Genomic DNA, 55,275 nt, shown 5'->3' with positions numbered 1-55,275 from the left:
CGGAAGATGGACCGACTGTTGGTCAACCCTCCGTTGGTAGCAGCAGTGACCTGTCTGCATTTGAGGGCGCGCGTGCCGGTCAGGCAGAAATGGGGATTCAGAACCTTGGATATGAACTCATTCGTACGGAAGGCCTGACGGCTTTCTGGTTTAACCGAAGCACTGGCGCCTGTGCACGCATCACCACGTCCGATGGCCGCTATTCCGATGTAACCATGCTTCCGCCCGGCGACTGCTGAGTCACTCGGATGGAACAAAGACATTTACCAAAATCAAAGGAAAGACCATGAAGAATGCCCTTGCTGTTTCCGTCATCCTCGCTGCCCTGGCGGGATGTGTCGAAGAGCAATCCTTTACGACAGAGGCGGATATCTCGGAAGCAAATCGCGCGACCGAATGCCCTGTGGATGTGACGGAAGCAGATCGCGCCAACTACCCGGCGTGCAACTGACGCAACAGTGGCATCCGGTTCCCACGTTGACTTGGATCGCCGAGACTATGTGCTGTCGAGGCCGGAAAGAACTTGGCTTCATGTCGTTCAGATCATCTGATGTTTCTCAATTCATTGCTCTGACCGGTTCGCTTTTTTTGGCCTCGACACATGCACGTGAAAGGGACGTAGGATGAACAATCTGACACACCCAATCGTTGCAGCGTGGCTTTTGGCAGCCTCATTTGTTCCTTCAATCGCAAGCGCGAGTGATTCACTGGAGGCGCTGTTCGGTGGTTCCGTTGTTCAATGCACCGGTGCGATGGCTTGGAGTGACACTGGAGCGGCCGACGATCTGAATGTAGACCCCCTGCGAATTGCTGCGCGAGACGCTGCAGATGCTGATGGCCTCGCGATCTTTATTGGTGAAGAAGACATCATCGAGGACAACGTCTGGTCATGTGTTGATGGACTTTGCACAGCCAACGTAGCTGCTTCGGGCAACTCGATCACGACGAACACGCTGCAGTTGCGGAAAGAATTGGACCTACCAGGTGGGGAAGTCGTTTATAAAGCGATTGCCCTCTTCATGATCTTTGTACCTGGCGAGGACGCTTTCGAGATTGAGGGAACTTCAGCAAAAGGCGCCTTCATCTGTGACGGCGAGTTGCCCGTTGGCGTTGTTGCATCGCCGTAGAGCGCTCAGCGATCAGGTGGCGATATAATGGCAGTTCAATTTAGCGGGTTCGTCACTCGCTACGAAAGCGTTCGCCCCGTGCCGAGCCTGATCTGACTGATCCAAGTTGAGAGCTGGCTCATGATGTCGAAGTGCCGGTGCAATCACGAAAAGTGTCTTTTCATCGCATCTGACCGGCCGAATTTGAAGATCATATTCGGCCCAAGGCCTGAACGTAATGAAGTTTGAGGAAAAGATGAGACGAAAAAAGCTCCTTTCATACGCAGCGCTTCTTGCCGCGAGCACTGCGGTGGCCCATGCCGAGCCAATTTCGGTCGAAGGCGTTGTCTCCTCTGAGAGCTTCATCTTCCAGCCGCAGTACTGGCCAAATCCTTCTGTTGCTCTCTTGGATGCTACCGACATCGTTTCTGGTCGCTTCGACAGCTTTGTGGCTGCTGACGACCAAGTTCTCGGGCGGTTTGTCGACCCGCTGTTTGCGGGCGAGGGTCGATTCCGGATCGACCTTCCTATCGTTCCTCCAGGCGGTCGTTTGGACATGAACGGGGATGGCAGTGCGGGGCTGGCCATCTTCACCCTTGTTTCAGCACCGAACCTCTCCTCCGACAGCTATCTAGAGCAGCTCGAACAGTATGGCGGGTTGTTCTCGATTCTGCTCGACCAAACCACCGGTGCTATAGAGACCGGGGCACTGCTGCTGTTCTCCGAGGATGGCGCCGAGCCCTTTCCGGCCGGATGGGGCGAAGACGGGACATGGTTCACCGAGGACGATCCGCAGCAGGTTGTGCCACAGGGCTGGTCAGTTGCCAGATTGAATGATGATGGCGAAGTCATCATCGAACTCGATCCGCGCCCGGAAATCCATACGATCGAAGCTGAGGATGCGGCGTCTCCCGACTTCTCAGACCGCGGCTATGTCGAAGCGTTCGACGCGCTGATCGACCACCTGCGTACCCGGTACGCCTATTCCGAGTTTCGGGGCATCGATTGGGATGCTGTCTCTTCGACCTATCGTCCTGATGTGGAGGCTGCGGCGGCTGCCGATGACGCCGGGGAGTTCTATCTTGCTCTGAACGACATGTCACTGTCCTTCGAGGACACCCATACTGCTGTCAGTGCCGGTTTTCTGAACGAGGCGATCAATTCGGCAAAGCAGGAGTTCGAACTGACCCGGTTCGGTGCTGGGATCGGTGCGGAGGCCTTGGTCGTATCCGACCCTGACGCGGGTATCCCGCCCGGCGACATGATCGTTGTGAGCCGGGTCGCCGAAAGCTCTCCAGCCGCGGATGCAGGCTGGACCGAAGGCACCGAAATCATCGAGGTCAATGGCACGCCTGTGAGTGAATATCTCTCATCACTGCCGTTGATCGAAGCGACCGGGGTCGCCGAATTGCAGCCTTATCTGAGGGCACCGCGTCTATTCAGCTTTCCCGATGGAGCGGACGTCTCTTTCACCTTCCGCAACCCGGGCGATCAGGACGCTCAAACCGTCCAAATGACGGCTGGCGACTACATGGTTCCTTTCGAACTGTCGGAACCGGAGAGGTCCTCGATGCCAATCGATTTCTCCTCCGTCGGTGGTGTCGCCATCGTGTCCTGGCGCAACTTCTCGGACCACATGTTGTCGAAGATTGCCGTGCTCGAAGAGGCGCTTCAGATCGAGTCCGAGACGGGCAGTACCGGCATGATCCTCGACCTGCGCGGTAACGGTGGCGGATTGGTCGAACTCTACCAGGTGATGGCGTCTTACTTCTTCAAAGAAGATGACCCGATGCCGGAACAGCCCTTTGATACTTATGCGTACGATACGGATGCTGGCGGGTTTGTCAGACAATTTGCGGCGGATCGAACGCTTTTTGCACCGCGCGCTGATTTGGCTTTCACCGGTCCGTTGGTCATTCTGATCGACCAGGGCTGTGCCAGTGCCTGCGAATACTTCACCCAGCACCTCCAGCTCCTCGACCGCGCTGTAGTCGTTGGACAGCATGCGTCTCTCGGAGCTGGTGGGTTCATCGATAGGATCGCAATGCCAGAGGAGATCACGTTCCAATATACTGCGGGGCGAACGACATTCCATGACTCGAGCCAGCCAAATCTCGAGGCGGCAGGCGTCATTCCCGATGTCCGCGTTCCGGTAACGCTTGAGACCCTTGCTGCTGTCCGCAACGGCGAAGACCCTGTGATGGATGCCGCGTTCGACGTGATCGCCGAGTTGTCCGATCCACGCCTCAGACTTAAATCTACTCCGTGGGTCTGGACGATGGCCGCCACGGCGGATCTCGAGGAAATCGAGATCAATGCTCCGGAGAAATACGAAGTCACGTTTTCTGAAGATGGTAGCTACACAATGCAGGCTGATTGCAACCGCGTCACCGGGGACTGGACGCTGGCGGACTCGATGCTGACAATGACCCCGGGCCCGACGACGCTGGCGCTCTGTCCAGACCCATCGCGAGGTGACGCGTTCGCGCGCCTGATGACGTCTTCGAACGCAATCGATTTCAACGGAGAACAACTCTTCATCGTCGTGGAGGATGACGAATACCGTGTCCTACAGTTGGAAGGTGCTGAGTCCGTCCGCTAGGTGTTCAAACCAGGGGGAACCTGAGTGCTGCAATGTTTCCGTGGTGGGTCAGTGCTCCGGCCCCAATGCCGGTTCGTGACGTTCAAGTGACGTCGGTTGATCGGAGACCCGGATACCCCCCGCAACTGGGCACAAGCTGAGGTACGAAGGCGCCAAGCATGACAGACACAATCTGAGCTAGCCGCCGACATGCCCCGACAGGACGGTGTGAGATGCCCAGTGCGGACTGATTGACCAGAGCGCAGATAGGCTACGGATCTCGCAATGAGACGCCTTCCCGTTGAGGATTTTCACAGCAGTCACCAAGGTTGCTAGCAATCGGAGAGGCGACTATCGTCTGAAGAAACGGCTACGTCCGTCGTCCCCCGATCCGTTGACACAAGGAGATTTTGATAGATGACGTTTGAGAAGAGATCCCGGATGGGCTGTCTGCTGGCGACATGTGCAGTCGTTTTTCTTGCGCCTTCAGCGCAGGCTTTTGACGAAACCCTGCTGACCCCTGAAGTTGCCAGCCGCAACGTGCCGAAGGAGGTCGAGCCATATGCCGACCCGGCGATCCTTCAGAATCTGGCACCGGTCCGCGCGACCTTCGACAACCTTGCGATCACCGAACCCGCCGATTCCATCAATCCTCGCATGACGAGCTTCGCGCAACAGATGGCGAAGACGATCTATGAACCGGTCGAGGGCCGTGCCTTTCTGATGGCCGGGTGGCAGCTCACATCGACCCTGATTGTTGTCGGTGAAGACGGTCTCATCGTGGTCGATCCGGGAGAGAGCGACGCTGCGTCCCAGCGGATCATTGAGGACTTCCGAGCCACGACCGACATCGACCTGCCTGTCACCGCGATCATCTACTCCCATCGCCATCCGGATCATTCCTTCGGGTCGGCTGGCCTTGGGGTCACACAGGAAGACGTCGACAGCGGGCGTGTTCGCGTGTTCGCCCATCACCAGTTCATGGAGTATCTCGCCAACGATGCCAGTGTCGTAGGCGAAATCCTGACCGAGCGAACGGCCTATGGAGGCGCGACATACCTTGGACAGAACGCCGAGGGCTTGGTCCATGCAGGGCTGGGGCCGACATTCGCGGGCGGAGAAATTTCATTCTATGCCCCGACCGACACTGTCGAGGACGAACTCGAAGTCGAGGTGTCGGGGGTCAAGGTAGTTCTCTTTGAGGCCTATGGCGACGCCGAAGACGAGATCGACATCTACTTCCCCGACCTTCGCCTCGTACACGGGTCAGAAACCATTCAGGGCGAAACGTTTCCAAATCTCTATACGTTACGCGGCACGAAGTATCGCGACCTTGTCAAATGGTACAAGGGCGTGGACCGGTTGCTCTCCTATGCAGAGCAAAGCGACGCCTACACCCACTCGCATATGCGCTCCTGGGTCGGGAATGACTTCATAACGGAGCGCATCCGGAATTACCGTGACGCGATTCAATATGTTCACGACCAGTCGATCCGGCAGATGAACAAGGGGGCGACGCGCGAAGAACTCGTCGACCTGATCCAGCTTCCTGAAAGTCTCGCGAACGACCCGTGGCTGCAGGAGTTCTACGGCAGCGTCGCCCATGTCGTGCGCAACGTCTATAACGGGTATCTCGGCTGGTATTCCGGTGATGCCACGGAACTGGCCGTGCCCGCATTTGACCGGCGAGCGAAACTGTACGTTTCTGCAATGGGCGGGCGCGATGCGGTGCTGGATATCGCCCGTCAGGCGATCGAGGCGGAAGACTATGGCTGGGCTATGGAGATCACGACCCACGTGGTTCGCGCAGACCCGTCCGACGAAGAAGCGCGTCAGGTCAAGGCTGACGCCATGCGCGCCTGGGGCTACGATCAGGCGAACATCTATTATCGCAATTTTGCCCTCTCCGGGGCAGCGGAACTTGACGGCAGCCTCGACAGGTCCGGCGCATTCAATTTTGCAAACCCGGTGATCATCCAGCAATTCAGCATTGGGACGATCCTGGAAAACCTGCGCGTCAAGATCGACGGTGAAAAGGCGGCGGAGGGCGATGTTTCCATCGGCTTTATGATCAACGACCGAGATGAAGAACATGGGTTTACCATTCGCAACGGGGTCGCTGTGTTCGAAGATGAAGTGCCCGAAGATGCTGATGTGACTTTGACCCTACCAAGCTCGGTGATCTACGACTTTGTCCTTGGACGTGCTACGCTGCGCGACGCAATCGAAGATGGCACGGCGACGGTGGACGGCGATCCCGAGGCGATCTTTACCTTCGCATCCTATTTCGATTTCGCGCCAGTGACGATCAATCTTGCAGGACGGTGATCCGGACATGACTGGATCCTGTCAATCATTGGTTCCCGTCCGAGCGGCCTTGTGTATCATGGTTGCAGCCAGTCTCGTAGCTGCACCAGCCGCGTCCTGTTCCCTAGAAGCCCTGGATCTCAGTGGTTTCTCCGTTGATCACCGGGGGTCAATTCCAATTGCGCTTGCGACCAGAGCGGCAATAGATGCCGGACATATTGCAGAGTTGCCGAAGGATAACTCAGCACGCCACGCGGCCCTCTACGTCATCCGTTTGCGGGCGGTCGCCCACATGCGGCGCCTTGCTGCGCGCGCACTTTCTGGTGGTCCGGAGCTTGCTGTCCTGCTGACCCAAAGCGGGGCATGGATGCGCATCAATGACCCACGAACCGGCGCTCGATACCATGCAAGTCCTGCGGCCGAGACGGAACTGACCGTTCTGGTGCCAGATACGGTGTATGCCGCTTTGCTTGACGGGGAACTGACGGTTCAACGCGCCACAGAGCTGGGTCTACTTCGCGTCTACGGTACCGAAAATCTGGACGCGGCAATCCATGCCTTTGCCGACGCCTTGAGTATCTCGGGATAGGAAAGGGAACGCTGACGGCAGAGGTGTCAATGACGATCGGGAATTCCGCCACAAAGGCGGCTCAAATTCCCTCCAGCCTTGTTTACCAGCGGACGTCTGCCACTGGCGTGAGGAACGGCACGCAACGCCTTCAGGGCCGGCTTGCGACTGCGAGGATCAGGTGGTGGATATTTCTCTTCGCCGCATTGCGGGCGTGTTATTCCCCGTTTCCTACGATTACAGTCTGAGGCACTGCGTAAGTCTGCTGGCCCAATGTCACCACAAGCAAGTCCCCCGATAGTTCACTGCCCTGCGCATCGGAGGCGGTGCCTTCGGCGGTCTCGGCATAGGCCAGCTCACCTTCTGCAAAATGCACGACGCGCTCGCCGCCGTCCGGATCATAGATCACCAAAACCGCGGAGTGGTCGCCGTCTCGTGCAACGCCATAGTCGCAAAGCGCGACTTCCCCCTCGACCGAGCCGCGGCATTCGAGGGTACCAATATTGTCGAAAAGCCCCTGCTGCGCCCGAACCGCGGCAGGCGCGGGTCGCAGATACTCTGTCGCGGCCCAGCCCGTGGTTCCCGAAGCGTCCAGAAAAGTGATGTTGCACCAGTCATAGGTGTCACCGACCTCGCATCCCTGATTTCGCAGGAGCGTTCCGGGCAAGACACGCGTGACCAAGGGCGCATCCGTGCCGGGCGCCTGTCGAATGTTGAGTGGGCCGCTGAGTCCGTCCACAGTGACGAAGTCTATATCGAAGACCGAAGCCGCCAATTCGGCCAGCGCCATCTGGTCTTCACCGCGGGAGAGAGTGAATGCGCCGGTGAAGGGGTCATGCGTGAACACTGTTTCCCCCTCCAGCAGCTGCAGGATCGCTGCTTCCTGCCGTACCAGGTCATCGTCGGAGCACGCCATTCGCGTCACGGCCAGTGGAGCCTCCACCACCAGCATGGCGTTCTCGAAACGCGCCGACCCGGTGAAGCTGTTGCAGCCAGTATTTCCGGCGATAGTGCGATCCGCGCCAAGCGTGATCTGGGGCTGCCCGGTCGCGGCCGTCCCGTTCACCGAGACGATGGTCCAGTCACTTGCGCGGCCAGCGGTCGGCGACAAGCAGGCGGCGGCGGCAAGTCCGATCGCCCCGGCAATTCGGCATAGATCACTCATTGGCTTCCTGCTCTACAAAGTCGGATACAACGACGCTCTCGGACTCGCCCGACGACTTCGAACAGGCCGCAAGAGCGATGCTTGCGAGCAAAACAGCCGCGAAAGCATTGAAACGGTTCTGCATCTTTCCAGTCCGCAGCGCCATCACGACATGATCACGAAGTCGCGTTGCGAGCGGCTATCGGGATGCAGCGGCAGATCGGTCATGATGTAGATCATGCCCGGGTGAATATACTGACGGATCTGCTGAGCAAATGCTTTGTCCGTGCGCACCCGCTTGAGATCCTGCATCTCGGCACTCTGCGAAGTGCCATAGGTGAGCGCTTGCCAGTGCATGCCCTTGGCACCTTCATGGGCGCCCTGAAGGACGTAGACATGAGCGCCCAATGGGTCACCGTCCCATTCGAGCGCCCCGGAGGCGACTTCCACGTCGTTCTCGATGATCACGATTTTGCGGTCATGCGAGGACGCAAGCATCGTGGTGACCGGATAGGCATCGTCCAAGGCCCAGTCCGCGGGATGCTTGCGCCCTTCGAGGGTTGAGACGACATCCTCGAATTCGTGCTCGGCATAGCTCGCGAGGACCATTCCCGGATGCACTACGTCCACGGGAAAGTGATGCTCGTCGGCAATAATGACGGGCGTCCCGAGGTGCGTAACTTCGAACAGCAGGGCCGAGAACTTCAGCGGCAGACGCACGCACCCATGCGAGGCCGGATAGCCCGGAAGGTTCCCGGCGTGGAGAGCAATGCCATCCCACGTCAGCCGGTTCATGTTGGGCATGGGCGCGTTGTTGTAGGTCGACGAGCGGTGATTCCGGTCCTTCTGCAGGACCACGAACACTCCCGTCGGGGTTTCGTGCCCGGACTTGCCGGTGGAACAGGTCGAGACCGCAATCCGAACGCCGTTGCGATAGACATGGACCCGTTGATCCGTCAGCGACACGATGACTGCTACCGGCCCCGTTGGCTGACGCTCGGGATGCCAGGTGAACTCGTTGGGTTTGAGCTCGTGGACCTCTTTATACACATGTTGTCCGGCAAGCGGGCCGGCCAGTAGCGCCAGCGCAGCTCCACCGGAAGTGGCCAGAAGCGTTCGCCGGGTCAGGGCGGTCGGGTTGGACATGATTGGAGGTCTCGTGTTCTGCCAAAATCGTATTCAGGCCAACGATGCCCACAAGATGTAGTCTTGTAAACCCGATTTGGGGTCAGGGCGAGGTTACTGCCATTTGGAACCTTGCTTTCGATATGGAGCTGGGGTGGATGCCGCTCATCCAGGACCGGATCGCAATGTGCCAATCTCGCGCTGTCCACGCACAAGCTGAAGGAGAGCGCATCCATCGGGCAGGCTACGACCACCGACGTCGATCTCGCAAAGAACGTGGTACAGTGCAAGGCGGTGCCGCCGATGGGCCCGTTCTGTTCCGCTAGTTGCTATCAAGACCGCAATTCCCCGGTTTCGCTGCGAGCCCCGAGTGACCGTTTCAACCTTGGCCTAGTTCAATCAAAGCAACTGCTTAAGAAGTGGTGAGCGGTGTCGCGCAGTACTGTGCCCTCCGGCGTTCACCCGCAGACATTACTTTGCCGACGCCGTCGATGACCGGTGAAACAGACATTCCGAATCTTGATCGTGGAAATCGGCTCCGGGACGTTCAGTACACTAAGCGACGGAACTGAAGGAATGATTTGCGCACCCACCTTCATGTCCGGATCGGGTCGAGAACCAAATACTCCAATGGATCCATCTGGAGGACTCGTCAAATGTTGATGTGGCGTTGATGTAAAACGCGACATCACAAACTTGATCGGCCAGATCAGACTTTAAGTCTTTGATATTGTTATGAAATTTTGGTTTCGGGGGGGGTAGGATTTGAACCTACGACCTTCAGGTTATGAGCCAAGAAAGCTCTATCTTTACCTAAAGAAGTGGCAATTGGCGACCTGCGGATCGCCATTCTCCACGCCCACGTGGTCGAACTGTAAGGCGTGCCCAAGATGCTCGACCGGGAACCCGACATCACCGTTACGGAGCGCGTCTAGCAGGATCGGCGCCTCAAGAAGTTCTTACCCAATGTGGATGGCATCGTGCAGGAGGGCATCGAGGCCAGCCTTCGGACCGTGCTCGACCGGATGAAGGCGAGGCAGGATACCGAGGAAGGCGCCGGCGCGTTCGATCATAGCGTGAAGAAGGGCCTGTTGATCCTGTCCAAGCGGAAGGAAGACATGTCGCCGGACGATTTGGCGTTGCAGCAAAGCCCGCCTCCGGCCCGGCGCCAGTGAAGATCCCTGCAGGTGGGGTTCACCGGTGACGGGGGCCCGGTCGCCATACCGCGACACGCAATTGCTCGTACCCTTCCATCCCCCAGCCCCCGGGCGTGCGCCACAGGGCCCTGGGAAAACATTGGAGAACGACGATGCCCTACGTTGAGGTCTGGGTCGATGAATGCGACGGGACGTGTGGTCGCGCGACCCTGCAAGAGAAGACCATGCGCGAAACAATCCAGATGCTCCGCGACGGGCAGGTTGACGACGCGATCCGCAAGCTCGAGCTCGCCATTGATGACAAGGCCGCGAGGCGCGAGGCCGAGAAGGAGAACGAGCTTCGCGGCCTCTACCATCTGTGGCTTGCGGAGCCGAAGCCGCGGCCCGAGTTCCTCTCCTTCGCTCACAGCAAACGGAAGGCGAGCGCAGTATGAGCGCGAACCTCGATCCCGTAGCCTTGCTGGCAAATCAATCCGCGCAGATCGACCGGGCGGTCGCGGATGCGCAGAGAGTCGGCGCAGGATGGCTGATGGTCGATCAGAACGGCATCATGTGGCATGTGGCGCCGCTCGACGTGGCGGCATGGGGCGTCCGGCAGAGCGACAAGGACAGGTGAGAGCATGGAGACTGGCCGGCCATTCACGCCCGAAAGCCTCGCGGAACGATGGGGCGTGAGCGCAACCTCCATTCGGAACCGCTGCCAATCGGGCGACATACCGCATTTCCGCTTGGGGCGTCTCTACCGTATCCCTGAGAAGGTGGTAATGGAGTTTGAGACATGCGCATCAACATCGGACGGCTGCGGGGAGGATACTGCGTCTATTGGGATGAAGACGGAAAGCGTCGACGGTATCAGCTTGCGGCACGCACCAGAGCGGAAGCGGAGAGCGAGGGGCGCGACCGCTACCTGAAAGAGAACAGGCCGAAAGGTGGCGCAACCGTTGCCGTGCTTTGGGCCTCCTACATCGAGAGCCTGGGCAACAAGCCCACGGCCAAGACGATGGGCTACACCGGGCAAGCCGTTCTGCCCCACTTCGGGGCGCTGAGGCCGGACCAGATCACGGACACCGATTGCCGTGACTACCTCGCGAAGAGGATCGCCAGCGGGCGAAAGGTCGGCGCTGTGCATACCGAGCTCGGGCATCTGCGGTCCTGCATGAATTGGGCCGTGAAGCGCCGCCTGATCGACCGCGCGCCCTACATCGAGCGCCCGAACAAGCCGACCCCGCGCGAGGTCTTCCTGACCCGCCCGGAAATGGCGCGGCTCATATCATCGACAACCGCGCCGCATGCGACCGTGGCCCTCACGCTCCTGGCCGGAACCGCCGCCCGGGTCGGCGCGATTCTCGATCTGACGTGGGACCGGGTAGACTTCGACCGGAGCCAGATCAATTTGCGCCTGGACGACGCCATGACCCGAAAGGGCCGAGCCGTCGTCCCAATGAACGGCATGGTGCGCGGCGTGCTCCAGACGGCACACGAGGCCGCAATCAGTGAGTTCGTCGTGGAGCACGGAGGCGGGCCGGTGAAGTCGATCCGCACCGCGTTCAACGCCGCGAAGAAGCGCGCGGATCTCGACCATGTGACCATTCACGATGTCCGGCGATCCGCCGCGCGCTTCATGGTCGAGGCGGGCGTTCCAATGGATCGCGTGGCGCAAATGCTCGGACACTCGAACACGGCAATGACCGAGAAAGTCTATGGCCGATTCTCCCCCGACCATCTGCAAGACGCCGCCGAAGTCCTCGATTTTACCCGGCTCCGGTCCGTGAAATGAGGCATCCAGGTTCGGTGAACCTGGGAGCACTTCGCAAATGGCGCCTAGAGCCTTGGAATTATGGTGGGTGATGAGGGATTTGAACCCCCGACATCTTCGATGTGAACGAAGCGCTCTACCACTGAGCTAATCACCCGGTGACGCGCCTCATACCGCCCGACCGACCTGTCTGCAAGAGGGGGCGTCGGTTATTCCGGCTTTTCCTTGTTCCGCTTCGGCTTCGCCGCACCTTCTGCCACCTGGCGAAGGCGCACTTGCAGGACCTCACCTCCATCGACGGGCTTGCGCTTCTGCACTTTCACGCGCCCCAGTGGCGGAAGCTGCAGGGTCTCGCCCTTGGCCAGGGCCTTGCCCAGTTCGGCCAGTGTTGCATCGACCACCGAGCGCACGTCGGCCTTCTTGGCGCCGGTCGCGGCAACGACGCGGTCAACCAGATCAGGCTTGCGCACATCGGCGTTGCCCTTTTGCGCCTTGTCGGCGGCCGGATTGGATTTGGTAGAATCGGGAGCTTGAGCTGCCATCGGAGACCTCCATTGTCTGCCACTGACTAGCAGCGGATCGAGGCCGCACCAAGCGAACTCTCTTGGTCGCGAATATATTTCAGAAAGCAAGGAGGCGCCCTGTGGGGGCGCCTCCCAGGTCCGAAAAGTGGGCGGTTCAGTGGGCCGTGCGAGCCGCTTCGGCCTTGGCTGCCTCGGCGGCGGCGGCACGGGCGGCGGCGGCCTCTTCCTCGGCGGCCTCGTCCCATTCGATGGGCTCCGGCATCCGCACCAGTGCGTTCTTCAGGACATCGCGGACATGGGCCACGGGTATGATCACCAGCCCCTCCTTCACGTTGTCAGGGATCTCCGGCAGGTCCTTCTCGTTTTCCTCCGGGATCATCACTGTCTTGATGCCGCCGCGCAGGGCCGCGAGAAGCTTCTCCTTGAGCCCGCCAATGGCCAGCACGTTGCCACGAAGGGTGACCTCGCCGGTCATCGCGATGTCCTTGCGGACCGGGATCTTGGTCAGCACCGAGACGATCGAGGTGACCATCGCCACACCCGCCGAGGGGCCGTCCTTGGGCGTCGCACCTTCCGGAACGTGGACGTGGATGTCGATCGTGTCGAACTTCGGCGGCTTCACCCCGATCTCCGGGGCGATGGAACGCACGAAGCTGTTCGCTGCGTCGATGGACTCCTTCATCACATCGCCCAGCTTGCCAGTTGTCTTCATCCGCCCCTTGCCGGGCAGTTTCAGCGCCTCGATCGATAGCAGGTCGCCGCCCACTGAGGTCCAGGCAAGGCCAGTGACGACGCCGACCTGGTCTTCCTTCTCGGCCAGACCATAGCGGAACCGCTTCACGCCAAGGAACTCTTCGAGATCCCCGGGCCGCACGACCACCTTGTCGGCTTCCTTCTTGACGATCTTGGTGATCGCCTTCCGGCAGAGCTTGGCGATCTCGCGCTCGAGGTTCCGCACCCCCGCTTCCCGGGTGTAGGTCCGGATGATCTCGGTCAGCGCCTCGTCGGTCAGCTCGAATTCCTTGGCCTTGAGGCCGTGGTTCTTCATCTGCTTGCCGATCAGGTGCCGCCGCGCGATCTCGTGCTTCTCGTCCTCCGTGTAGCCGGCCAACGGGATGATCTCCATCCGGTCCAGAAGCGGGCCGGGCATGTTGTAGGAGTTCGCCGTGGTCAGGAACATCACGTTCGACAGGTCGTATTCGACCTCCATGTAATGGTCCACGAAGGTGCCGTTCTGCTCCGGATCGAGCACTTCCAGCATCGCCGAAGCCGGGTCGCCACGGAAGTCCTGCCCCATCTTGTCGATCTCGTCGAGCAGGATGAGCGGGTTCGTGGTCTTGGCCTTTTTCAGCGCCTGGATGATCTTTCCCGGCATGGAGCCGATGTAGGTCCGGCGGTGGCCGCGGATCTCGCTCTCATCGCGCACGCCGCCGAGGGAGATACGGATGAACTCCCGGCCCGTGGCCTTGGCCACCGACTTGCCGAGCGACGTCTTGCCGACGCCCGGAGGGCCAACGAGGCAGAGGATCGGGCCCTTGAGCTTCTGGCTGCGCTGCTGCACCGCCAGGTACTCCACGATCCGTTCCTTCACCTTCTCGAGGCTGTAATGGTCGTTATCGAGCACGGCCTGGGCGCGGACGAGATCCTTCTTGACCCGGCTCTTGGTGCCCCACGGGATCGACAGCATCCAGTCGAGGTAGTTGCGCACCACCGTCGCCTCGGCCGACATCGGGGACATGTTCTTGAGCTTCTTCAGCTCGCCCTCGGCCTTCTCGCGCGCTTCCTTGCTGAGCTTGGTCTCGGCGATCTTCTCTTCCAGCTCCGCGATCTCGTTGGAGCCGTCCTCGCCGTCGCCCAGCTCGCGCTGGATCGCCTTCATCTGTTCGTTCAGGTAATACTCGCGCTGCGTCCGCTCCATCTGCGACTTGACGCGGGTCTTGATCTTCTTCTCGACCTGAAGAACCGACATCTCGCCCTGCATCAAGCCGTAGACCTTCTCGAGGCGCTCGGCGACGGACAGCGTCTCCAGAAGCTCCTGCTTCTGGCCCACTTCCACGCCCAGATGCCCCGACACCAGGTCGGCCAGCTTGGCGGCCTCGCGGGTCTCCGCCACCGCGGCAAGCGCTTCCTCGGGAATGTTCTTCTTGATCTTGGAATAGCGTTCAAATTCCTCGCCGACCGAGCGAACCAGCGCCGCCACTGTGTCTGCATCGCCGGGAACCTCCTCGAGCGACACGGCGCGGGCTTCGAAATAGTCGTCGTTCTCGAGGTATTCCTCGATCCGGACGCGGCGAATTCCCTCCACCAGCACCTTCACGGTACCGTCGGGCAGTTTGAGGAGTTGCAGCACATTGGCCAGAACGCCCGCCTGGTATATCCCGTCCGAAGACGGATTATCGTCGGAGGCGTCCATCTGGCTGGCCAGAAGGATCTGCTTGTCGTCCTGCATCACCTCTTCCAGCGCGCGGACGGATTTCTCCCGGCCCACGAAGAGGGGCACGATCATGTGGGGAAAGACCACGATGTCGCGCAGTGGCAGCACGGGATAGGATTGGCTGAGAGGCTCAAGCATGCTCGTTTTCCTGTTCTTGGCAAGAAGGCACCGGCCCCGCTTCGCGGCAACCACGGCCCTCTCCGGTCTCGGTGTCTACAGGTGGGCTCGCAGACCGCCCGTTTCAACCAGACCCCTGAATCCGCACCAATGTGCCTGTCTCCTCGGGCGTCGGCAAGCCGACATTGCCCGACCCTTTGCCCGAGTGCCCGACCGATCCGGCAAGCCAATGGAAAGGCACAGTTCAATCGGCGCACGGCGAAACGGCCAGAGGCGCAACACCCCTTCCCGGGCCGCCTGAATGAAGATCATTTCGCGCCCGGAGCGCACGCGCGCCGGGCATCCGGATCACGTCTGCGAGAGGTGAGTCTTCGAGCGCGGGCGCGCGCCCTGCCCCGTAGTTTGGACGGCCCGCGGCTAACTGGTCCAAGCCACGCTCTCAGAGCGGCTCGATATCTCCCTCCGCGCGCTGCGCGTGGAAGTCCGTCTCCCATTCGGCGAAACGCCCGGCCGCGATGGCGTTGCGCATGCCCTGCATCAGCTCCTGGAAATAGTGCAGGTTGTGCCAGGTCAGCAGCATCGACGAGATGATCTCCTGCGAGCGGAAAACGTGGTGCAGGTAGGCGCGGGAATAGCTGCGGCAGGCGGGACAGCTGCAGCGTTCGTCCAGTGGCCTGGGATCTTCCTGGTGGCGGGCGTTCTTGATGTTGACGACGCCGCGGCGGGTGAAGGCCTGGCCGGTTCGGCCGGACCGTGACGGCAACACGCAATCCATCATGTCGATACCACGCTTGACCGCGCCCACGATGTCGTCGGGCTTGCCCACGCCCATCAGGTAGCGCGGCTTGTCCTCGGGCAGCATTTCCGGGGCGTACTCGAGCACCCGGAACATGACCTCCTGCCCCTCGCCCACGGCGAGACCGCCGACCGCATAGCCATCGAAACCGATGGCGCGCAGCGCCTCTGCGCTTTCGCCGCGCAGATCCTCCTTGTCACCGCCCTGCTGGATGCCGAAGAGCGCGTAGCCGGGCCTGTCGCCGAATGCATCGCGAGACCGCTGGGCCCACCGCATCGAGAGCCGCATGCTCTCGGCGATGCGGTCACGGTCGGCCGGCAGTGCGGGGCATTCGTCGAAACACATCACGATGTCGGAGCCGAGCAACCGCTGGATCTCCATGCTGCGCTCGGGCGTCAGCATGTGCCGGGAGCCGTCGATATGGCTCCGGAAGGTCACCCCCTCCTCGGTGAGCTTCCGCAATTCGGCCAGGCTCATCACCTGGAACCCGCCTGAATCGGTGAGGATCGGGCGCTCCCAGTTCATGAAGGCATGAAGGCCGCCAAGGCGGGCGATCCGCTCCGCCGTGGGGCGCAGCATCAGGTGATAGGTGTTGCCCAGCAGCACGTCGGCGCCGGTCGCGCGCACGCTCTCGGGCAGCATTGCCTTCACCGTGGCGGCAGTTCCCACCGGCATGAAGGCCGGCGTCCGGATCTCGCCGCGTGGGGTCGAGATCGTGCCGGTGCGCGCCCGTCCGTCCGTGGCATGCAGGCTGAAGGAGAATCTTTCGGTCATGCGCTCTCCTTCTCAGAACACCACGACCGATGCAATTCCCGCCGATCCGTTCGGCCAGCTTACGCTTCCGGGTGGCAAGTCAGGCGGGGTGGCGAATCGCAGCTTTGAGAGATGAGCAGGTCGCAACGCCCGAGGGTATGGAAGGGGCTGCCATCTCTCGCGGCCCGGACTTGCAGAACCCCTCTAGTCCTGCCCGCCAAGGCTCCACCGTCCGCAAGATCACGCGATTCCGGACAGAACCGTGCGCTGCATGCCATGGGTCATCGCTCCGGTCCAGGTCACGCCATGCGACAGCAGGTCGTCCACCTTGTCGCGCGGCATGGGACGGTCAAAGAGATATCCCTGCCCCAGCGGGCATTGCAGCCCCGCCAGCATCTCCAGAGTGTCCTCGGTCTCGACCCCTTCGGCGGTCACGCTCAGGTCGAGCGATCCTGCGAGAGAGATGATGCCCGCAACGATCTTCGCCTTTTGACGGTCCTGGGACACCGTGGTGACAAAGCTGCTGTCGATCTTCAGCCGGTCGAACGGCAGCCGGGAGAGCGTGGCCAAGCTGGAGAAGCCGGTCCCGAAATCGTCCAGCGAGATCTGGATCCCTTGCCAGCGGAGTTGATCGATCACCTCGTGGGCGCGGTCTATGTCGTCGATGATCGCGGTCTCTGTGATCTCGATCTCCAGCCGCTCCGCCGGAAAGCCCGTCTCCCGCAGGATGGCCTCGATCCGAGGCGACAGGTCCGCATCGCGGAACTGCTTCGCCGACAGGTTGAAGGCGATGGTCAGTGACGGATCCCAGTCGCGGGCGGCGATGCAGGCTTTTCGGAGGATCTGCCAGCTGATGGCCGCGATCTGGCCGGTCTCTTCGGCAAGCTGGATGAAGCGATCCGGCGGCACGTTGCCGAGGCGGTCGTGGTGCCATCGCGCCAAGACCTCGAAGCCCACGAGCTTGCGGTCCGCGATCTGGACGATCGGCTGGAAGTAGGGCTCGATCTCTTCCCGTTCTATCGCGGCCGTCAGTTCGGCCTCCAGTTCGGCCAATTCCCGCAACCGCTCCCCCAGGGCGTCGTCGAAATAGGAGATCCGGCCGCGGCCCTCCTTCTTCGCGCGATACATCGCCTGGTCGGCATGGCGCAGCAGCAAGGGCGCATCAAGCCCGTCACGCCAGATCGCGACGCCGAGGCTGGCGCCGATACTCAACTCCGAATCGCCAATGATGAACTTCCGCTCCATGGCAGCGAGAATGCGCCGCGGCAGCCCGCCGGCACCGCCAAGTTCTTCGGTCCCGGCGGCGAGAATGGCGAACTCGTCCCCGCCAAGCCGTATCGGCAGTTCATCCTCGCCGCAGCAAGCCTTCACCCGCCTCGCAACTTCCCGCAGAATGAGATCCCCCACGTCGTGGCCACGCAGATCGTTGACCGGCTTGAAGCGATCCAGATCCATGAGGAGGATCGCCGGCGCCGCTCCACCGCGCCGGGCCTTCGCGATCCGCTCCCGAAGCGCGTCGTTCATCACCCGACGGTTATAGAGTCCGGTCAGCGCATCGTGGCGGGAGATGTGCTGCGCCCTCTGTTCGGCCAGTTGACGGCTGCGAAGGTGCCGGCGCAACCGACGGTTCCAGATGCCGAGGAGGGCCGGCAGCAGGAGCCCCAGCACCAGAACCGCGCTGATGAGCTCGTCCAGTTCCATTTCCTCGTGCAGGCGAATGTAGTCCACGAGGCCCTCGAACAGGTCGAATTGCGCCCCGAGGATCCAACTCGCAGGAAACAGGGCAACGAGCAGCAGGTATTCAAGTTTGGAAGGCATTGCGGCAGCATCTCTTTTCGTTTCGCCGCCTGATCTGGAAGGGAAAGGATGGCCAGCGGGTTAAGGCTCGAACGGAAAGCCCGCGCAATTTGATCGGTTCGGTTTCCGGGCCGCCACCGCGCCACACTGGACCCTGCCTGAAACATTTCTTATATAAACCATCGAGTATCCCTCGAGGACACGGTTATCAGATGCACGCCCAAAGCAACCCGATGGAAGGGGAACCGACAATCCGGCCTTCCACCACAGATCATCCGCTCTACGACAGCATCGTGGAAGCCTGCCGCACGGTCTACGATCCGGAAATCCCGGTGAACATCTACGACCTCGGACTGGTCTACACGATCGAGATCAACCCGGAAGCGGAAGTCCGTGTGACCATGACGCTCACCGCGCCGGGCTGCCCGGTGGCGGGCGATATGCCCGGCTGGGTGGCCGAGGCGATCGAGCCCCTGCCCGGCGTCAAGCAGGTGGATGTGGACCTCACCTGGGATCCGCCCTGGGGCATGGAAATGATGTCCGACGAGGCGCGGCTGGAGTTGGGCTTCATGTGAGCCGACGGCTTCGGGCGCAGCCGCGCCCTTGAGCCGGACAGACCGGGCTCCTACATCGGACCCGGAACAAGAGGATCGACAGGATGTTTTCCATTCCCGGCAAGCAGGCCGTGACCCTGACACCGCGTGCCGCGGCCCACATCGTCAAGCTCATGGAGCGTGACGGCAAGTCCGGCTTGCGCCTCGGCGTCAAGAAGGGCGGCTGTGCGGGAATGGAATACACCATGGAGTTCGCCGACACTGTGGACCCGCTCGACGAGGTCGTCGAACAGGACGGCGCGCGGGTGATGATCGCCCCGATGGCGCAGATGTTCCTGTTCGGGACCGAGATAGATTACGAGATCTCGCTTCTGGAAGCGGGCTTCAAGTTCCGCAACCCCAACGTGACCGAATCCTGCGGCTGCGGCGAGTCGATCAAGTTCGACGAGAGCCTGACCGACCAGACCTCTGGCTGACAGGCCGACCTGCTTCGGCCCGACCTTCCGACGACCGTCCGAACACCGCCGCACGCAACCGCAGCATCCTGCGGCGGCGGCTCCAGCGTTCGTGGCTCCGCACCCGGGCTTCGATCAGTTCGGCTTCGGATTTCGGGCGGGAGGCAAGCCAGATCAGGTCGCTCTCGAAATCGTTTAGGGGACGCAGACGCATCTCTTGTCCTTTCAGTTTTAAATTGCTGCCCTCAATAAAGCAGCCACATGGCAATCGTGACAGCGCCGCAGATTGCAGGTAGGTTTTCAAAAATGAAAAACGCGCTGCCTCTTGATGATCTCGCCCTGTTCCTGAAGGTGGCTGAAACCGGCTCGCTTTCGGCAGCCTCCGCCCAGACCGGAATCAGCGTGCCGACTATGGGCCGCAGGATGAACAAGCTCGAACAGGCCCTGGGCCGGCGCCTGTTTCTGCGCGGCCCCAGCGGCTATGCGCTGACCAGCGAGGGACGGGAACTGGTCGAGCGGGCGATCCCTCTCAGATCGGCCGCGGCCGGGATCGACCGGTGGCGCAGCGAAGGCCGGAGCGTCGCACGGGTGCGGATCACAGCCGGGACCTGGACGTCGTGGTTCGTGGCCCGAAACATCCGCCGCATCTGGTCGGAGGAAGCAAGCTGGGCGCCGGACCTTCTCGCCTCCAACCTGCCCCTCGACCTCGCCCGCCGGCAGGCCGACATCGGTATCCGCAACAAGCGGCCCACCCAGGACTGGCTGGCAGGGCGCCGGACGGCCCGGATCGAGAATGCGGAATACGGCGTCTCGCCGGACGTGACCGGGTATATCGCGCTCGCGCCGGACCGGGCCTCGACCCCGACGGCCCTCTGGGTGCAGGCGAACCGGGCGGACCGGGTGGTCATGCTCGCCAGTGACACGCGCGTGGCGGTGGACCTTGCCCTCGAGGGAATCGGACGTGTCGTCCTGCCCTGCTTTGCGGGCGACGCCGTTCAGGGGCTGCAACGCGTCTCCCCCAAGATCGAAGAGCTCTCGCATGACGAATGGCTGGTCACCCACCACGAAGCACGTTACGACCCGCCCGTCCGCGCGGCGCTGAACGCGTTAACGAGCCTGTTGACGGATGCGTCCCTGCGCCCCCTGCCCGAATGAGGCGCGGCGGCGCTGACCAAAGAGCCGCGGGGGCCGGACCTTGACCCCGAAGCCCACCCCTGCAAATTGGCTGCCGACCCACAAGCTCAGACGGAGGGACGACCCATGGCGCAGAAACTGGCAGCCGGCAACTGGAAGATGAACGGCACCGAGGCCTCGCTGGCCGAGATCGATGCGATGCTCGCGGCCTTTCCCGCGCCCGGCTGCAAGGTGCTGATTTGCCCGCCCGCCACCCTGCTGGACCGGCTGAGCACCCGCGCCGAGGGCAGCGCCATCGCCACCGGGGCGCAGGATTGCCACATGAATGCCAGCGGCGCCCACACGGGCGACATATCTGCCGAGATGATCAAGGACGCAGGCGGCACCTACGTGATCCTCGGCCATTCCGAGCGTCGCACCGACCACGGCGAGACCGACGAGATCGTCAACGCCAAGACGATGGCCGCCACCGGCGCCGGGCTGATCGCTGTGGTCTGCGTCGGCGAGACGCTGGAGCAGCGCGATGCCGGCGAGACGCTGGATCTCGTTGGCACCCAACTTGCCGGCTCGATCCCCGAAGGCGTGACCGGCGAGAACCTCGTCGTGGCCTACGAGCCCGTCTGGGCCATCGGCACCGGTCGAATCCCGACCATCGAGCAGATCGTCGAAGTCCACGACTTCATGCGCGCCCGGCTGGTCGAACGGTTCGGCGCCGAGATCGGCAATGCCGTGTCTCTGCTCTACGGTGGCTCTGTGAAACCGTCGAATGCGTCCGAGATCTTTGCCGTTGCCAATGTCGACGGCGCGCTTGTCGGTGGGGCTTCGCTGAAGGCGGCCGATTTCGGAGCCATCATCGACGCGCTTCAGAAAGCCTGATAAAAACGCTCGCATGAGCCTGCGCCCTTCCGATCTCGCCGACCGTTTCGCGACCGGCCTCCTGCGCGGAGGGGCGCTGTTCATAGGTCTGATATGCCTGCTACCGATGGTGGCGGTCGCGGTTGCCGCCTTGCTCGACTCCACAGACACGCTGCGGCACCTCGCCGAGACGGTGCTCTGGACCTATACGGCCACGACGTTGCAGCTTGTTGTGATCGTGGCGATCGGGACCGCGGCCATCGGCACCGGCGCGGCCTGGCTCGTCACCATGACCCGGTTTCCCGGTTCGCGTTTCTTCGAGATCGCATTGGCCCTGCCGCTGGCCTTCCCGGCCTACGTGATGGGCTATGCCTACACGCATTTCCTCGACCACCCGGGCCCGGTGCAGACCCTGTTGCGCGACGTGACCGGCTGGGGCCCGCGCGACTACTGGTTCCCCGAGGTGCGCTCGGTCACAGGCGCGGCGGTGATGCTGATCCTGGTGCTCTACCCCTACGTCTACCTGCTGGCCCGCGCGGCCTTCCTGCAGCAGAGCGCCACCGCCTTTCTCGCCGCCCGCGCACTCGGCCGCGGTCCGTGGACGGCCTTTCTGCGGGTAAGCCTGCCGATGGCGCGCCCGGCGATTGCCGGCGGCGTGTTGCTGGCAGTGATGGAGACCATCGCGGACTACGGCACGACCTCCTATTTCGCGGTGCAGACGTTTGCCACCGGCATCTACACGAGCTGGTTCACCATGGCCGACCGGGCCGCGGCAGCGCAACTGGCGCTCTGCCTGCTCGGCTTTGCGCTGCTGCTGGCCATACTGGAACGGATGCAGCGCGGCGCGGCCCGCCATCACGGCGCCGGCAAACGTTTCGAGCGCCTGCCCCCGACCCAACTCGCCGGGCCGGCAAAATGGGGCGCGACCCTGCTCTGCGCGGTTCCGGTGCTCCTGGGGTTCATCCTGCCGGTGGCGCTGCTTCTGTCCATGGGAATCGGCAGCGGGCAGTCGCTGATGTCGCCGCGCTACGTCGGCTACATCCGAAACACCATCATCCTGGCCGGCACCGCCTCGGTGCTGACCGTGATCGGGGCGGTTCTCGTGGGCTTTCGCATGCGCCTCTGGCCCGGGCCCGCCTCCTCCGGCGCGAGCCACCTCGCCCGCATCGGCTACGCCGTGCCGGGAGGCGTGATCGCGGTGGGCCTGCTGGTGCCCTTCGCCGCCTTCGACAACGCTCTCGACGCCTGGATGCGCGCGACCTTCGGGCTCTCGACCGGCCTGCTCTTCACCGGATCGATCTGGCTGCTCGTTTGCGCCTACATGGTCCGCTTCATGGCCGCCGCGCTGAACACCTATGACAGCGGGCTCGGCACCATCCACCCCAACATCGACGCCGTCGCCCGCACCCTCGGCACCCGTCCGACCGCAATGCTTCAACGGATCCACGTGCCGGTGCTGCGCCCATCGGTGCTGACCGCGCTGCTGATCGTCTTCGTCGACGTGATGAAGGAGCTGCCAGCCACGCTGATCATGCGGCCCTTCAACTTCGACACGCTGGCGGTGCAGGCGCATCGGCTGGCCTCCGACGAGCGGCTGGACGGCGCTGCGGTGCCGAGCCTCGCCATCGTCGCCGTGGGCCTGCTGCCGGTGATCCTGGTCTGCCGGTCGCTCGGGGCGAAACGCTCCCGGGTCTTCGGCACCACTGCGACCGCGGCGGAATGAAAACGGCGCGAGGCAACCTGCCCCGCGCCGTAGCCGTGAGATAAATCCGAGATCCTTGCCGGGCCCCGGAAAGATCACTTCCAGCCGACCTCGTTGAAGATCTTCTGCGCCGTGGCGATGTTCTCGGCCACGTCCGACAGGCTCACGTCGTCGGCCTTGAACTCGCCGAGCTGGGCCACCGAGGGAGCGAGCTCCGCGGTCTCGACCGAGGGGAACTCGTCGTTGCCGGCCGAGAAGTAAGCCTGCGCCGAGTCGCTCGACAGGTACTCGAGGAACTTCACCGCGTTCTCGCGGTTCGGCGCATGGGCCGCGACCCCGGCGCCGGAGAGGTTCATGTGCGCGCCGTTTCCGTCCTGATCCGGGAAGACCCATCCGATGCTGTCGAGCGAGGCACTGACACCCTCGACCTCGGTCCGGATGGCCCGCGCGAAATAGTAGGTGTTCGAGACCGAGATATCGCACTCGCCCGACACCAGCCCCCGGAGCTGGTCGGTGTCGCCGCCCTGCGGGTCGCGGGCCATGTTGGCCACCACGCCTTCAGCCCAGGCGCGGGCGGCTTCTTCGCCCTCGTGGGTCACGATCGAGGCGAGAAGCGTCTGGTTGTACTCGTTGCTCGAGGAGCGGATGCAGATCATGCCCTTGTACTTCGGATCGGCAAGCTCGGCGTAGGTTTGCGGCGGCTCGGCGACATTCTCCTTGTCGTAGAAGATGATCCGGCTGCGCTGCGAGAAGCCAAACCACTGGTTGTCGGCGTCCTGCAGGTGGGCGGGAATGCGTTCTTCGAGGATATCGCTGTCGACCGACTGCAGAACGCCGGCCTGCTTGGCGCGGTAGAGGCGCGAGGTGTCGACGGTGATGAGCACGTCGGCGGGGCTGTTGATCCCCTCGGCCTGCATCCGGGCCACCAGCTCGTCGGCATTGCCCTCGATACGGTTGATCGTGACGCCTTCGGCTTCTTCGAAATCGGAATAGAGCCGGTCGTCTGTGTCGTAGTGGCGCGAGGAATAGATGTTGAGCTCGCCTTCGGCGGCGGCTGCCAGCGCCGTGCCCGTCAGCAGGGCCGCGGCGAGCGGCAGAGCGATTGAGCGCGGAATCGAATACGACATGGGGTCTCCCGGGTTGTGCGTTTCATTATCCGAGTGTTTCTATCGGTTTTTCGATTTCGTCAACTCGAAACTGATGCGGCGCGGCACCGGGGCGCATGTGCCGATCGACGGCGCCGTTAAATTCCTTGACCCGCGATTGCGGCCATGAAACGGTCCCGATGGTTGGAAAAACCATCAAATTCAATTACTTTGCAAGTGACATCATGACAATCAAACCACTTGGTCCGTCAAAGGACCTCGGATCCGTCGACGCCATCATTGACGGCATTACCCCCGTTTCCGCAGGACTGAAAAACGGCAAGGTTGCCGTCGCATGGGCGCAGACACTGGTCATTCCGGCCGGCGGCTTCTCGGACACCGACGGCGCCATCTTCGTTCAGCTCTATTCAGCCGGCGGCAAGCCTTCGGGCGCGGTGAAACTGGTCAATACGACGACAGCCGGGATCCAGGGCAGTCCGGAAATCACCGCCCTTAAGGACGGGGGCTTCGTCGTGAGCTGGGTCAGCAACGCCCCACTGGGACAGGGCCATAATGACACCGACATCCACGCCCAGATCTTCAATGCCAACGGCTCGCCGCGCGGCAAGGAAATCATCGTCACCAAGGACGCTCCGCACACGGTGACCGGCGGCTCCAACTACGATGACGACAACTTCCACGGCAATGTCGTCGCGACCAAGGATGGCGGCTTTGTCGCGATCTGGACGGACGGCGGCCCCGACGAGGGCGCCTTTGCCCAGAGGTACGATGCCAAGGGCAAGACCGTTGGCAAGGAAGTCGAGATCACCAAGGACGGGTTCGTCTTCCTGCCTGGACTGGCCGAGCTCAGCAACGGCAACTTCGTGGCGGTGAACGACGACCTCTACCCCGTCAACCTTTGGATCAGCGGCCCGAAACTCAACGATGCGCCCACCGGCATTTCCGGGACCGGCAGAAGCCGCTACGAAGTCGACCTCGAGCAGGCCGGCACGCGACGCGATCATCCGGACGTGGCGGCGTTGAAGAACGGCGGCTTCGCGCTGGTCTGGAAGCAGTATCCGGCGACCGGCTCCAACAACCTCCGGGTCGAAACCTATGACAAGTCCGCTCGCCTGGTGAAGGCCGTAGAGATCGACGTGCCCAATGGCGCGGACAGCGTCCGCAACGATTTCAACATCCTCGGCCTGTCGAACGGCGGCTTCATCGTGGCCTGGACCCAGGACGAGGCAAATGTCGGCAGCAACAGCGTCGGCATCAAGGCGCAGGCCTTCAACGGCGACGGCACCTTTGCCGGCCCGGCGCGGTTCCTCAACAGCAACACTGCCGGCATCCAGTACCTGCACGACATGACAGAGACAGCCGATGGCAAGGTCTGGGTCAGCTACGTGGACCAGAGCGCACTCGGAACCGTCGACCAGCTGCAGTACCGGCTGTTCGAGGTCACCGCCGATGCGGGCAAGCCACAACCCGTTGGCCCGAAGCAGATCTACGGAACCGCAATGGACGACACGCTGAAAGGCAGCGCCGGCGCGGACGAGATCACCGCCAGGGGAGGCGACGACGTGGTACGCGCCCTTGGCGGCAGGGATGTGGTCGATGCCGGCTCTGGCGCGGACAGGGTTCTTGGCGGTGACGGCGATGACACGCTTCGCGGCGGTGGCGGCAACGACACCCTCCTCGGCGAGGCCGGGAACGACAAGGTCTTTGGCCAGACCGGCAATGACACGCTCGACGGCGGCGAGGGCAACGACCGGCTCGTTGGCGGAGGCGGCACTGACAGCCTGCGCGGGGGCAAGGGCCGGGATACGCTCGACGGATCCGCAGGCGCCGACACGCTCAAGGGCGATGCCGGCGACGACAGGCTCAAGGGTGGAGGCGCCGGCGACCGGCTGGTTGGCGGCTCAGGCGATGACACGCTGAACGGCGGCGCGGGCAACGACAAGCTCTACGGCAACGGCGGCGACGACGTTCTGATCGGCGGCGGCGGTCGCGATACGTTCATCTTCGCCGGAGCGACCGGCGACGACGTGATCACCGATTTCGATCCGGAGAGCGACACCTACACCATCAAGACCAAGGCGACGGTCACCGAGGTCGAGACGGCCGACGGTGTTCTGATCAGTTGGGCAGAGAACTCGCTGCTGCTTGAAGGGCTCACGCTCGAGGACATCGCGTGAGCGTGAGACGATGAAACGATGAAACGAGGACGGCCGCCGGGATCCCTCCCGGCGGCCGCTTTCTTTTGGCTTCACGCCCACTCCCCTGCAGGCACCGACCGATCAGTTGGTGATGATCTCCGGCCCCATGATCGTGTTGGGCAGGTAGGTCGAGATCCATGGCACGTAGGTGACCACGATCAGGAAGACGAAGAGCACGGCCAGGAAGGGCAGCGCGGCCTTCACCACCCGCATCATCGGCATCCCCGCGACGCCCGAGGTCACGAAGAGGTTGAGTCCCACCGGCGGAGTGATCATGCCGATCTCCATGTTCACCACCATGATGATGCCAAGGTGGATCGGATCCACGCCAAGCTCGATGGCGATCGGGAAGACCAGCGGCGCCACGATCACGAGGAGGCCCGACGGCTCCATGAACTGGCCGCCGATCAGCAGGATCACGTTGACCATGACGAGGAACATGACCTTGCCGAAGCCGGCCGACAGAAGCGCCTCCGCGATGGTCTGCGGCACCTGCTCGTCGGTAAGGACGTGTTTCAGGATCAGCGCGTTGGCGATGATGAACATCAGCGTCACGGTCAGCTTGCCGGCGTCGTAGAGTGTCGCGATCGTGTCCCGGTGGAAGAAGGCCGTGACCAGCGCGTAGGGTCGCTTGATGAGCGGGATGTTCTGCTGCCCGTCCGGGGTCGAGAGAGGCCCCATGTCGCGGTAGACGAAGCTCGCCACGATAAAGGCATAGACGGACGCCACGGCCGCGGCCTCGGTTGGCGTGAAGAGCGCCGGGGTCACGAAGGGCACGCCGTAGATCCCGACCATGATGATCACGATCAGCATCAGCCCCCAGAAGGCATCGCGGAACGAGGCGCCGATCTCGCTCCAGCCGAGCCAGTCGCCCCTGGGCAGGTTCTTGATCTTGGCGATGCCGTAAATCGTAATCATCAGCATGCCACCGGCCATCAGGCCCGGGATCACGCCCGCAAGGAACATGCGGCCAACCGAGACATCGGTGGCGGAGGCGTAGACGACCATGACGATCGAGGGCGGGATCAGGATGCCGAGCGTGCCGGCGTTACAGATCACCCCGGCGGCGAAGTCCTTGGAATAGCCGACCTTCTGCATCGCCGCGATGACGATGGAACCGATGGCCACCACGGTCGCGGGCGAGGAGCCGGAGAGCGCGGCAAAGATCATGCAGGCAAAGACGCCGGCGATGGCGAGGCCGCCCGGCAGGTGCCCGACGCAGGCGATGGCGAAGCGGATGATCCGCTTGGCGACGCCGCCGGTCGACATGAAACTGGAGGCCAGGATGAAGAACGGGATCGCCAGCAGCGTGTAGTGGCCGGCCATCGCCTGGTACAGCGACTGCGCCACCGAACCGAGCGAACTGTCGGAATTGACCAGCAGGAAGAGGATGGAGCTGAGGCCGAGGCTGACGGCGATCGGCACGCCGATCAGCAGCAGCGCCACCACCATGACGAACAGGAGCACGATTTCCATGGGGCGTCAGTCCTTGTAGTAGGGGTCGTCGTGGTGGGTGCCGCTCAGGTCGTCGACCTGATCCTCGGCCTCGTGACTGACGATCAGCACGTCATGCTTGCCGGTAAAGATGCCCACCGTGGCCTCGATCACACGCAGCAGCAGCAGCAGGCAGCCGACGGGCAGGATCAGGTAGATGACCAGCCGCGGCAGCTTCTCGTAGCTCTCGCCCTGGTTGACCAGCGGCTCCAGCCAGCGGAGCCAGTCCAGCATCGGAATCTGGTCGGTCTCGTACCACGCTTGGTCGCGGCTGTCGGCAAAGCCGGTCGGGAACCATCGCCCCGTGGTCGCGTCGAGCCCGGCGAACGGGGCGTAGTAATCCCAGGCGCCCTTCATCAGAAGCGCCGCATAGGCAACGCAGCACAGCGCGGAGATGATGCCCATGACACGTTTAGTCTTCGGCGGCACGATGTTGACCACCGCGTCCACGCCGAGATGGGCATTGATGCGAAAGGCATGCGAGATGCCGAACAGGACCAGCCAGGCGAAGAGCACCAGAACCACCTCGAGGCCCCAGATCAGACTGTCGTTGAACACATAGCGCAGCACGACGTTGACGAAGGTCAGCACGACCATTGCGCCAAGCAGCACGGCGATGACGACTTCCTCGAAGCGGGCAATCGCCTCGCCGAGCATCGTCTCGGGTTGATGTCGCGAATGGGTGCTCATGGCCCCTCCCCTGGCACGAGGACGGGCCGGCTACCGGGAGAGACGCGCCCTACCCGCCGCCGGCCCGCCGCATTGCCTTACATGGACATGTTGATTGACTGAGCGGCCTCGATGTTCTCGGTGCCCACGTCACCCTCGAACTGCTCCCAGACCGGCTTCATCGCCTCGACCCATGCGGCGCGCTGTTCTTCGGTCAGTTCGCGGATCTCGGCGCCGGCATCCAGGATCGCCTGGCGGTTGTCGGCATCGACCTGCTCGATGGCGGCGTTACGCTCGGCGGTCACCTCGTCGAAAATGGTGGCGAGTTGGGTGCGAACGTCCTCGTCGAGGCTGTCCCACCAGTCGATCGAGGTCACGACCATGTAGTCGAGCACGCCGTGGTTGGTCTCGGTAATGCCGTCCTGCACCTCGAAGAACTTCTGGCCGTAGATGTTCGACCAGGTGTTCTCCTGACCGTCGACAACGCCGGTCTGCAGTGCGCCGTATACCTCGGAGAAGGCCATCGGCTGCGGGCTCGCGCCGAGCGCTTCCATCTGGGCGACCAGCACGTCGGAGGGCTGCACGCGGAACTTCAGGCCCTTGGCGTCCTCCGGCATGACGAGCGGCTTGTTGGCCGAAAACTGCTTGAGGCCATTGTGCCAGAAGCCGAGGCCCTTCAGCCCGCGGCGCTCCATCGAGCCGAGCATGGCCTGGCCGGCGTCGGAGCTCTGGAATGCATCGACGGCTTCCATGTTCTTGAACATGAAGGGAAGGTCGAAGATGCGGAACTGCTTGGTGAACTTCTCGAACTTCGAGAGCGACGGCGCGGCCAGCTGGACGTCGCCCTGCAGCATCGCCTCGAGGACCTGGTCATCGTTGTAGAGCGTGGAGTTCGGAAACACCTCCATGCAGGCCTTGCCGTTCATCTCCTCGTTGACGCGCTCCTGCAGCAGCGAGGCGGCGATACCCTTGGGGTGCTTGTCGGTGTTGGTGACGTGGCTGAACTTGATGACGATCTCGCCCTCATCGCAGGCCGCAAGCGCGGCGCCAGCACTCAGGGTGACGGCCAGCGCGCTGGCCGCAGCAGTGATGTACTTCATTCGGATGTCCTCCCAAGACATATCTGAATTGTGTACGGTCTGCTCCTCGACAGACCTTGCAGCAGAGCAGACAGGCTCCCGCCGCCTGCTCCAACAGGTTTTTTGCACAAGCAACCGAGAACTGGATAAATCCATAAATATCAGATGAATAAACATATATTCCGAGATGACCCACCGAGGCGAGCACGCCATATGTGCGGATGACCACACAGGAACCCGGAGGCTTGTGCGGATTTTCGCACACTTTGAGCGACATCCCGCCGAGCACGGATTCCGTGGGATCGCGTCCCGGGCGAATCGACAGAGGCCCGGTGAAGCCGCCGTCAGTCGCGTCGGTAATCTTCCGCCCTTAGCCCATGACGGGCGAGCTTGTCGTAAAAGGTCTTGCGCGGCAGTTTGAGCATTTCCGCGGCCTGCACCGCGCGCCCCCCGGCCCGTTCCAGCGACGCCACCAGAAGCGTCCGCTCCACCTGCGCAAGCTGTTCGTTCAGGCCCATCTCCTGCTCGGGCGCCGGGTCGGCGAGCCCCATGGCGAACCGCATCGCGGCGTTCATCAGGCTTCGCGCGTTGCCGGGCCAGTCCTGCGCCATCAGCCGGGCGACGACGTCGGGCGTGATGTCCGGCTCCGGCAGCGCCGCCTGTTCGCAGGCCAGCGCAACGTAATGGCGAAACAGCGGGCCGATGTCCTCCTTGCGCTCGTCCAGCGGTGGAATGTCGACCCGCAGAACCTCCAGCCGCATCGCCAGATCGGCCGAGAACCGGCCGGCATCGACCAGCGCCTGCAGGTCGCGATAGGTCCCGGCGATCACCCGCGCCTCGCCGCCGCTGTCGAGCCAGTCGAGCAGCGTGAGCTGCGCCGAGGGGTCGAGCGCGGAGACTTCGTCGAGAAACAGCGTGCCCGCGCCGGCCGCCGCCACCGCCTCGGCGAGTCCGTCCGGTGTCAGCGCGGCCGCCGAGCGTTTGACGAAGGGATGTTGCGAGGCTGAGGAAAGGAGATGGATGACCTCGGCCACCTTGGGCGTGCCGGATCCCGGCGGCCCTGAGACCAGCACCTCGGCGCCCGCACGCCCGACGAGCCGAACGCGCCGCCGCAATTCCTCCGACTGCGCCGAGGTCCCCCGCAGAAGTCGCGCCGCGGCATCCCCGGCCGCCAGTTCCCGCTTCAGGCGCCGGTTCTCCAGCACCAGGTCCCGCGCGACAAGCGCCCTCTGAACAACAGAGAGAAACACCTTGGGCGCACAGGGTTTTTCCAGAAAGTCGAACGCACCGTTCGAGATCGCCCGCACCGCCATCGGCACATCGCCCTCGCCCGTGAGCAGAATGACAGGCAGGTCCGGGTCGACCGAGCGCACGAAGTCGAGCAGCGCGAAACCGTCCTTGCCGGGCATCCGGATGTCGGTCACCACGACGCCTTCGAACTCGCGGGCCACATGGTCCTTGGCAACGATATAGCTGCCTGCCAGAATCGGCTCAAGATCGGCGAGTTCAAGCGTCTGCCCGAGCGCCTCGCGCACCGATGCGTCATCATCCACCAGAAGGACCTGTCGCGTCATGCCGCCGCCTCCTCCCGGAAGGGCGCCAGTTCGACCACGAACTCGGCGCCGCCCCCCGGGCGATTGCTGCCGCGGATCACCCCGCCGAAGCTCTGCACGATGCCATAGGAAATCGAGAGCCCGAGTCCCATGCCTTCCGAATGGCCTACCTCCTTGGTCGAGTAGAAGGGATCGAAGATTCGGTCCGGCGCGTCGATGCCGCAACCGGTGTCCGCCACCCGCAGCCGCACCGGATCGCCCGGCACGACACGGATCGTCAGCCGCTTCTCCGGGAGGCCCTCCATCGCATCGACCGCGTTGCTGAGCAGGTTCATCACCACCTGCTGCAGCCGCACCTCGCCGCCCATTACCAGCACCGGCAACAGCGGGCGCTCCCAGTCCAGCACGACCTCGTCGCGACGCAGCCGGCCGCCTCCAAGCTCCAGCACCGCCTCGACCACCGCAACGAGGTCTACCGCGCGCACCTCGCCAACCTCCTGCCGGGCAAAGGCCCGCAGGTTGCGGATGATCCGCCCCATCCGCCGCGCCAGTTCCGAGATCTTGCCGAGGTTCTCCGCCGCCTTCTCGGGCCGTCCGCGCTCCAGAAAGGCCGTGCTGTTCTCGGCGAAGGACGAGATCGCCATGAGCGGCTGGTTCAGTTCGTGGCTGATCCCGGCCGACATCTGCCCCAGCGCGCTCAACTTGCCGGCCTGGACCAGATCGGCCTGCGCCCGTTTCAGCGCCGCCTCCGCCGCTTTTCGCTCCTCCACCTCGCGCCGGAGCGCCGCGTTGGTCGCCGACAGCTCGGCCGTGCGCTCCCTGACGCGACGCTCCAGGACAGCGTTGGTGCCGGCTTCCAGTTCCAGTCGCTCGGCCAGCGTGCGCCTCCGGTCTGCCAGGATCATCACCAGCGCCCCGACCATGAGCCCCAGCGCCAGCACCACCAGCGCCTGCCAGCTCGCCAGCTGCAGCGAGGGCGCCACATCGACCAGCGCTTCGCCGGTCATCCCGATGACAGGCAGCGGCCGCGTCAGGTGCAGCGCGATCCGTGGCAGGTAGCGCCCCGCATCGAGCGACCACAGCTCGAGCCCCGCGATATGCACCTCCCGCACCTCGGGGAAACGCGCAAGGTCTATCCCCCGGTAGCGCTCCGCCACCTCGGGCGACGGCTCTCCGCGCTGCCCGAACAGCAGCTCGCTCCGGTTCGAGGAGAAGACCACCCCATATGCATCGGTGAAGGCGACGGTCATGGCGTCCCCGCGCCACTCCGCTTCGACCGCGGAGACATTGGCCCGCACAATTACCGCCCCCGCCACCGGCCCCGATGGCGCAAAGACAGGGGCCGCGAAGGTCACGGCCCGCTCCCCGGTTTCCGGGTCGACCGCGTGATAGGTCCCGAGCGCCCCGTCCGACAGCGCGCGGCGAAGGTATGTGGATGCGCCAAGCGTCCCGCTGCGTGCCTTCGAGGACGCCAGAACCCGCCCGCTCGCCGAAACGGCCAGGATCTCGGACGATCCCGTCCTGTCGGCGGTGCGCTGCAGCACCCCGGACGCGCTCGCCGCATTTCCCCGCCCGTCGAGCAAGGCGGTCAATTCTGGATGGTCGGAGAGCAGAACGGCCAACTCACGGAACCTCTGCAGCTGCCCCACCATCCGGTCGCTCGCGAGCGAAAGGTCGGCCTGCCCGCGCTCGGAAAGCGCACGCAGATCGGAGGTTAGCGCGAACCACCAGACGCCGCCGGCAACCGCCGCCAGTGCCATCAAGTAGAGCAGCATCGCCTTTGCGCGCGACATGACCCCTCGCCTCATCCTCCGCCCGCCAGCCTAAGCGCCCGGCATGGGGATGAAAAGTCACCGCCGCGCGCACGGCCCCGATCCCGCCCCTTGCGCCGAACGCCCCGAACAGCCACCACGGGATCATGGATCGATTGTCCCAATCCCCAACCGACCCCGCCTTCGTGCAGGACCCTTACCGGTTCTACGCCTGCGCCCGCGCCAGCGGCGACCTGGTGTTCTGGGAGGAATACGGCATGGTCGCGGCCACCACCCACAGGGCCGTCAACGCCCTCCTCCGGGACCGCCGTTTCGGGCGCGAGATCCCGCCGGAGCTGGCCCAGCCGGTGCCGGAACGGCTGGCCCCGTTCTACGCGGTGGAGGCGCATTCGATGCTGGAGCTGGAGCCGCCACGGCACACGCGGCTGCGCGGGCTGGTCGTGCGCGCGTTCACCACCGCACGGATCGAAGCGATGACGCCCGACATCGACGCCCTCACCACCCGTCTGGTCTCGGCCTTTCCCGAAGGCCCGTTCGACCTGCTCGGCGCCCTGGCCCGCCCGCTGCCCGTCACCGTGATCGCGCGGCTTCTCGGCGTGCCGGAGGACCGGACATCGGACCTGCTGGCATGGTCCAACGCGATGGTCGGCATGTACCAGGCCAGCCGCACCCGGGAGACAGAAGACGCGGCCGTCGCCGCGACCCTCGCGTTCCGCGCCTATCTCGAGGAAGTCATCGGCAATCGACGCACAGCGCTGCGCGACGATCTGCTGAGCCGGCTGATCTCCGCGGAAGCCGACGGCGACCGGCTCAGCGCCGACGAGCTTGTCTCGACCGTCATCCTGCTGCTCAACGCCGGTCACGAGGCGACCGTCCACAGCATCGGCAACGGCGTGAAGGCGATCGTGGAGCGCGGCCTCGGGTCAGCCGCCCGCGATCCGGCCTTGCTGCCGACCCTCGTGGAGGAAGTGCTGCGCTACGACCCGCCGCTGCACTTGTTCACCCGCTATGCCTACGAAGAGGTCGAGCTGTTCGGCCACCGCTTCCGGCGCGGCGAACAGGTGGCGTGCCTTCTCGCCTCGGCCAATCGCGACGCCACGGTCTTTACCGAGCCCGACAGGTTCGACCCCGCCCGCCCCATCGTGACCAACGCGAGCTTCGGCGCGGGGTTGCATTTCTGCATCGGCGCGCCCCTCGCCCGGCTCGAACTTTCCCGCACCCTGCCGATCCTCTTCGCCGCCTGCCCGGAGTTGCAGATCGCGAACTCCCCGCGTTACGCCGACATCTACCATTTCCAAGGCCTCGAACGGCTCATGCTCACCTGTTGAGCCACCACACCGTGCCAGCCCACCGCAGGTGCCACGCCCAACGGGATGAGGCGCCCGCAAGGCGCCGAAGACCGGCGGGAGCCCTACGCCCCCAGCGGGAGCGCCGTGGTGGACTTGATCTCCTCCATCGAGAGCAGCGCGGTCACGTTGTGGATGCGCACCTCCGAGATCAGCGCCTGGTAGAACGTGTCATAGGCCCGGGCGTTGGGTACCTGCAGCTTGAGGATGTAGTCGATATCGCCAGCCAGCCGGTGCGCCTCGAGCACTTCCGGACGCGCCTGCAGCGCCTCTAGAAACCGTTTCTGCCAATCCGCCTCGTGCTCGCTGGTGCGGATCAGCACGAAGAAACAGGCTTCCAGACCAAGCGCTTCCGGGTCGAGCAGCACCGTCGAGCGCCGGATCACCCCGGCCTCGCGCAGCTTGCGTATGCGATTCCAGACCGGAGTCTTCGATGAGCCCACATTGCGCGCGATTTCGTCCAGTGACTGGTCTGCGTCGCGCTGCAACTCCGCAAGGATTTTCCGATCGGTGGCATCGAGACGGACAGCCATTCAGGTTTGCTCCTATATCCGGGAAATAGACGCGACCTTCCCGACCAAGTCAGAACATATGTTCTTCTTTTCCGCAATATCTGGCAAGAACACGGGACAAAATTCTATATTGCGGTGCAGAAACACGCCTCAGGAGAGTCCCGATGCAGCACTTCCCGATCTTCGTCGACACCGCCGGACGGCGGATCGTCCTCGCGGGCGGGGGTGCGGCCGCGCTGGCCAAGCTTCGCCTGCTGCTCAAGACCGAGGCCGACCTGCATGTCTTTGCCGAGGAACCCGCGCCGGAGATCCTCGCCTGGGCCAACGACGGTCTGGTGACCCTGCACCGCGCAGTCCCCGGCGCCTGTGACCTGCTCGGCGCAGCGCTCGCCTATGCCGCTTACGAGGATGACGCGTCGGACGCCAGGCTCGGCAACCTCGCGCGCGCCGCCGGGGTTCCGCTGAACGTGGTCGACAATCTCGAGGCGAGCGATTTCATCACCCCGGCCATCGTCGACCGCGATCCTGTCACCGTCGCAATCGGTACCGAGGGTGCGGCGCCGGTTCTGGCCCGCGCCATCAAGCGGGACCTCGAGGAGCGGCTGCCCCAGGGGCTGGGTCTGCTCGCCCGCATCGGCAAGACGTTCCGCGCCCATGCCGAGGCGCTGCCGCACGGCCGCCCGCGCCGCGACTTCTGGTCCGCCTTCTACTTCCGCTCCGGCCCCCGTGCCGCGGTCGTAGGCGAGGATGCGATCCAGAGCGCTCTGGAGATGGAACTCGCCGCGCATCTCGCCGCCGAGGCCCGGCCCGGCCATGTGCACTTCGTCGGCGCCGGCCCGGGCGATCCGGACCTGCTAACCCTCAAGGCCCGCCGCGCCCTCGACGAGGCCGATGTGGTGATCCACGACCGGTTGGTGCCCGCGCCGATCCTCGAGCTCGCCCGCCGCGAGGCCACCGTGATCGCCGTCGGCAAGGAGGGGTTCGGCCCGTCCACCCCGCAGGCCGAGATCGATGCCCTTCTGGTGGAGCATGCCGCCACCGGCGCGCAGGTCGTCCGGCTCAAGTCCGGCGATGCCACCGTCTTCGGTCGTCTTGACGAGGAACTCGATGCCGTCGACGCCGCGGGCATCGCCTACTCCATCGTGCCCGGCATCACCGCCGCCTCCGCCGCCGCGGCCCAGATCGGCCAGAGCCTGACCGCACGCGGCCGGAACTCCGACATGCGGCTGCTGACCGGACATGACGTCAAGGGCTTTGCAGAGCAGGACTGGGCCACTCTCGCCCGCCCGGGTACGGTCGCCGCCATCTACATGGGCAAGCGCGCCGCGCGCTTCCTGCAGGGCCGCCTGCTGATGCATGGCGCCGCCTCGGACACCCCGGTGACCATCGTCGAGAACGCCTCGCGCCCCGAAAGCCGGGTCGTCGCCAGCCGCCTCGCGACCCTGTCGGAGGACCTCGCCGCCGCCGAGCTGACCGGGCCGGCCGTCCTGATGTTCGGTCTCGCCCCGCGCGATGCCCGCGCCTCCCTGCACCGTACTGCAACCCTGCTGAAGGAACACGCCTGATGCCCCGCCCGTTCTCCCCCAAGATCGTGACCGCGAACGACCTGATCGAAGGCGATGTCGTCTACCTGACCGCAGACGACCGCTGGTCCCGCAGCCATTCCGAGGCCGAACTCCTGGAAGACGAAGCCCATGCCACGATCCGGCTGCTGGACGCCGAGCGCCAGCAGAACCGCATTGTCGGCGCCTACCTGGCCGACGCCAAGGCGGGCCCGAATGGGCCGGAGCCGGTGCACTTCCGCGAGGCGTTCCGCTCGCGCGGCCCCTCGAACTACGCCCACGGCAAGCAGGTTGCCGCAGGGCATCAGTGACAGAAATTGAATATGACTTTCAGCTTTTCTGAATGAGCATTTCAGGTTAGTTGAATTTCGAGACCGGAGAGTCCCATGTACCGCTACGACGACTTCGACGCCGCCTTTCTCGCCGAGCGCAACGCCCAGTTCCGCGCCCAGGTGGAGCGCCGCATCGACGGATCGCTGACCGAGGACGAGTTCAAGCCGCTTCGGCTGATGAACGGCCTCTACCTGCAGCTGCACGCCTATATGCTCCGCGTCGCGATCCCCTATGGCTCGCTCGATTCCGTCAAGATGCGCAAGCTGGCCGAGCTGGCGGAGAAGTGGGACAAGGGATATGGCCATTTCACCACCCGTCAGAACATCCAGTACAACTGGCCCAAGCTTCCCGACGTGCCGGACATGCTGGATTCGCTGGCCGAGGTCGGGATGCACGCCATCCAGACCTCCGGCAACACGATCCGCAACGTGACCTCGGACCATTTCGCCGGCGCCGCCGCCGACGAGATCGCCGACCCGCGCCCCTATGCGGAACTCATCCGCCAGTGGTCGACCGACCACCCGGAGTTCCAGTTCCTGCCCCGCAAGTTCAAGATCGCCATCACCGGCTCGCCCAACGACCGCGCTGTCACCCGCGCTCATGACATCGGGCTTCGGATGGTGGAGCGCGACGGGGAACCGGGCTTCGAGGTGATCGTGGGCGGCGGCCTCGGCCGGACGCCAATGATCGGCAAGGTGATCCGCGACTTCCTGCCCGAGGGCGAGTTGCTTCCCTACCTGGAAGCGATCGTGCATGTCTACAACCGCTACGGCCGGCGGGACAACAAGTACAAGGCGCGGATCAAGATCACCGTCCACGAGGCCGGCCTCGAAACCATCCGCGACGAGGTGGAAGAAGCCTTCCTCCAGACCCGCGCCGATTTCCAGGGCGTGGACGAGCGCGTGATCGCCCGCATCCGCGAGCGTTTCGTCACGCCCGACTTCGTCGCCGGTGGCGCCGAGGCGCTGGAAGAGGCCAAGGCGGACCCGGTATTCCGCGCCTGGGCCGACACCAACCTTGCCGACCACAAGCACCCCGACTACACGATCGTCACCGTGTCGCTCAAGGCGCATGGCCAGACGCCGGGCGATGCCACCGCGGAGCAGATGCGCGTGCTGGCCGACCTGGCCGAGCGCTATGGCCACGACGAGCTGCGGATCTCGCACCAGCAGAACGTGATCCTGCCGCATGTCCGCAAGGCCGATCTCGCCACGGTGCACGCCGAGCTGAAACGCGCCGGGCTCGCCACCGCCAACGTCGGGCTCGCCTCCGACATCATCGCCTGCCCCGGCATGGATTACTGCGCGCTGGCCACCGCCCGCTCGATCCCCGTCGCGACCCAACTGGCCGAACGGATCGACGCGCTCAGGATCGAGCACGAGGTCGGCCCGCTGCAGGTAAAGATCTCCGGCTGCATCAACGCCTGCGGCCACCACCACGTGGGTCACATCGGCATCCTCGGGCTCGACCGGGCCGGGGTTGAGAACTACCAGATCACGCTCGGCGGCGACGCCACCGAGACCGCCGCGATCGGCGAGCGGGCGGGCCCGGGCTTTGCCTATGACGAGATCGTCCCGGCGGTGGAACGGCTGATGCTGGCCTATCTCGAAAACCGCACCGACGAGGGCGAAGGCTTTCTCGAAACCTATCGGCGCCTCGGCGCCGCGCCTTTCAAGGAGGCGCTTTATGGACCGGAGAAACGGAAAGATGCCGCGTGAATCGATCTCTTCTGCGCCCGTCGATCGGGCAAGCCGGATCATCGCCGATCTCGAAGGGCTGACCGGCCCCGAGCAGTTGGGCGCCGCACTCGACCATCCGCTGACCGGCGAGGTGGCGATGGTCTCCTCCTTCGGGGCGGATTCGGTGGTGCTGCTGCACATGCTGAGCCAGGTCGCCCCGGCGACGCCACTGCTGTTCATCGACACCCAGATGCTTTTTCCCGAAACGCTGGATTACCAGCGCGAGGTCGCCGACAAGCTCGGTCTGACCGGCGTGCGGGTGATACGGGCCCGCGCCATGAACCTGGCGCAGAAAGACCCGGCCAACACGCTTCATATGCGTGACACCGATGCCTGTTGCGACCTGCGCAAGACCCGGCCATTGGACGAGGCACTCGCGGGGTTCGACAGCTGGATCACCGGGCGCAAGCGGTTCCAGAACGGCAACCGGGCGGCGCTGCCGCTGGTCGAGGAGTCCGGCAACCGGCTCAAGATCAATCCGCTGGCCGATTGGACCGCCGGGCAGATCGCCGATTACATCCGCGCCCACAAGCTGCCGCGCCACCCGCTGGTGACCAAGGGCTACCCGTCGATCGGATGCGCCCCGTGCACCTCTCCGGTTGCCGAGGGCGAAGACCCGCGCGCGGGCCGCTGGCGCGGCCAGGACAAGGACGAATGCGGCATCCATTTCGTGGACGGCAAGATCGTCCGCACCAATGCCGCCTGACACGAGGACCGAGACCATGACCGTTATCGTCACCGACGCGGGCTTCGGCCCCGACAGCCATTCCGCCGACTTCGTCACGCCCGAGACCCTGCCGGCCAACGGGCCCGCCCCGGCGCTCGACCTGACCTCCGACACCGACCCGCGCACCCTCGCGGGCCGGCTGGACGACATCCCGCTGATCCGCGTGGACTTCCCCAGCTTCGCAGACGGCCGCGGCTTTTCCATCGCCCGCGCCCTGCGGCGCATGGGCTATGCCGGGCGGCTACGGGCAAAGGGCCACGTGCTGGCGGATCAATATGCGATGGCGCGGCGTTCGGGCTTCGACGAGGTCGAGATCGACGACGCCCTCGCCACCCGCCAGCCCGAGCCTCAGTGGCGCGCCCGCGCCAACTGGCAGGACCACGACTATCGGTCGCGGCTCGCCGGCTGACCGGCCCCTTTCGGCAAAACCACACTTCGAATATAGGAACAGGACGGGGCCCAGGCTCCGACAGCATGAACATGACCGAGCAAAGCCCCGTGACCGACGCCCAACCGATCAAGGCCGTTCCCACCCTGCCCGACGCGCAGACAGTAACCTTCGTCCAGCACTGGACGGACCGTCTGTTCAGCTTCCGCTGCACCCGGCCGCAATCGCTACGTTTCCGGTCCGGCGAGTTCGTGATGATCGGCCTGATGGGCGACCCGGATCCGAAGACGGGCAAGCAGAAACCGATCCTGCGCGCCTATTCCATCGCGTCCCCCTCCTGGGACGAGGAGTTGGAGTTCTACTCGATCAAGGTGCCGGACGGCCCGCTGACCTCGAAACTGCAGAACATCAAGGTGGGCGACGAGATCATCCTGCGGCCCAAGCCTGTCGGCACGCTGGTGCATGACGCGCTGCTGCCGGGCAAGCGCCTGTGGTTCTTCGCCACCGGCACCGGCTTTGCGCCCTTCGCCTCGCTGCTGCGCGAGCCACAGACCTACGAGGATTACGACGAGGTCATTATCACCCACACCTGCCGCGAGGTCGGCGAACTGGCCTATGGCGCCAAGCTGATCGAGAACATCCGCAAGGACGAGCTGCTGGCCGAGCTGATGGGCGAGGATTTCCACAAGAAGCTGCGCTACTACCCGACGACCACCCGCGAGCAAAGCCCCAAGATGGGCCGGATCACCGATCTGATGCGCTCGGGCGACGTGTTCCGGGATCTCGACGTGGCTCCGATCGCGCCGGAAACCGACCGCGCGATGGTCTGCGGCAACCTGGCTTTCAACCTCGAGATCAAGGAATTGCTGGAGGAATACGGGCTGCGCGAGGGAGCCAACTCGGAGCCCAAGGAATACGTGGTCGAAAAGGCATTCGTCGACTGACCGCTGTGGCTCGACACGCCAACCGAGAACGGCCGCCCCATTCCACGGGCGGCCGTTTCCGTTGTGCGGTTACTGCTCCATCGCCGCGCGGAACGATTCCAGCGCGGCCTGCAGCGCCTCCGGAGACTGGCGCGCCTTGTCGAGCGTGGCGATGATCTTCTGCTTGTTCTCCTCGGACATGTCCGAGGCTTCGATCTTGGCAACGATATTGTCGTAGTTGAAGTTCTCGACCGACAGCGCGGAGGTGTCGATGCCGTCCAACGCCGACTGAAGGCCGCCGCTGACCTCGGCGGTCGCCGACGTGAGCGCGGCGCTCAGCCCGGCAATCATCTCCTCGGTGCTGGCTTCCATGTTCGCAGCCGCATCCTTCAGCGCATCTGCCGCCTCGCCCATGGCCTCGGCGGCCGATTCGATTGCGGATTCGGCTTCCGTTGCGGCCTCAGAAGCGACATCCCCGGTCTCGGCGGGAAGTGCGGATTCACTGGATGCTGGCGCCTCCGCTTCCGCGGGGGGCTCTGTTCCGGACCCCATCAGATACCAGAGTGCAAGGACCACAACGACCGCGGCCAGAATAATTCCGAGTGTCTTGTTCATGGTGAAGCTCCCTCCCATGCGGTTATTACCACAACATGGGGTTCAGATTTGGTTTGCACAGCCGGGCGCCGTGAAATAGGCGGGCCTTTGCCCAGCTTGGCACGACAACATGACCGGCACACGACGTTGCACGTCCGGCCCATCCGGCTTCAGTTCCGCAAAGCACCTGCAATTCCCTTGAAACACGGCCACAAGGCCGTTACTTTCCCGCCACTTTTCCCGCAATGACAAAAGGACATACGTCATAGCCCGCAGACCTCACAACGCGCCGCCAACGCGCGACACCGGCCCCCGCGTAAACGACCGTATTCGGGCCCCCGAAATCCGGCTGATCGGCCCCGAAGGCCAGAACGTCGGCGTGGTCACCCCTGCCCGGGCGATGGAACTCGCCGAGCAGGTCGGTCTCGACCTCGTCGAGATCTCGCCGAACGCCACTCCGCCGGTCTGCAAGATCATGGATTTCGGCAAGTACAAATACGAGACCCAGAAGCGCGAGTCCGAAGCCCGCAAGAAGCAGAAGACGATCGAGGTGAAGGAGGTGAAGTTCCGCCCCAACACCGACACGCATGACTACGACGTCAAGATGCGAAACGTCGTCCGCTTCCTGGAGAATGGCGACAAGGTGAAGGTCACGCTGCGCTTCCGCGGCCGCGAGATGGCGCACCAGAACCTTGGCCGCGACCTGCTGGAACGTGTCGCCGAAGACATCAAGGAACTGGGCAAGGTCGAGAACATGCCCAAGATGGAAGGTCGCCAGATGGTGATGATGATCGGTCCGCTCGCCAAGTGAGCGGCCGCCCATACGACCAAGACGACCTGATGATCCCCCGCTTCTGCGGGGGTTTTTCATTCCGGGGGGACGGTTTCCGCGTCAGGCAGGCGTCGGGCGCGGGCGCCGGTTGATCGTCAGCCACAGGGCGCCGACGATCACCAGGTTCGCGATCCCCGCGAAGGCGGCATTGGCGAAGGTCCAGGAATAGGCGCCCGTGGCGTCGTAGAAGAGCCCGCCCTGCCAGCCGCCCAGCCCATGGCCGAGATAGGCAAAGGCGATGACGATGCCGAGCGACGAGGCCCGACGAGCCGGGGCGCTCAGGTTGCGCACCGTGACTAGCAGCGTCGTCATTACTCCGGCATATCCGAACCCGTAGATCGCCGCGTAGACGTAGAACGAATCGAGCCGCCCCAGCAGCGTGAAGCCGAACACCAGAGTGGTCTGCCAACCCGATGCGACGAGGTAGGCCGGGACCGCCCCGATCATGTCCGCAAGCCGGCCAAAGGCAACCCGCCCGAGGATCGCGACCATCAACATCGAAAAGAGGACCCCGCCCGCCTCAGGCGCCGGGAAGCCGCAGCCCTGGATCAGCGGTACCAAGTGCATGAGCGGCACGGCCATGCACGTGCAGCAGAACAGCACCGCGAGCGAGAGCCAGGCGGTGATCAACCCGTTCGGCAGGCCCGATGGGGTCTGATCCGACAGTGCAGCGCCGTTCCCGGTCTCTGGCGGGTCGCGCAGCAGAAGCGCCAGTGGCACGAGGGCGACGAGGGTAAAGAGCCCCTGAACGGCGAGCGCATCCCGCCAACCGAGAGCCTCGATCAAGAATGCGCCGGCAAGCGGCATCCCTCCCTGCCCGAGCGCCTGTCCGGCCGAGGCGACGCCGATGGCAAGCCCCGCGCCGACCACGAACCAGTTGCCCACCAGCGCCATCAGCGGCGCCGACAACGCCCCGCCACCGAGCGCACCGGCCAGCAGGAATAGGGCGTACATCTGCCAGAGCTCTTCGGCCCGGGAGGCGAGGATGGTGGCCACCCCGGTCGCGATGACGCCGAGCAGTGCGACCGGTCGGATGCCGAACCGCTCCGCTGCAAAGCCCATCACCAGCGATCCCAGGGCGAGGCCGATCAAACCCGAGGTGTTGATCAGCGCGATCTCCGCCCGGCTCCAGCCCTGCGAGACCTCGAGCGGCACGAAATAGACCGACAGGCCGTTCACCAATTGCCCCATCGTCACCGCAAGGATGATCGCCGAGGCGCCGAGGATCAGCCAGCGCTCGCGAGGCGCGCGTAGATGTTGATTCTGGCTGGTGGTCATGCCCGTTCCCCGAAGGTGGATTGGACCAGCCTAGCACGCCGCGAAGGCCTCGCGGAGTCGCCTTGCGCCAAGGCTCTCAATGGCCGCGCGTCGGCCGGTCCAGCACCTGCCGGCCAAAGAGGCTGGCAGTCAGATCTACCATGAGCCGGGCCGTCTGGCCACGGTCGTCGAGGAAAGGGTTCAACTCCACCAGGTCGAGCGAGGAGACGAGGCGACTGTCGTGCAGCATCTCCATGACGAGATGCGCCTCCCGGAAGGTCGCCCCGCCGGGCACCGTGGTGCCGACCGCAGGAGCGATGCCGGGATCGAGGAAGTCGACGTCGAGGCTGACATGAAGCAGCCCGCCCGAGCCGGCCACCGTCTCAAGGAAGGGCTCCAGCAGGCGCGCGATCCCGGCCTCGTCGATGGCGCGCATGTCATGCGCCTCGGTGCCGGAACGCCGCAACAGCACGCGCTCCGCCTTGTCGACCGACCGAAGCCCCAGGATGCACACATTCGCAGGATCGACCACCGAAGGAACGGGGCGGCCAAGCAAGGCGTCGAACCCCGGAAGCCCGCAGGCAAAAGCGAGCGGCACGCCGTGCAGGTGGCCTGTCTCAGTTGTCTCGAAGGTGTTGAAATCGGAATGCGCATCAAGCCAGAGGACGAAGAGTGGCCGGCCAAGGGCTTCCGCCGCCGCAGCCTGCCCGGTGACCGTGCCCAGCGACAGGCTGTGATCGCCACCGAGATAGATCGGGAAAGCGTCGCGCTGGCCGAGATCGCGTGCCCATCCGTGCAGCGCCCGCGTCCAGCCCGCGACGCGTTCCAGTTCGACCAGCCGGGAATTTGGCGCCACCGCATCGGGCGCCGGCTCGCAGGTGGCATTGCCAAGGTCTTCGACCTCGAAGCCAAGCCCGGACAGGTCCTCCAGCAAACCGGCCGTGCGATAGGCATCCGGCCCCATCCGGCAGCCGCGTCGGCCGCTGCCCTCTTCCACCGGTGCTCCCAGCAGAACGATCCTGTTCATGGCACGATCCTGTCTGCCCCTCCTCGCGCCGGGCGCGTGGCTACGGGGGCGTTCACTTCGTTCCCTTTTCTAGGCCAGCGGAGGAATTCCGGCAACCTGGGCCTCCTCTGGCACAGAACTCGGCCTGGAACGCGCCGCCGCGGCTCTGTTCCACAGGATATCTCGCGCCGCGGATGCAGGTGACAGTCGCCGTCTAGGCGGATGAGTGACGGGCAGCCATCGTTACGGGCGAGGAGATGATCCATGTGCGGGCCGTGCTCTGACTTCGATGAACATCGCCGCCCCAGTCGCGCATCGGCCGGAAAAGCGATGTCACCATCGCCTCCCCGGCCGGTTGTCCCCTCCCTGGACCTCGGTGCGTGGTCCTGACCAGTCGTTCCTTCCGGGTGATCCGCGGCAACTGAACCGTTGCCAGGGAAGCGGAGAGGAGCCGGTCAGGCCCTCGAATTTCGTGCCGGGTTTTCTACCCGACTGGCTCTTGCGTGGCCGCAATTTCGGAAACTCCGAAACCCGCAACACGAACCCGATTCAATTCATTTGCTCGATTTTGGCGACACGTCCGCTGGACCGGCCAAATAATTACAAATTCAAACACAAACTGTAATTTGGCAGCTCCAGGACCGCCTGAATTGTCTTTCGAAACACATTTATGTGTTCGCTGGAGGGAACACAGCACAAAACACATGGACTTGGCCAGCAAATTCAACGCCTCGATCCGCAGTTTTCTGCGACCCTTCGCCTCTCCCGATTCATGAGCATCGTTCAAGCCAATTGCTCCTCGAATCGAGTTGGATGCGGGGCCTGAAGCCCCGAATTCCCTATCGCGCGGACGTCTGTTATTTCGGTCCGGCCGGCGAGGGAAATTAGATTATGCCAGACGATACCTCCACCAAAACGCTCATTGCGGAGGGAGCCCTCCGTTTCCCGGGGGCCGAAGATGTCCTGTCTCCGGAGGAACTTTCGGAACTCGAGGATGGCGGCGCCACCGAGCCGTTCGTCAGAACGGCAATGAGCGTGGCTCGGCCATCGGACCGCGCGCTTGTCCTGGGCAGCGGCTCCGGCCTTATGCCGGTTCTGCTTGGCCTCCGTCTTGGATTGCGCCATCTGGAAGTCGTCGAACCGGACGCCGATCGCTTCACCTATCTGTCTGAAGTAATTAAAGAAAACCGCCTGATCCGCGCCACTTGGCACACCGCAGTGCCGGCGGATTTCCGGCCGACCCTGATCATCGCCGACCTCGCGCGCGATCCCACCGCCGCGTTGCCGGACGTAGGAAAGATGGACGGACTCCGCGCGCTTGTGCTTTGCCTGCCCGAAACGCGGCCGGAGATCGCAGAGGTCTTCGACCACGCGGCCACGGGCGGATTGACCTATTTTCCGCGACAATCTTGCGGAAACGTGGTTACCTTCCTTTCCAGATGGCATCGGGCCGCCGGCACCGTCGCAATGCCCTGAGATCCCCAAGGCCTCTTCCCAATTCGGCCCAAGTTTGGCTCGAATGGTCATCGACAGTATACTCGTGAATGATCCCAGAAAGACCCCCGTCACGATGACCCAAGGTACCAGTAATCCGCAGAGTCTTTCTTCATCGGCGCGAACCGACGTTCAGGCACGGCTGGACCGGCACGGCGCGGATCATGGCTACCACCGCCGTCTGGACGCGCGCCACGGGGCGTTGTTCACGGAGGACGACGACATTCTGATCGTGACCTTCGAGACCCTCGATAGTTTCCGGGACGGCCCGGCGCCGCACCTGCCCTTCGGGCTCGGCGTGGCGGGCCGCGAGGGTTGGTCACACCTCTGCCTGTACAGCGACGGCGAGACCTTCTTCCGCTCGGAGGCGGTCTACGCCTTCTTTGACGAGTTGGTCGACGAGGGCTTCTTCGACGCTTTCGAACGCGTGATTTTCTACGGCGCCGGGCCTTGCGGATATGCCGCTGCCACCTATTCGGTTGTGGCCCCCGGCGCCACCGCCTTCCTCGTGCGGCCGCTGGCGACGCTCGATCCGCGGCTCACCCCCTGGGACCGCCGGTATCCCGCGCTTCGGCGCACGGATTTCACCGACCGCTACGGCTATGCCCCCGAGATGCTCGAGGCCGCCGAAGAGGTCGTGCTGCTGCACGATCCTCATGTTGCGGAAGACGCGATGCACGCGACGCTGTTCGACCGGCCGGACCTGATGCGGCTCGATTGTCCCTGGCTTGGCAAGACGCCGGAGAAGGACATGCTGCAGATGGGAGTTTTGCTGCCGCTGCTGCGCGCGGCGGGAAAGGGCACGCTGGAGCCGTCGCTCTACCGGGAGCTTTACCAAGCGCGGTTCTCGCACAAGCCGTACCTGCGACGGGTGGAGCGGCATATCGATACCGTCAACCACCCAAAACTGCGAGCCCGTTGGGCCCGTGCTGCGGAGCGCCAGCTTGCCGGACAGGCGCAGACCGCCGGGGCCGTCAACGGCTGATCCGCTGGCGCCCCTCCGGCCTCACAACGCGCCCTCGCGGATGATGAATTCCGCAACCTCTTCCACCCCGCGGCCCGACCGCAGCGACGCCATGACGTAGGGCCTGCCATTGCGGGCCGCCGCCGTGTCCGCTTCGAGCCGGGCGGCATCGACGCCGACATGGGGAGCGAGATCGGTCTTGTTGACGATCAGCAGGTCCGACCGCGTCAGCCCCGGCCCCTTCTTGCGCGGAATGTCCTGCCCGGCGGCGGTGTCGATAACATAGAGCGTCAGGTCGGCGAGCTCCGGACTGAAGGTCGCGGCGAGGTTGTCGCCACCGGACTCGACCAGCACGAGGTCGAGGTCGGGAATGTCCTTCACCAGCGTGTCGATGGCGGCGAGGTTGATCGAGGCGTCCTCGCGGATCGCCGTGTGCGGACAACCGCCGGTTTCGACGCCGCGAATCCGCTCCAGCGGCAGGGCCTGCGCTCGCATCAGGTATTCGGCATCCTCGCGCGTGTAGATGTCGTTGGTCACGACGGCCATGGAGTAGCGGTCGCCGAGCGCGCGGCAGAGCTGTTCGGTCAGCGTCGTCTTGCCGGCGCCGACGGGGCCGCCGATACCGACGCGAAGGGGGCCGTGGAGGCTGGGCATGGGATCTCCTTGTCTGGCGCGGGGTCTGGCGGGTGCACCCCCCGGACCGCATCTCTGTCAGGTCTTGAAAAGGCGCACGTCCTGTCGCTCATGCCGGATCGCCGCGAGATCGGCCCCGAAGCTCGCCGTGCCGATCTCGGTCAGCGGAGCCCTTGCGGCCTCGACGGCGAGTTCCGCGATCAGCGGATGCAGCGCGCCCAGCACCGTCTGGCCTTCGGTCTGACCCAGCGGGATGAAGCGGACGGCGGCCGAAACGAGGTTGGAAGCGAAGGCGTGAAGGTAGAGCGCGGCCACCCGCTCCGGCGGAAGCGTCAAGCCCGCCGCCGCAGCGCCCACCGCGACCGGCAGCGCCGCGGGCGGGCGCTCCGCACCGGTCAGCGCATTGACCGCGCGCGTGAAGGCCGCGCCCTGCTCCATCGTTTCGCGGTGACGTTCCGCCGATGCGGCCAGCGCTTCGGCCAACCCGGCAAGCTCGTCGAATGCCGCCTCGCCGCGCATCGCATGGACCAGGAGAATGGCGTCGGAGCGCCCTGCCCCGAAGCGCAGCACATCCGCCAGCCAGCCCTCCAGAACCTCGGCCGACGTCACCTCTCCGTCCGCGATCGCCGCTTCCAGGCCATGCGAATACGCATAGGCACCGACCGGAAAGGCCGGCGACAGCCACTGGGTCAGGGTCAGCAGGTCGGCGTCACTCATGGCTGTGTTGCTGCCCGTGCTCATGGCCGTGGTCATGGGAATGCCCGTGGTCGTGCCCCATGGTCCGGCCGTGGCCATAGGCACCGCCCTCGGGGGAGAAAGGCGCATGCAGCGCCTCCACCGTCGCGCCGAGCTGCCGCAGCATCGCGGCGAGCACATGATCTTCCCGGATCAGCAGCCGATCCGCCTCGATACGGCAGGGTGTATGGCGATTGCCGATATGCCAGGCCAACCGAGACAGGTTCGCACCGGTCACTGCAAGCAGCGGCTCCTCGGCGGCCACCACGGCGAGCTTCGCGCCGCTGTCCAGCAGCAGCGCATCGCCATCCTCAAGCGAAGTCGTGTCGGGCAGGTCGACCACGACGGAATTGCCGGCATCGGTATGCAAGCGACGCCGGCGGAGAAACCGGCCCTCGTAGTCCAGCCGCACCAGGTCCGTCGCCCCGGCGCCACCGCCACGTTCCACAGAATGCGCCCGTCCGAGATCAGCCATTCCCATCCCCTTTTCGCGGCCATACCGCACCGTCGCCGCAGCCTAGCCGCTGCGCTGCAGCGGGAAAAGGGGGACTCAGGGGCGTTCGAGACTGAAATGCATCGGGGCGAAAGGCTCCGGCTCGGTCGCGGGATCGACCCGCGCGAGTTCCAACGAGATCCCAAGTCCGGGCAGATGGGTCATCATCGAGGTGAAATGATCCTCGCCCCATCGGTAAGTCAGCAGCACGGGAAAGGCTCGGACCCGGCAACCGGCGATCTCGATCTCGGCTTCGTCGCCGGTGCGCACCTCGAGCAGCTCCTGCTCCGACGGCGTGCCGTCGGCAAAACTGTTCTCGGCGACAAGGGTGAATTCCTGATCCGGGCGAAGCGGCAGGCGTTTGGCCAGATCGGCCGGATAGGACGTGGTGATCCGGCTGCTCTCATCCACTCGCTCACCGCTCAGGTCGACCTCGTCGGCTATGAAGACTCCGCCGAGAGAGACCATGCGGAACTCGCCCACGTGGTCATCGAACCGGGTGGTCTCCTGAACCTTGCCACCCCCTAGCAGCCGCAACGCCACGACCGACCCGTCGGGATAGGCCACGTAGGCGGAGCGTCCTCGTTCGAGCGCGTCGCGGGTCGGACACTGCGGCGCGCCCGCATGAGCCGCAGACAGCGTCAGCGCTGCCATAAGGCCGAAGGAGAGGAACTTGGAAAAAACTGTCATTCGCATGAGCGCAACGCTATCACGCTGCACCGGCGAAGGCGAGATCAGCCTTGATGTGCGGTACGATAGACGTGGCGCACGATGTCGTTGCGGCGCAGCCCGCGCTGCGCAAGCTGCTCGTTGGTCAGCCCGTTCAGGAAGTCGATGCGCTTCATCCGCCGGCTGTGGCGGCAGGAAGGGCTGAACAGAGCAAGAGCGCCGTCGATCGGCGCGGTGAGCACCTCCAGGAAGGAGATACGGCTTTCGTCGGAGGTCGTTACGGACATTGGATTGACCTGATGGATCCTTGTAGCTTTCGGCGCGCTCAATACTGCAGGTGCAGCATAAACGCCATTGCCACAGGCGGATGACGGCCATGCGCATGCGGCATGGCTCCAAGACACCTTGAATGGATGGGTTCGCGACCTCAGTGCACGTTGTCGAAGACGTAGCCCACGATATCCGCACGGGTCAGACCGCGGTCCGCTAGCTCTTCGTCGGACAGCTCGCTGAGCTCGAGATACGCGTTCCGCCGCCGCACACCGGTTTCCACGGCGCCGAAGGCGTCGATGATGCGACCGAAGACATTGCGGACGACGTCAAAAACACTGGAAGAAACGCTACCGTTGACGCTGGAAAGATCGGACATGAACCAGACTCCTGAATATCGGTCACCCTCCCTGACCCATACCTAGAGCGCTAACACCGGTTTCGCCACATCACGCCGATCATACCCATCATGCTGCACGTGCATAACGAATGCTGCGAGCGCAAAGCGCGCCCGCAGTCGGCCTTCAGAACAGGAAATACCGCTGCGCCATCGGCAGTTCGCTCGCCGGCTCACAGGTGAGCAGCTCACCGTCGGCGCGCACCTCGTAGGTCTCCGGGTTCACCTCGATGCTCGGCCGGGCGTCGTTCATCACCATGTCGGCCTTGCCGATGCCACGCGTGTCGCCCACCGCAAGCGTGTCCTTGGCGAGCCCGAGCGCGGCGCCGATGCCGTCGGACTGCGCGGCAGCGGAAACGAAGGTGACGGCCGAGCGCTCCACCGAGCGACCGTAGGCGCCGAACATCGGCCGGGTGTATACCGGCTGCGGCGTCGGGATGGAGGCGTTCGGGTCGCCCATCTGGGCCACCGCGATGGACCCGCCGAGCAGAACCATCTCCGGCTTCACACCGAAGAAGGCCGGCGACCAGAGAACCAGGTCGGCCCGTTTGCCCACCTGGATCGAGCCGATATGGGCAGACATGCCGTGGGTGATGGCCGGGTTGATCGTGTACTTGGCGACGTAGCGCTTGACCCGCACGTTGTCGTTGTTGCCGGTCTCTTCGGCCAGTCGCCCGCGCTGGACCTTCATCTTGTGCGCGGTCTGCCAGGTGCGGATGATCACCTCGCCCACGCGGCCCATCGCCTGGCTGTCGCTGGCGATGATCGAAAACGCGCCCATGTCGTGCAGGATGTCTTCCGCCGCGATGGTCTCCTTGCGGATCCGGCTCTCGGCAAAGGCGACGTCCTCGGGGATCGCCTTGTCGAGGTGGTGGCAAACCATGAGCATGTCGAGATGCTCTTCCAGCGTGTTGACGGTGTAGGGCCGGGTCGGGTTGGTCGAGGACGGGATCACATTCGCCTCGCCCACCACCTTGATGATGTCCGGCGCATGGCCGCCGCCCGCGCCCTCGGTGTGGAAGGCGTGGATCGTGCGGCCCTTGATCGCGGCGACGGTATTCTCCACGAAGCCGCTCTCGTTCAGCGTGTCGGTGTGAATCATCACCTGCACGTCCATATCGTCGGCGACGCTCAGGCAGCAGTCGATGGCGCCCGGCGTGGTGCCCCAATCCTCGTGCAGCTTCATCGCACAGGCCCCGGCCGAGACCATCTCGACCAGCGCCGCCGGCTGGCTGGCGTTGCCCTTGCCCGAGAGCCCGAAGTTCATCGGGAAGGCGTCGAGCGCCTGCAGCATCCGTCCGATGTGCCAGGGGCCCGGGGTGCAGGTGGTGGCCAGCGTGCCGTGGGCGGGGCCGGTGCCGCCGCCGAGCATCGTGGTCACGCCGGAATGCAGCGCGTCGTCGATCTGCTGCGGGCAGATGAAGTGGATGTGGCTGTCGAAGGCCCCCGCCGTCAGGATCTTGCCCTCGCCCGCGATCGCCTCCGTCCCAGGACCGACGATGATGTCGACGCCGCTCTGGGTATCCGGGTTGCCGGCCTTGCCGATCTTGGCGATGCGCCCGTCCCTGAGCCCGACATCGGCCTTGTAGATCCCGGTAACGTCGAGGATCAACGCGTTGGTGATCACCGTGTCCACGGCGCCGTCGGCCCGCGTCGCCTGCGACTGTCCCATGCCGTCACGGATCACCTTGCCACCACCGAATTTGACCTCTTCCCCGTAGGTTGTGAGATCTTTCTCAACCTCGATCACAAGATCCGTATCGGCAAGGCGCACCCTGTCTCCGGTGGTCGGGCCATACATGTCGGCATAGGCGGCTCGGGTGATGCGGGCGGGCATGGCGGGTCCCTTTCGGTCAGATCAATTGGGGAGGATTTCGCCGCCGAGACGGCGGGTGTTGCGGTTGGTCTCGCCGCGCAGCGGACGCAGCGCCGCGGCGAAGATCCGGTCCGGGCGCTGCCCGGAGAACGCCAGGTAGCTCGCGGCCAGCGCGGCGGCGGCGAAGGCTGGCGGTTTTTCGGAAAACATGCGCCGGACCTCTGCCCCATCCATCGGCCTGAGACCGCAGAACTGGCTTGTCCGGTAGGCCACCACCAAATGAGCTTCGATGGCGAGCATGGCCGCTTCCATTCCCATGTCGAGCAGGTCGCGGGAAACGTCGGCAGATAAATGAGCGAAAGGCCTCAACTGCAGCCACCGCTCTGCGCCGTTGTCAGCGGCGAGGCCCCTTCGGATCCTTCACGGGGATCGGGATTGGCTGCGGCGCAGGGGCCAGCAATCCAAGAAGACGGTCGATCAGTGACAGCAGACGCATTAGGGGCGCTTTCTGGCAACGTGCGGTTGCCAATCAAGGTAACCCCTGCGCCCGTGGGCGCAAGGGGGGAGCGCCATTCGTTAGCGATCACGCGTCGTCCTTTTCGGACTTCGCCGCCGAAGGGGCTGAATTTTCGGTCGAAATTGCCTTCGGAGCCACGGCAGCAGCGGTCGGCTTCGGGTCGGTCGAAGCCGTGGAAGCAGCCTTTTGCGGTGATTCGTCGGCGGCCTTCGGTGCCAGCGACGCGGTAGCGGTGGCCGGAGTGGCAGCTTTCGGTTCGGCAGCGGCCTTCCTGGCGGATGCCGCCCGGGTCGTCTTGGCAGCCGACTTCCGACGCGTTGCCGGCTTGGCGGCGGTTTTGGTCTCCGGTGCGGTCAGGTTCTCCGGCGTGGCGGGGGTCGACGGCGCGCGGCGGCGGGTGGTCCGGGGCTTCGGCGAAGGCTTCGTGGCGGTCGCGTCCGGTGTGCTGGCCGCCTCCGGAGCGGTCGGTTTCACCGTGGCCGGAGCAGCGGCCTTGGCGGCGGTTGTGGCCTTCGCAGGCGCCTTGGCGGTCGCAGCCTTCGCCGCGGCGGGAGCAGCGGCCTTGCGCGCCGTCTTGCGAACCGGAGCCTTGCGCGTCGTTGGCTTGGCGGCATCGGCAGGGGGCTCGACCGGACGCAGTCGCGCGACGCCGGCGGCCGGACGCGCAGGAGCGGGACGCGGCGCTTCGAGGACCTTCTCTGCCGCAGCGCTGGCCGTTTTCACACACAAGCCGGTGGGCTGCATCATCTGCATCATCGTCGTGGCCGGCATCCCGATGCTGCGGGAAAGACCGTCGGCCATACCGAAGGACATGCGCATCATCTCGACCTGCAGTTCCGCCGTGCGGCTGAACAGGGCCATGGAGGTACGCCAGTAATCGATTGGGGTCATGAACTGGATCATCTTTCTGTAAACTCCTTGCTTTCGGGTCCCGGGGCCCCCGCCCGCGGGACTGGCCGCTCCTCGTCAGAGGTCTCCCATAACGGCCTGATTGAATCCGAACACCCGGCGTGCGCCCCCAAAGGGCACCAGCGTCACTTCACGACGCTGGCCGGGTTCGAAACGCACCGCCGTGCCGGCGGCGATATCGAGCCGCAGGCCGCGCGCGGCCTCGCGGTCGAAATCCAGTGCCGAGTTGGTCTCGGCGAAATGATAGTGGCTGCCGACCTGCACGGGCCGGTCGCCGGTATTGGCCACCATCAGGGTGATGGCCTCGCTGCCCTCGTTGAGGGTGATCTCGCCCTCGGCGGGCATCACTTCTCCGGGGATCATCGGTCGGTCTCCTTGTGCTCGTCGCCCTCTTGCGAAGGCTCGGCTTCCATTGCTTCCTTCACCGCGCGGAGTGTGACTTCCGCAGCGGCCTCGTCGTCCCTTGCATCCACGGCGTCCGGTCCGCCGGAAGCAGCATCCACCAGGGTCCGGCGCTCGCCCTGCTGGGCAAGCTCGCCGTCCCAATCGTCCTCGGCGGCGCCGGCCGCCCCGTGCGGGTCGCGGGCGAAGGCGTAGAGATCACGTCCGAAATAGCCAAGAAGGCCACCGGACACCGCGAGCCACGCAGAACTGTCCGCCCCGAGCAGGGCGACGAGCGTGGCCGCGATCAGCAGCATCAGCCCGAAGCCGAGCACCCGCAGATCCACCCCCGCCAGCGCAACGTCCCCACCGCCCAGGCGACGGACCACCGCCACCAGAAGCGGCTCGGCCCGGGAGGTCAGGAACCCGGCCAGCAGCGAGAGGACGAAGCTTGCGACCATCGGCCTAGCGGATCGGGTGGTGCACGGTCACCAGCTTGGTGCCATCTGGGAAAGTCGCCTCCACCTGCACCTCGTGGATCATCTCGGCGATCCCATCCATGCACTGGTCGGCCCGCACCACGCCGGCGCCCGTCTCCATGAGCTCCGAGACGGGTTTGCCGTCGCGCGCGCCCTCGACCACGAAATCGGTGATCAGCGCGATCGCCTCAGGGTGGTTCAGCTTAACGCCGCGCTCCAGCCGGTTGCGCGCCACCATGGCGGCAAGGCTCACCAGCAGCTTGTCCTTCTCTCTTGGGGTCAGGTTCATCGTATTCCTCAGTTCTGCCAGACGCGCGGTGGCACCGTGCCCCGGATATGTGTCAACAGCTGCACAAGCATGCGGCGCAATGGCCACAGGTCGCGCGCCATCAGGCGGATCACGCAGCGTCCGTCCCAGGCCGAGGCTTCCGCCACGAGCTCAGGCCCCGCGCCTTGCAACAGGCTACGGATCGGCCCGAGCGCATCTTCGGCACCCGGTTCCACCAGCGCAACCGTCGAGACGGCCCGCGCCTCTCCCAGCATCGCCGCGCCGCCGCTGCGCGCCATCGCCGCCTCGTCCATCCGCACCGCATCGATCAGCACGGGCCGACCGTCGCGGCGGATCTCCCGGCGATCGCTCAGATGCAACTGGCGCATCGCCTCGCCCATCGCGGCCCGGCCGAAGACAAGTGTCTCGCACAGCAACAGGCGCGCGTCGCCTTCCAGTTCCACGACGGTCTCGCGTTCCAGTGCGCATTTATCGAACAGGATCGTTTCCTGCGGCAGCCAGTCGAGCGCGCTTCCCTGCCCCGCCGCGAGCCGGCAGCGCACCTGCGCCACACCGCCCGCCGAGGCATAGGCGCGCTCAGCGGTCTGTGTCGTCGCACGGACCTCTGCGCCCTCAGCGAGATCGACGGCGTATTCCAGCCGATCTCCCCCGGTCAGCCCACCTGCCGTGTTCAGGAACACCGCCTCCGGCGCGCCCGGCACCTTCGGGAGCATCGCCTTGGCGCAGCCCGACTGGTGCAGCCCGCTCAAGCGGGTCCGGCCCTCGCGGCAGCCGAACGAGACAGCCGCGCGACCGCGGGCGCGCTGAAGGTCTGTCCGGCCAGGTGCGATATCGAACATCGGTACTCCGTTTCGTTGCCGAACCCTACCGCAGCGGCACCCATGCTGCAACGCGGCATAAAGGGTGCAAAGCATGCAGATGCACATATTTCCGCTCATTGCCTATCCTCTGGGCAACCTGCTGGCGCGGTGATGGGCATCGCTCGCACTGGCGCCGCGAGGGCGGCTGCGCTATGCCGCATTCGACATGACCCAGACCCTCACGCTCCGCCGCCCCGATGACTGGCACCTGCACCTGCGCGATGGCGCAATGCTCAAGGCTGTCCTGCCCGAAACCGCCCGCGACTTCGCCCGCGCGATCATCATGCCGAACCTGGTGCCGCCGGTCGTCACCTCGGACGATGCGCGCGCCTATCGCGAACGCATTCTCGCGGCGCTGCCGGAGGGCGCGGATTTCACGCCGCTGATGACGCTCTACCTGACCGAGGCCACGGA

57 protein-coding genes and 1 tRNA gene (2 of these 58 cut by a window edge) are annotated in these 55,275 nt (G+C 64.4%); 28 read left to right on the top strand and 30 right to left on the bottom strand.

The window, feature by feature from the left end; genetic code table 11:
• From ACFQ2S_RS06415 to ACFQ2S_RS06390, 6 genes are all read left to right on the top strand, one after another.
• Positions 1-239, top strand: the 3' portion of a protein-coding gene (locus ACFQ2S_RS06415) for a hypothetical protein (RefSeq protein ID WP_386073618.1). The gene continues 58 nt to the left of window position 1, outside the view; only the last 239 of its 297 coding nucleotides appear in the window; its start codon lies beyond the left edge, outside the window; its stop codon occupies positions 237-239.
• 47 nt (positions 240-286) lie between these two features.
• On the top strand, positions 287-451 hold the full coding sequence (locus tag ACFQ2S_RS06410) for a hypothetical protein (protein WP_156461686.1): 165 nt from the start codon (positions 287-289) through the stop codon (positions 449-451).
• 172 nt (positions 452-623) lie between these two features.
• Positions 624-1,127, top strand: coding sequence for a hypothetical protein (locus ACFQ2S_RS06405; protein ID WP_386073617.1), 504 nt, complete (start codon positions 624-626; stop codon positions 1,125-1,127).
• 217 nt (positions 1,128-1,344) lie between these two features.
• Positions 1,345-3,708, top strand: coding sequence for a S41 family peptidase (locus tag ACFQ2S_RS06400; protein WP_386073616.1), 2,364 nt, complete (start codon positions 1,345-1,347; stop codon positions 3,706-3,708).
• 396 nt (positions 3,709-4,104) lie between these two features.
• Positions 4,105-6,015, top strand: coding sequence for an alkyl sulfatase dimerization domain-containing protein (locus tag ACFQ2S_RS06395; RefSeq protein WP_386073615.1), 1,911 nt, complete (start codon positions 4,105-4,107; stop codon positions 6,013-6,015).
• A 205-nt stretch (positions 6,016-6,220) separates the two neighbouring features.
• Complete coding sequence (locus ACFQ2S_RS06390; RefSeq protein WP_386073614.1) at positions 6,221-6,583, top strand: hypothetical protein; 363 nt, start codon at positions 6,221-6,223, stop codon at positions 6,581-6,583.
• Between the two features lie 196 nt (positions 6,584-6,779).
• Here the strand turns inward: ACFQ2S_RS06390 and ACFQ2S_RS06385 are convergent, their stop codons facing one another.
• Together ACFQ2S_RS06385 and ACFQ2S_RS06380 are read right to left on the bottom strand one after the other, a co-directional pair.
• On the bottom strand, positions 6,780-7,727 hold the full coding sequence (locus ACFQ2S_RS06385) for an META domain-containing protein (protein ID WP_386073613.1): 948 nt from the start codon (positions 7,725-7,727) through the stop codon (positions 6,780-6,782).
• A gap of 144 nt (positions 7,728-7,871) precedes the next feature.
• Positions 7,872-8,852: a L,D-transpeptidase gene (locus ACFQ2S_RS06380; protein ID WP_386073612.1), complete on the bottom strand. Its 981-nt coding sequence runs from the start codon at positions 8,850-8,852 to the stop codon at positions 7,872-7,874.
• A gap of 959 nt (positions 8,853-9,811) precedes the next feature.
• Here ACFQ2S_RS06380 and ACFQ2S_RS06375 point away from each other — a divergent pair.
• From ACFQ2S_RS06375 to ACFQ2S_RS06355, 5 genes are all read left to right on the top strand, one after another.
• Positions 9,812-10,006, top strand: coding sequence for a hypothetical protein (locus ACFQ2S_RS06375; RefSeq protein WP_386073611.1), 195 nt, complete (start codon positions 9,812-9,814; stop codon positions 10,004-10,006).
• A gap of 206 nt (positions 10,007-10,212) precedes the next feature.
• Positions 10,213-10,422: a hypothetical protein gene (locus ACFQ2S_RS06370; RefSeq protein WP_386073610.1), complete on the top strand. Its 210-nt coding sequence runs from the start codon at positions 10,213-10,215 to the stop codon at positions 10,420-10,422.
• The gene (locus ACFQ2S_RS06365; protein WP_386073609.1) at positions 10,419-10,604 is read left to right on the top strand and encodes a hypothetical protein; all 186 of its coding nucleotides are present in this window, start codon (positions 10,419-10,421) and stop codon (positions 10,602-10,604) included. The genes ACFQ2S_RS06370 and ACFQ2S_RS06365 overlap by 4 nt, the downstream gene beginning before the upstream one ends.
• On the top strand, positions 10,546-10,899 hold the full coding sequence (locus tag ACFQ2S_RS06360) for a helix-turn-helix domain-containing protein (RefSeq protein WP_386073608.1): 354 nt from the start codon (positions 10,546-10,548) through the stop codon (positions 10,897-10,899). Before ACFQ2S_RS06365 ends, ACFQ2S_RS06360 begins: the two co-directional genes overlap by 59 nt.
• Before the next feature lie 89 nt (positions 10,900-10,988).
• A complete protein-coding gene (locus ACFQ2S_RS06355) occupies positions 10,989-11,765 on the top strand; it encodes a tyrosine-type recombinase/integrase (protein ID WP_386073640.1) in 777 nt (258 codons plus the stop codon).
• Positions 11,766-11,826: 61 nt separating this feature from the next.
• Here ACFQ2S_RS06355 and ACFQ2S_RS06350 read toward each other — a convergent pair.
• The 5 genes from ACFQ2S_RS06350 to ACFQ2S_RS06330 all read right to left on the bottom strand — a co-directional run bounded on the left by ACFQ2S_RS06350 (position 11,827) and on the right by ACFQ2S_RS06330 (position 18,186).
• Positions 11,827-11,901 (bottom strand) — tRNA-Val (locus ACFQ2S_RS06350).
• A gap of 52 nt (positions 11,902-11,953) precedes the next feature.
• A complete protein-coding gene (locus ACFQ2S_RS06345) occupies positions 11,954-12,286 on the bottom strand; it encodes an HU family DNA-binding protein (protein WP_386073607.1) in 333 nt (110 codons plus the stop codon).
• 136 nt (positions 12,287-12,422) lie between these two features.
• Positions 12,423-14,840 carry an endopeptidase La gene (gene lon / locus ACFQ2S_RS06340; protein ID WP_386073606.1) on the bottom strand — a complete coding sequence of 806 codons (2,418 nt, stop codon included), beginning with the start codon at positions 14,838-14,840 and terminating at the stop codon, positions 12,423-12,425.
• A gap of 418 nt (positions 14,841-15,258) precedes the next feature.
• Positions 15,259-16,389 carry a tRNA guanosine(34) transglycosylase Tgt gene (tgt, locus tag ACFQ2S_RS06335; protein WP_386073605.1) on the bottom strand — a complete coding sequence of 377 codons (1,131 nt, stop codon included), beginning with the start codon at positions 16,387-16,389 and terminating at the stop codon, positions 15,259-15,261.
• Positions 16,390-16,608: 219 nt separating this feature from the next.
• Positions 16,609-18,186, bottom strand: coding sequence for a putative bifunctional diguanylate cyclase/phosphodiesterase (locus ACFQ2S_RS06330; RefSeq protein ID WP_386073604.1), 1,578 nt, complete (start codon positions 18,184-18,186; stop codon positions 16,609-16,611).
• Between the two features lie 191 nt (positions 18,187-18,377).
• Here ACFQ2S_RS06330 and ACFQ2S_RS06325 point away from each other — a divergent pair, with 191 nt between their 5' ends.
• The 5 genes from ACFQ2S_RS06325 to ACFQ2S_RS06305 all read left to right on the top strand — a co-directional run bounded on the left by ACFQ2S_RS06325 (position 18,378) and on the right by ACFQ2S_RS06305 (position 22,886).
• A complete protein-coding gene (locus tag ACFQ2S_RS06325; protein ID WP_089231375.1) occupies positions 18,378-18,740 on the top strand; it encodes an SUF system Fe-S cluster assembly protein in 363 nt (120 codons plus the stop codon).
• Positions 18,741-18,823: 83 nt separating this feature from the next.
• Entirely contained in the window at positions 18,824-19,195 is a 372-nt protein-coding gene (locus tag ACFQ2S_RS06320; protein WP_089231373.1) for a HesB/IscA family protein, read from the top strand.
• A gap of 285 nt (positions 19,196-19,480) precedes the next feature.
• The gene (locus tag ACFQ2S_RS06315) at positions 19,481-20,329 is read left to right on the top strand and encodes a LysR family transcriptional regulator (RefSeq protein ID WP_386073603.1); all 849 of its coding nucleotides are present in this window, start codon (positions 19,481-19,483) and stop codon (positions 20,327-20,329) included.
• 105 nt (positions 20,330-20,434) lie between these two features.
• Positions 20,435-21,184, top strand: a complete 750-nt coding sequence (tpiA, locus tag ACFQ2S_RS06310; protein ID WP_386073602.1) for a triose-phosphate isomerase — start codon at positions 20,435-20,437, stop codon at positions 21,182-21,184.
• Between the two features lie 13 nt (positions 21,185-21,197).
• Complete coding sequence (locus tag ACFQ2S_RS06305) at positions 21,198-22,886, top strand: ABC transporter permease (protein ID WP_386073601.1); 1,689 nt, start codon at positions 21,198-21,200, stop codon at positions 22,884-22,886.
• A 74-nt stretch (positions 22,887-22,960) separates the two neighbouring features.
• On the opposite strand, the gene ACFQ2S_RS06300 is transcribed toward ACFQ2S_RS06305, so the two are convergent.
• Entirely contained in the window at positions 22,961-23,992 is a 1,032-nt protein-coding gene (locus tag ACFQ2S_RS06300; protein ID WP_089231365.1) for a Fe(3+) ABC transporter substrate-binding protein, read from the bottom strand.
• 203 nt (positions 23,993-24,195) lie between these two features.
• Between ACFQ2S_RS06300 and ACFQ2S_RS06295 the strand changes: the two genes are divergently transcribed.
• Positions 24,196-26,148, top strand: a complete 1,953-nt coding sequence (locus ACFQ2S_RS06295) for a calcium-binding protein (RefSeq protein ID WP_386073600.1) — start codon at positions 24,196-24,198, stop codon at positions 26,146-26,148.
• 102 nt (positions 26,149-26,250) lie between these two features.
• On the opposite strand, the gene ACFQ2S_RS06290 is transcribed toward ACFQ2S_RS06295, so the two are convergent.
• From ACFQ2S_RS06290 to ACFQ2S_RS06270, 5 genes are all read right to left on the bottom strand, one after another.
• Positions 26,251-27,645 carry a TRAP transporter large permease gene (locus tag ACFQ2S_RS06290; RefSeq protein ID WP_089231364.1) on the bottom strand — a complete coding sequence of 465 codons (1,395 nt, stop codon included), beginning with the start codon at positions 27,643-27,645 and terminating at the stop codon, positions 26,251-26,253.
• A 6-nt stretch (positions 27,646-27,651) separates the two neighbouring features.
• Positions 27,652-28,353 (bottom strand): TRAP transporter small permease, encoded by a 702-nt coding sequence (locus ACFQ2S_RS06285; protein ID WP_386073599.1) that lies wholly within the window; start codon positions 28,351-28,353, stop codon positions 27,652-27,654.
• A gap of 77 nt (positions 28,354-28,430) precedes the next feature.
• Positions 28,431-29,432 (bottom strand): TRAP transporter substrate-binding protein, encoded by a 1,002-nt coding sequence (locus tag ACFQ2S_RS06280; RefSeq protein ID WP_386073598.1) that lies wholly within the window; start codon positions 29,430-29,432, stop codon positions 28,431-28,433.
• Between the two features lie 323 nt (positions 29,433-29,755).
• The gene (locus tag ACFQ2S_RS06275) at positions 29,756-30,985 is read right to left on the bottom strand and encodes a sigma-54-dependent transcriptional regulator (RefSeq protein ID WP_386073597.1); all 1,230 of its coding nucleotides are present in this window, start codon (positions 30,983-30,985) and stop codon (positions 29,756-29,758) included.
• A complete protein-coding gene (locus ACFQ2S_RS06270; protein ID WP_386073596.1) occupies positions 30,982-32,757 on the bottom strand; it encodes a sensor histidine kinase in 1,776 nt (591 codons plus the stop codon). The genes ACFQ2S_RS06275 and ACFQ2S_RS06270 overlap by 4 nt, the downstream gene beginning before the upstream one ends.
• A 125-nt stretch (positions 32,758-32,882) precedes the next feature.
• Between ACFQ2S_RS06270 and ACFQ2S_RS06265 the strand changes: the two genes are divergently transcribed.
• A complete protein-coding gene (locus ACFQ2S_RS06265; protein ID WP_386073595.1) occupies positions 32,883-34,064 on the top strand; it encodes a cytochrome P450 in 1,182 nt (393 codons plus the stop codon).
• 83 nt (positions 34,065-34,147) lie between these two features.
• On the opposite strand, the gene ACFQ2S_RS06260 is transcribed toward ACFQ2S_RS06265, so the two are convergent.
• On the bottom strand, positions 34,148-34,615 hold the full coding sequence (locus tag ACFQ2S_RS06260) for an Lrp/AsnC family transcriptional regulator (RefSeq protein ID WP_386073594.1): 468 nt from the start codon (positions 34,613-34,615) through the stop codon (positions 34,148-34,150).
• Positions 34,616-34,758: 143 nt separating this feature from the next.
• Between ACFQ2S_RS06260 and cysG the strand changes: the two genes are divergently transcribed.
• The 6 genes from cysG (at position 34,759) to ACFQ2S_RS06230 (ending at position 40,287) form a co-directional block, all read left to right on the top strand.
• Positions 34,759-36,159 carry a siroheme synthase CysG gene (gene cysG, locus ACFQ2S_RS06255; RefSeq protein WP_386073593.1) on the top strand — a complete coding sequence of 467 codons (1,401 nt, stop codon included), beginning with the start codon at positions 34,759-34,761 and terminating at the stop codon, positions 36,157-36,159.
• On the top strand, positions 36,159-36,467 hold the full coding sequence (locus tag ACFQ2S_RS06250; RefSeq protein WP_089231351.1) for a DUF2849 domain-containing protein: 309 nt from the start codon (positions 36,159-36,161) through the stop codon (positions 36,465-36,467). The genes cysG and ACFQ2S_RS06250 overlap by 1 nt, the downstream gene beginning before the upstream one ends.
• Positions 36,468-36,542: 75 nt before the next feature.
• Positions 36,543-38,207, top strand: coding sequence for a nitrite/sulfite reductase (locus ACFQ2S_RS06245; protein ID WP_386073592.1), 1,665 nt, complete (start codon positions 36,543-36,545; stop codon positions 38,205-38,207).
• Positions 38,197-38,934, top strand: a complete 738-nt coding sequence (locus tag ACFQ2S_RS06240; RefSeq protein ID WP_386073591.1) for a phosphoadenylyl-sulfate reductase — start codon at positions 38,197-38,199, stop codon at positions 38,932-38,934. Before ACFQ2S_RS06245 ends, ACFQ2S_RS06240 begins: the two co-directional genes overlap by 11 nt.
• A 16-nt stretch (positions 38,935-38,950) precedes the next feature.
• On the top strand, positions 38,951-39,364 hold the full coding sequence (locus ACFQ2S_RS06235) for a DUF934 domain-containing protein (protein ID WP_089231346.1): 414 nt from the start codon (positions 38,951-38,953) through the stop codon (positions 39,362-39,364).
• A 71-nt stretch (positions 39,365-39,435) separates the two neighbouring features.
• Positions 39,436-40,287: a ferredoxin--NADP reductase gene (locus ACFQ2S_RS06230; RefSeq protein WP_386073590.1), complete on the top strand. Its 852-nt coding sequence runs from the start codon at positions 39,436-39,438 to the stop codon at positions 40,285-40,287.
• A gap of 69 nt (positions 40,288-40,356) precedes the next feature.
• On the opposite strand, the gene ACFQ2S_RS06225 is transcribed toward ACFQ2S_RS06230, so the two are convergent.
• Positions 40,357-40,881, bottom strand: coding sequence for a hypothetical protein (locus ACFQ2S_RS06225; RefSeq protein WP_386073589.1), 525 nt, complete (start codon positions 40,879-40,881; stop codon positions 40,357-40,359).
• Positions 40,882-41,125: 244 nt separating this feature from the next.
• On the opposite strand from ACFQ2S_RS06225, the gene infC reads away from it, so the two are divergent.
• Positions 41,126-41,671, top strand: coding sequence for a translation initiation factor IF-3 (infC, locus tag ACFQ2S_RS06220; protein WP_089231343.1), 546 nt, complete (start codon positions 41,126-41,128; stop codon positions 41,669-41,671).
• Positions 41,672-41,752: 81 nt separating this feature from the next.
• On the opposite strand, the gene ACFQ2S_RS06215 is transcribed toward infC, so the two are convergent.
• Together ACFQ2S_RS06215 and rocF are read right to left on the bottom strand one after the other, a co-directional pair.
• Positions 41,753-42,970, bottom strand: coding sequence for an MFS transporter (locus tag ACFQ2S_RS06215; protein ID WP_386073588.1), 1,218 nt, complete (start codon positions 42,968-42,970; stop codon positions 41,753-41,755).
• A gap of 76 nt (positions 42,971-43,046) precedes the next feature.
• The gene (gene rocF / locus ACFQ2S_RS06210) at positions 43,047-43,976 is read right to left on the bottom strand and encodes an arginase (protein WP_386073587.1); all 930 of its coding nucleotides are present in this window, start codon (positions 43,974-43,976) and stop codon (positions 43,047-43,049) included.
• A gap of 1,008 nt (positions 43,977-44,984) precedes the next feature.
• Here rocF and ACFQ2S_RS06205 point away from each other — a divergent pair.
• The gene (locus ACFQ2S_RS06205) at positions 44,985-45,431 is read left to right on the top strand and encodes a hypothetical protein (RefSeq protein ID WP_386073586.1); all 447 of its coding nucleotides are present in this window, start codon (positions 44,985-44,987) and stop codon (positions 45,429-45,431) included.
• 94 nt (positions 45,432-45,525) lie between these two features.
• A complete protein-coding gene (locus ACFQ2S_RS06200) occupies positions 45,526-46,434 on the top strand; it encodes a phosphoadenosine phosphosulfate reductase (RefSeq protein ID WP_386073585.1) in 909 nt (302 codons plus the stop codon).
• Between the two features lie 21 nt (positions 46,435-46,455).
• On the opposite strand, the gene ureG is transcribed toward ACFQ2S_RS06200, so the two are convergent.
• The 13 genes from ureG to ACFQ2S_RS06135 all read right to left on the bottom strand — a co-directional run bounded on the left by ureG (position 46,456) and on the right by ACFQ2S_RS06135 (position 54,840).
• On the bottom strand, positions 46,456-47,067 hold the full coding sequence (gene ureG, locus ACFQ2S_RS06195) for an urease accessory protein UreG (protein WP_386073584.1): 612 nt from the start codon (positions 47,065-47,067) through the stop codon (positions 46,456-46,458).
• 57 nt (positions 47,068-47,124) lie between these two features.
• Positions 47,125-47,763, bottom strand: coding sequence for an urease accessory protein UreF (locus ACFQ2S_RS06190; RefSeq protein ID WP_386073583.1), 639 nt, complete (start codon positions 47,761-47,763; stop codon positions 47,125-47,127).
• A complete protein-coding gene (locus ACFQ2S_RS06185; protein ID WP_386073582.1) occupies positions 47,756-48,256 on the bottom strand; it encodes an urease accessory protein UreE in 501 nt (166 codons plus the stop codon). The genes ACFQ2S_RS06190 and ACFQ2S_RS06185 overlap by 8 nt, the downstream gene beginning before the upstream one ends.
• A gap of 75 nt (positions 48,257-48,331) precedes the next feature.
• Entirely contained in the window at positions 48,332-48,964 is a 633-nt protein-coding gene (locus ACFQ2S_RS06180; protein WP_386073581.1) for a hypothetical protein, read from the bottom strand.
• A 44-nt stretch (positions 48,965-49,008) separates the two neighbouring features.
• Positions 49,009-49,230 carry a DUF1127 domain-containing protein gene (locus ACFQ2S_RS06175; protein WP_386073580.1) on the bottom strand — a complete coding sequence of 74 codons (222 nt, stop codon included), beginning with the start codon at positions 49,228-49,230 and terminating at the stop codon, positions 49,009-49,011.
• A 140-nt stretch (positions 49,231-49,370) separates the two neighbouring features.
• Entirely contained in the window at positions 49,371-49,592 is a 222-nt protein-coding gene (locus ACFQ2S_RS06170; RefSeq protein ID WP_386073578.1) for a DUF1127 domain-containing protein, read from the bottom strand.
• 145 nt (positions 49,593-49,737) lie between these two features.
• Positions 49,738-51,447, bottom strand: a complete 1,710-nt coding sequence (gene ureC / locus ACFQ2S_RS06165) for an urease subunit alpha (RefSeq protein ID WP_386073576.1) — start codon at positions 51,445-51,447, stop codon at positions 49,738-49,740.
• A gap of 21 nt (positions 51,448-51,468) precedes the next feature.
• Positions 51,469-51,726, bottom strand: coding sequence for a hypothetical protein (locus ACFQ2S_RS06160; protein WP_386073574.1), 258 nt, complete (start codon positions 51,724-51,726; stop codon positions 51,469-51,471).
• 283 nt (positions 51,727-52,009) lie between these two features.
• A complete protein-coding gene (locus ACFQ2S_RS06155; protein ID WP_386073572.1) occupies positions 52,010-52,846 on the bottom strand; it encodes a hypothetical protein in 837 nt (278 codons plus the stop codon).
• Positions 52,847-52,909: 63 nt separating this feature from the next.
• Positions 52,910-53,215, bottom strand: a complete 306-nt coding sequence (locus tag ACFQ2S_RS06150) for an urease subunit beta (protein ID WP_386073570.1) — start codon at positions 53,213-53,215, stop codon at positions 52,910-52,912.
• Entirely contained in the window at positions 53,212-53,694 is a 483-nt protein-coding gene (locus ACFQ2S_RS06145) for a hypothetical protein (RefSeq protein ID WP_386073568.1), read from the bottom strand. Before ACFQ2S_RS06145 ends, ACFQ2S_RS06150 begins: the two co-directional genes overlap by 4 nt.
• A 4-nt stretch (positions 53,695-53,698) precedes the next feature.
• Positions 53,699-54,001, bottom strand: coding sequence for an urease subunit gamma (locus tag ACFQ2S_RS06140; RefSeq protein WP_089231317.1), 303 nt, complete (start codon positions 53,999-54,001; stop codon positions 53,699-53,701).
• Positions 54,002-54,009: 8 nt separating this feature from the next.
• Positions 54,010-54,840, bottom strand: coding sequence for an urease accessory protein UreD (locus ACFQ2S_RS06135; protein ID WP_386073566.1), 831 nt, complete (start codon positions 54,838-54,840; stop codon positions 54,010-54,012).
• Between the two features lie 187 nt (positions 54,841-55,027).
• Here ACFQ2S_RS06135 and pyrC point away from each other — a divergent pair, with 187 nt between their 5' ends.
• Positions 55,028-55,275, top strand: partial view of a dihydroorotase gene (pyrC, locus tag ACFQ2S_RS06130; protein WP_386073565.1) — the 5' end (the start) only. The gene runs 796 nt beyond the window's last position; only the first 248 of its 1,044 coding nucleotides appear in the window; its start codon is at positions 55,028-55,030; its stop codon lies beyond the right edge, outside the window.

It is taken from the genome of Tropicimonas aquimaris (assembly GCF_042676185.1).
GTDB classification, from domain to species: domain Bacteria; phylum Pseudomonadota; class Alphaproteobacteria; order Rhodobacterales; family Rhodobacteraceae; genus Tropicimonas; species Tropicimonas aquimaris.
The sequence above is the reverse complement of the archived record's forward strand: the minus strand, read 5'-3'. Positions and strand labels throughout refer to the sequence as shown.

Bases quoted from the DNA above. Each gene is read 5' to 3' on its own strand.
- ACFQ2S_RS06405 (WP_386073617.1), top strand. From the start codon at position 624: ATGAACAATCTGACACACCCAATCGTTGCAGCGTGGCTTTTGGCAGCC.
- ACFQ2S_RS06240 (WP_386073591.1), top strand. From the start codon at position 38,197: ATGCCGCGTGAATCGATCTCTTCTGCGCCCGTCGATCGGGCAAGCCGG.
- ACFQ2S_RS06410 (WP_156461686.1), top strand. From the start codon at position 287: ATGAAGAATGCCCTTGCTGTTTCCGTCATCCTCGCTGCCCTGGCGGGA.
- ACFQ2S_RS06135 (WP_386073566.1), bottom strand. From the start codon at position 54,840: ATGTTCGATATCGCACCTGGCCGGACAGACCTTCAGCGCGCCCGCGGT.
- ACFQ2S_RS06400 (WP_386073616.1), top strand. From the start codon at position 1,345: ATGAAGTTTGAGGAAAAGATGAGACGAAAAAAGCTCCTTTCATACGCA.
- ACFQ2S_RS06280 (WP_386073598.1), bottom strand. From the start codon at position 29,432: ATGAAGTACATCACTGCTGCGGCCAGCGCGCTGGCCGTCACCCTGAGT.
- ACFQ2S_RS06215 (WP_386073588.1), bottom strand. From the start codon at position 42,970: ATGACCACCAGCCAGAATCAACATCTACGCGCGCCTCGCGAGCGCTGG.
- ureG (WP_386073584.1), bottom strand. From the start codon at position 47,067: ATGCCCAGCCTCCACGGCCCCCTTCGCGTCGGTATCGGCGGCCCCGTC.
- ACFQ2S_RS06315 (WP_386073603.1), top strand. From the start codon at position 19,481: ATGAAAAACGCGCTGCCTCTTGATGATCTCGCCCTGTTCCTGAAGGTG.
- ACFQ2S_RS06345 (WP_386073607.1), bottom strand. From the start codon at position 12,286: ATGGCAGCTCAAGCTCCCGATTCTACCAAATCCAATCCGGCCGCCGAC.
- ACFQ2S_RS06300 (WP_089231365.1), bottom strand. From the start codon at position 23,992: ATGTCGTATTCGATTCCGCGCTCAATCGCTCTGCCGCTCGCCGCGGCC.
- ACFQ2S_RS06290 (WP_089231364.1), bottom strand. From the start codon at position 27,645: ATGGAAATCGTGCTCCTGTTCGTCATGGTGGTGGCGCTGCTGCTGATC.
- ACFQ2S_RS06225 (WP_386073589.1), bottom strand. From the start codon at position 40,881: ATGAACAAGACACTCGGAATTATTCTGGCCGCGGTCGTTGTGGTCCTT.
- lon (WP_386073606.1), bottom strand. From the start codon at position 14,840: ATGCTTGAGCCTCTCAGCCAATCCTATCCCGTGCTGCCACTGCGCGAC.
- ACFQ2S_RS06180 (WP_386073581.1), bottom strand. From the start codon at position 48,964: ATGACAGTTTTTTCCAAGTTCCTCTCCTTCGGCCTTATGGCAGCGCTG.
- ACFQ2S_RS06205 (WP_386073586.1), top strand. From the start codon at position 44,985: ATGAGCGTGGCTCGGCCATCGGACCGCGCGCTTGTCCTGGGCAGCGGC.
- ACFQ2S_RS06270 (WP_386073596.1), bottom strand. From the start codon at position 32,757: ATGTCGCGCGCAAAGGCGATGCTGCTCTACTTGATGGCACTGGCGGCG.
- ACFQ2S_RS06275 (WP_386073597.1), bottom strand. From the start codon at position 30,985: ATGACGCGACAGGTCCTTCTGGTGGATGATGACGCATCGGTGCGCGAG.
- ACFQ2S_RS06185 (WP_386073582.1), bottom strand. From the start codon at position 48,256: ATGGCTGATCTCGGACGGGCGCATTCTGTGGAACGTGGCGGTGGCGCC.
- ACFQ2S_RS06330 (WP_386073604.1), bottom strand. From the start codon at position 18,186: ATGCCTTCCAAACTTGAATACCTGCTGCTCGTTGCCCTGTTTCCTGCG.
- ACFQ2S_RS06175 (WP_386073580.1), bottom strand. From the start codon at position 49,230: ATGTCCGTAACGACCTCCGACGAAAGCCGTATCTCCTTCCTGGAGGTG.
- tpiA (WP_386073602.1), top strand. From the start codon at position 20,435: ATGGCGCAGAAACTGGCAGCCGGCAACTGGAAGATGAACGGCACCGAG.
- ACFQ2S_RS06320 (WP_089231373.1), top strand. From the start codon at position 18,824: ATGTTTTCCATTCCCGGCAAGCAGGCCGTGACCCTGACACCGCGTGCC.
- ACFQ2S_RS06235 (WP_089231346.1), top strand. From the start codon at position 38,951: ATGACCGTTATCGTCACCGACGCGGGCTTCGGCCCCGACAGCCATTCC.
- ACFQ2S_RS06370 (WP_386073610.1), top strand. From the start codon at position 10,213: ATGCGCGAAACAATCCAGATGCTCCGCGACGGGCAGGTTGACGACGCG.
- ACFQ2S_RS06245 (WP_386073592.1), top strand. From the start codon at position 36,543: ATGTACCGCTACGACGACTTCGACGCCGCCTTTCTCGCCGAGCGCAAC.
- ACFQ2S_RS06140 (WP_089231317.1), bottom strand. From the start codon at position 54,001: ATGAACCTGACCCCAAGAGAGAAGGACAAGCTGCTGGTGAGCCTTGCC.
- ACFQ2S_RS06145 (WP_386073568.1), bottom strand. From the start codon at position 53,694: ATGGTCGCAAGCTTCGTCCTCTCGCTGCTGGCCGGGTTCCTGACCTCC.
- ACFQ2S_RS06305 (WP_386073601.1), top strand. From the start codon at position 21,198: ATGAGCCTGCGCCCTTCCGATCTCGCCGACCGTTTCGCGACCGGCCTC.
- ACFQ2S_RS06355 (WP_386073640.1), top strand. From the start codon at position 10,989: ATGGGCTACACCGGGCAAGCCGTTCTGCCCCACTTCGGGGCGCTGAGG.
- ACFQ2S_RS06155 (WP_386073572.1), bottom strand. From the start codon at position 52,846: ATGATCCAGTTCATGACCCCAATCGATTACTGGCGTACCTCCATGGCC.
- rocF (WP_386073587.1), bottom strand. From the start codon at position 43,976: ATGAACAGGATCGTTCTGCTGGGAGCACCGGTGGAAGAGGGCAGCGGC.
- ACFQ2S_RS06190 (WP_386073583.1), bottom strand. From the start codon at position 47,763: ATGAGTGACGCCGACCTGCTGACCCTGACCCAGTGGCTGTCGCCGGCC.
- ACFQ2S_RS06230 (WP_386073590.1), top strand. From the start codon at position 39,436: ATGACCGAGCAAAGCCCCGTGACCGACGCCCAACCGATCAAGGCCGTT.
- ACFQ2S_RS06260 (WP_386073594.1), bottom strand. From the start codon at position 34,615: ATGGCTGTCCGTCTCGATGCCACCGATCGGAAAATCCTTGCGGAGTTG.
- ACFQ2S_RS06265 (WP_386073595.1), top strand. From the start codon at position 32,883: ATGGATCGATTGTCCCAATCCCCAACCGACCCCGCCTTCGTGCAGGAC.
- tgt (WP_386073605.1), bottom strand. From the start codon at position 16,389: ATGACCGAAAGATTCTCCTTCAGCCTGCATGCCACGGACGGACGGGCG.
- ACFQ2S_RS06250 (WP_089231351.1), top strand. From the start codon at position 36,159: ATGCCCCGCCCGTTCTCCCCCAAGATCGTGACCGCGAACGACCTGATC.
- ACFQ2S_RS06380 (WP_386073612.1), bottom strand. From the start codon at position 8,852: ATGTCCAACCCGACCGCCCTGACCCGGCGAACGCTTCTGGCCACTTCC.
- ACFQ2S_RS06170 (WP_386073578.1), bottom strand. From the start codon at position 49,592: ATGTCCGATCTTTCCAGCGTCAACGGTAGCGTTTCTTCCAGTGTTTTT.
- ACFQ2S_RS06365 (WP_386073609.1), top strand. From the start codon at position 10,419: ATGAGCGCGAACCTCGATCCCGTAGCCTTGCTGGCAAATCAATCCGCG.
- ACFQ2S_RS06285 (WP_386073599.1), bottom strand. From the start codon at position 28,353: ATGAGCACCCATTCGCGACATCAACCCGAGACGATGCTCGGCGAGGCG.
- ACFQ2S_RS06385 (WP_386073613.1), bottom strand. From the start codon at position 7,727: ATGAGTGATCTATGCCGAATTGCCGGGGCGATCGGACTTGCCGCCGCC.
- cysG (WP_386073593.1), top strand. From the start codon at position 34,759: ATGCAGCACTTCCCGATCTTCGTCGACACCGCCGGACGGCGGATCGTC.
- ACFQ2S_RS06160 (WP_386073574.1), bottom strand. From the start codon at position 51,726: ATGCTCGCCATCGAAGCTCATTTGGTGGTGGCCTACCGGACAAGCCAG.
- ACFQ2S_RS06360 (WP_386073608.1), top strand. From the start codon at position 10,546: ATGTGGCGCCGCTCGACGTGGCGGCATGGGGCGTCCGGCAGAGCGACA.
- ACFQ2S_RS06200 (WP_386073585.1), top strand. From the start codon at position 45,526: ATGACCCAAGGTACCAGTAATCCGCAGAGTCTTTCTTCATCGGCGCGA.
- ACFQ2S_RS06295 (WP_386073600.1), top strand. From the start codon at position 24,196: ATGACAATCAAACCACTTGGTCCGTCAAAGGACCTCGGATCCGTCGAC.
- ACFQ2S_RS06150 (WP_386073570.1), bottom strand. From the start codon at position 53,215: ATGATCCCCGGAGAAGTGATGCCCGCCGAGGGCGAGATCACCCTCAAC.
- ureC (WP_386073576.1), bottom strand. From the start codon at position 51,447: ATGCCCGCCCGCATCACCCGAGCCGCCTATGCCGACATGTATGGCCCG.
- ACFQ2S_RS06395 (WP_386073615.1), top strand. From the start codon at position 4,105: ATGACGTTTGAGAAGAGATCCCGGATGGGCTGTCTGCTGGCGACATGT.
- ACFQ2S_RS06325 (WP_089231375.1), top strand. From the start codon at position 18,378: ATGCACGCCCAAAGCAACCCGATGGAAGGGGAACCGACAATCCGGCCT.